The organism is Winogradskyella sediminis (assembly GCF_003387355.1).
Taxonomy (GTDB): Bacteria; Bacteroidota; Bacteroidia; order Flavobacteriales; family Flavobacteriaceae; genus Winogradskyella; species Winogradskyella sediminis.
In genome coordinates this window covers 315,694-373,364 of record NZ_QUNH01000001.1, presented here as the reverse complement: position 1 = coordinate 373,364, position 57,671 = coordinate 315,694, and the positions used below count along the sequence as shown (strand labels likewise).

Annotated in this window: 42 protein-coding genes and 1 riboswitch (2 of these 43 only partly in view); of the genes, 24 read left to right on the top strand and 18 right to left on the bottom strand. The window is 33.8% G+C overall.

The window, feature by feature from the left end; genetic code table 11:
• From C8N41_RS01600 to C8N41_RS01550, 11 genes are all read left to right on the top strand, one after another.
• Positions 1-994: the 3' portion of a polysaccharide lyase family 7 protein gene (locus C8N41_RS01600; protein ID WP_115837972.1), read on the top strand. Its footprint begins 32 nt before the window's first position; 994 of the gene's 1,026 nt are visible here — the last part of the coding sequence; the start codon falls outside the window, past its left edge; the stop codon is at positions 992-994.
• Positions 995-1,187: 193 nt separating this feature from the next.
• Positions 1,188-3,476, top strand: coding sequence for an alginate lyase family protein (locus C8N41_RS01595; RefSeq protein WP_211318176.1), 2,289 nt, complete (start codon positions 1,188-1,190; stop codon positions 3,474-3,476).
• Positions 3,477-3,482: 6 nt separating this feature from the next.
• On the top strand, positions 3,483-3,857 hold the full coding sequence (locus tag C8N41_RS01590) for a cupin domain-containing protein (RefSeq protein WP_115837971.1): 375 nt from the start codon (positions 3,483-3,485) through the stop codon (positions 3,855-3,857).
• A 291-nt stretch (positions 3,858-4,148) separates the two neighbouring features.
• Positions 4,149-7,268, top strand: coding sequence for a SusC/RagA family TonB-linked outer membrane protein (locus C8N41_RS01585; protein ID WP_115837970.1), 3,120 nt, complete (start codon positions 4,149-4,151; stop codon positions 7,266-7,268).
• A 28-nt stretch (positions 7,269-7,296) separates the two neighbouring features.
• Complete coding sequence (locus C8N41_RS01580; RefSeq protein ID WP_115837969.1) at positions 7,297-8,739, top strand: RagB/SusD family nutrient uptake outer membrane protein; 1,443 nt, start codon at positions 7,297-7,299, stop codon at positions 8,737-8,739.
• Positions 8,740-8,764: 25 nt separating this feature from the next.
• The gene (locus C8N41_RS01575; RefSeq protein ID WP_249033217.1) at positions 8,765-9,643 is read left to right on the top strand and encodes a PKD domain-containing protein; all 879 of its coding nucleotides are present in this window, start codon (positions 8,765-8,767) and stop codon (positions 9,641-9,643) included.
• Positions 9,644-9,743: 100 nt separating this feature from the next.
• Positions 9,744-10,445, top strand: coding sequence for a FadR/GntR family transcriptional regulator (locus C8N41_RS01570; protein ID WP_115837967.1), 702 nt, complete (start codon positions 9,744-9,746; stop codon positions 10,443-10,445).
• Positions 10,446-10,458: 13 nt separating this feature from the next.
• Positions 10,459-11,850 carry an MFS transporter gene (locus C8N41_RS01565; protein ID WP_115837965.1) on the top strand — a complete coding sequence of 464 codons (1,392 nt, stop codon included), beginning with the start codon at positions 10,459-10,461 and terminating at the stop codon, positions 11,848-11,850.
• Positions 11,851-11,876: 26 nt separating this feature from the next.
• Entirely contained in the window at positions 11,877-12,641 is a 765-nt protein-coding gene (locus tag C8N41_RS01560; RefSeq protein ID WP_115837963.1) for an SDR family NAD(P)-dependent oxidoreductase, read from the top strand.
• Between the two features lie 482 nt (positions 12,642-13,123).
• Positions 13,124-16,189: a SusC/RagA family TonB-linked outer membrane protein gene (locus tag C8N41_RS01555; RefSeq protein WP_115837961.1), complete on the top strand. Its 3,066-nt coding sequence runs from the start codon at positions 13,124-13,126 to the stop codon at positions 16,187-16,189.
• Positions 16,190-16,234: 45 nt separating this feature from the next.
• Positions 16,235-17,755 (top strand): RagB/SusD family nutrient uptake outer membrane protein, encoded by a 1,521-nt coding sequence (locus tag C8N41_RS01550; RefSeq protein ID WP_115837959.1) that lies wholly within the window; start codon positions 16,235-16,237, stop codon positions 17,753-17,755.
• 122 nt (positions 17,756-17,877) lie between these two features.
• Here the strand turns inward: C8N41_RS01550 and C8N41_RS01545 are convergent, their stop codons facing one another.
• From C8N41_RS01545 to C8N41_RS01535, 3 genes are all read right to left on the bottom strand, one after another.
• Positions 17,878-18,945, bottom strand: a complete 1,068-nt coding sequence (locus C8N41_RS01545; protein ID WP_249033216.1) for a heparin lyase I family protein — start codon at positions 18,943-18,945, stop codon at positions 17,878-17,880.
• Between the two features lie 81 nt (positions 18,946-19,026).
• Entirely contained in the window at positions 19,027-21,417 is a 2,391-nt protein-coding gene (locus C8N41_RS01540) for a polysaccharide lyase 6 family protein (protein WP_115837955.1), read from the bottom strand.
• A 160-nt stretch (positions 21,418-21,577) separates the two neighbouring features.
• Positions 21,578-22,597: a LacI family DNA-binding transcriptional regulator gene (locus C8N41_RS01535; protein ID WP_115837953.1), complete on the bottom strand. Its 1,020-nt coding sequence runs from the start codon at positions 22,595-22,597 to the stop codon at positions 21,578-21,580.
• A gap of 149 nt (positions 22,598-22,746) precedes the next feature.
• Between C8N41_RS01535 and C8N41_RS01530 the strand changes: the two genes are divergently transcribed.
• Genes C8N41_RS01530 through C8N41_RS01515 form a run of 4 tightly spaced genes read left to right on the top strand, consistent with a single transcriptional unit; the run spans position 22,747 to position 26,237 of the window.
• Complete coding sequence (locus C8N41_RS01530) at positions 22,747-23,793, top strand: sugar kinase (RefSeq protein WP_115837951.1); 1,047 nt, start codon at positions 22,747-22,749, stop codon at positions 23,791-23,793.
• Positions 23,794-23,813: 20 nt separating this feature from the next.
• Complete coding sequence (locus tag C8N41_RS01525) at positions 23,814-25,031, top strand: 6-phosphofructokinase (protein WP_115837949.1); 1,218 nt, start codon at positions 23,814-23,816, stop codon at positions 25,029-25,031.
• A 17-nt stretch (positions 25,032-25,048) separates the two neighbouring features.
• Positions 25,049-25,717 (top strand): bifunctional 4-hydroxy-2-oxoglutarate aldolase/2-dehydro-3-deoxy-phosphogluconate aldolase, encoded by a 669-nt coding sequence (locus C8N41_RS01520; RefSeq protein WP_115838760.1) that lies wholly within the window; start codon positions 25,049-25,051, stop codon positions 25,715-25,717.
• Positions 25,718-25,721: 4 nt separating this feature from the next.
• Positions 25,722-26,237, top strand: coding sequence for a LacI family DNA-binding transcriptional regulator (locus C8N41_RS01515; RefSeq protein WP_147298917.1), 516 nt, complete (start codon positions 25,722-25,724; stop codon positions 26,235-26,237).
• A gap of 16 nt (positions 26,238-26,253) precedes the next feature.
• On the opposite strand, the gene C8N41_RS01510 is transcribed toward C8N41_RS01515, so the two are convergent.
• Positions 26,254-27,312 (bottom strand): T9SS type A sorting domain-containing protein, encoded by a 1,059-nt coding sequence (locus tag C8N41_RS01510; protein ID WP_115837945.1) that lies wholly within the window; start codon positions 27,310-27,312, stop codon positions 26,254-26,256.
• A gap of 269 nt (positions 27,313-27,581) precedes the next feature.
• On the opposite strand from C8N41_RS01510, the gene C8N41_RS01505 reads away from it, so the two are divergent.
• Positions 27,582-28,499 carry a T9SS type A sorting domain-containing protein gene (locus tag C8N41_RS01505; protein ID WP_115837944.1) on the top strand — a complete coding sequence of 306 codons (918 nt, stop codon included), beginning with the start codon at positions 27,582-27,584 and terminating at the stop codon, positions 28,497-28,499.
• A gap of 172 nt (positions 28,500-28,671) precedes the next feature.
• Positions 28,672-29,511, top strand: a complete 840-nt coding sequence (locus C8N41_RS01500) for a DMT family transporter (RefSeq protein ID WP_394331437.1) — start codon at positions 28,672-28,674, stop codon at positions 29,509-29,511.
• 24 nt (positions 29,512-29,535) lie between these two features.
• On the opposite strand, the gene metF is transcribed toward C8N41_RS01500, so the two are convergent.
• From metF to C8N41_RS01480, 4 genes are all read right to left on the bottom strand, one after another.
• Entirely contained in the window at positions 29,536-30,489 is a 954-nt protein-coding gene (gene metF / locus C8N41_RS01495; protein ID WP_115838759.1) for a methylenetetrahydrofolate reductase [NAD(P)H], read from the bottom strand.
• Positions 30,490-30,791: 302 nt separating this feature from the next.
• Positions 30,792-33,941, bottom strand: coding sequence for a vitamin B12 dependent-methionine synthase activation domain-containing protein (locus C8N41_RS01490; protein ID WP_115837942.1), 3,150 nt, complete (start codon positions 33,939-33,941; stop codon positions 30,792-30,794).
• Positions 33,942-33,968: 27 nt separating this feature from the next.
• Positions 33,969-34,970: a homocysteine S-methyltransferase family protein gene (locus C8N41_RS01485; RefSeq protein WP_115837940.1), complete on the bottom strand. Its 1,002-nt coding sequence runs from the start codon at positions 34,968-34,970 to the stop codon at positions 33,969-33,971.
• Positions 34,971-35,030: 60 nt separating this feature from the next.
• A complete protein-coding gene (locus C8N41_RS01480) occupies positions 35,031-36,200 on the bottom strand; it encodes a trans-sulfuration enzyme family protein (protein ID WP_115837938.1) in 1,170 nt (389 codons plus the stop codon).
• 109 nt (positions 36,201-36,309) lie between these two features.
• Positions 36,310-36,433: riboswitch (SAM riboswitch) on the bottom strand.
• 137 nt (positions 36,434-36,570) lie between these two features.
• Here C8N41_RS01480 and C8N41_RS01475 point away from each other — a divergent pair.
• The 3 genes from C8N41_RS01475 to C8N41_RS01465 all read left to right on the top strand — a co-directional run bounded on the left by C8N41_RS01475 (position 36,571) and on the right by C8N41_RS01465 (position 39,328).
• On the top strand, positions 36,571-37,161 hold the full coding sequence (locus C8N41_RS01475) for a HupE/UreJ family protein (protein WP_115837936.1): 591 nt from the start codon (positions 36,571-36,573) through the stop codon (positions 37,159-37,161).
• Between the two features lie 105 nt (positions 37,162-37,266).
• Positions 37,267-37,719 carry a deoxycytidylate deaminase gene (locus tag C8N41_RS01470; RefSeq protein ID WP_115837934.1) on the top strand — a complete coding sequence of 151 codons (453 nt, stop codon included), beginning with the start codon at positions 37,267-37,269 and terminating at the stop codon, positions 37,717-37,719.
• Position 37,720: 1 nt separating this feature from the next.
• Complete coding sequence (locus C8N41_RS01465; RefSeq protein WP_092446411.1) at positions 37,721-39,328, top strand: S41 family peptidase; 1,608 nt, start codon at positions 37,721-37,723, stop codon at positions 39,326-39,328.
• Here C8N41_RS01465 and C8N41_RS01460 read toward each other — a convergent pair.
• Genes C8N41_RS01460 through C8N41_RS01450 form a run of 3 tightly spaced genes read right to left on the bottom strand, consistent with a single transcriptional unit; the run spans position 39,318 to position 40,721 of the window.
• Entirely contained in the window at positions 39,318-39,929 is a 612-nt protein-coding gene (locus C8N41_RS01460) for an FAD-dependent oxidoreductase (RefSeq protein ID WP_092446413.1), read from the bottom strand. The two genes, C8N41_RS01465 and C8N41_RS01460, sit on opposite strands and share 11 nt — an antisense overlap.
• Positions 39,929-40,129, bottom strand: a complete 201-nt coding sequence (locus C8N41_RS01455; RefSeq protein WP_092446415.1) for a hypothetical protein — start codon at positions 40,127-40,129, stop codon at positions 39,929-39,931. Before C8N41_RS01455 ends, C8N41_RS01460 begins: the two co-directional genes overlap by 1 nt.
• Positions 40,130-40,139: 10 nt before the next feature.
• Positions 40,140-40,721, bottom strand: a complete 582-nt coding sequence (locus C8N41_RS01450; RefSeq protein ID WP_092446417.1) for a MarC family protein — start codon at positions 40,719-40,721, stop codon at positions 40,140-40,142.
• A 161-nt stretch (positions 40,722-40,882) separates the two neighbouring features.
• On the opposite strand from C8N41_RS01450, the gene C8N41_RS01445 reads away from it, so the two are divergent.
• Positions 40,883-41,452 carry a DUF3109 family protein gene (locus tag C8N41_RS01445; protein ID WP_092446419.1) on the top strand — a complete coding sequence of 190 codons (570 nt, stop codon included), beginning with the start codon at positions 40,883-40,885 and terminating at the stop codon, positions 41,450-41,452.
• Positions 41,453-41,483: 31 nt separating this feature from the next.
• On the opposite strand, the gene C8N41_RS01440 is transcribed toward C8N41_RS01445, so the two are convergent.
• Both C8N41_RS01440 and C8N41_RS01435 read right to left on the bottom strand, forming a co-directional pair.
• Complete coding sequence (locus C8N41_RS01440) at positions 41,484-43,436, bottom strand: tetratricopeptide repeat-containing sensor histidine kinase (protein ID WP_115837932.1); 1,953 nt, start codon at positions 43,434-43,436, stop codon at positions 41,484-41,486.
• 3 nt (positions 43,437-43,439) lie between these two features.
• A complete protein-coding gene (locus C8N41_RS01435) occupies positions 43,440-44,177 on the bottom strand; it encodes a LytR/AlgR family response regulator transcription factor (protein WP_115837930.1) in 738 nt (245 codons plus the stop codon).
• An 819-nt stretch (positions 44,178-44,996) separates the two neighbouring features.
• Between C8N41_RS01435 and C8N41_RS01430 the strand changes: the two genes are divergently transcribed.
• Both C8N41_RS01430 and C8N41_RS01425 read left to right on the top strand, forming a co-directional pair.
• Positions 44,997-46,271 carry a ribonucleotide-diphosphate reductase subunit beta gene (locus C8N41_RS01430; protein ID WP_115837928.1) on the top strand — a complete coding sequence of 425 codons (1,275 nt, stop codon included), beginning with the start codon at positions 44,997-44,999 and terminating at the stop codon, positions 46,269-46,271.
• Positions 46,272-46,274: 3 nt separating this feature from the next.
• Entirely contained in the window at positions 46,275-48,074 is a 1,800-nt protein-coding gene (locus tag C8N41_RS01425) for a ribonucleoside-diphosphate reductase subunit alpha (protein WP_172837599.1), read from the top strand.
• Positions 48,075-48,695: 621 nt separating this feature from the next.
• Here C8N41_RS01425 and C8N41_RS01420 read toward each other — a convergent pair.
• From C8N41_RS01420 to C8N41_RS01410, 3 genes are all read right to left on the bottom strand, one after another.
• Complete coding sequence (locus tag C8N41_RS01420; RefSeq protein ID WP_115837926.1) at positions 48,696-49,415, bottom strand: DUF6503 family protein; 720 nt, start codon at positions 49,413-49,415, stop codon at positions 48,696-48,698.
• A gap of 110 nt (positions 49,416-49,525) precedes the next feature.
• Positions 49,526-50,377, bottom strand: a complete 852-nt coding sequence (locus C8N41_RS01415) for an OmpA/MotB family protein (protein ID WP_115837924.1) — start codon at positions 50,375-50,377, stop codon at positions 49,526-49,528.
• Positions 50,378-50,637: 260 nt separating this feature from the next.
• Positions 50,638-52,908 carry an inorganic phosphate transporter gene (locus C8N41_RS01410; protein ID WP_115837922.1) on the bottom strand — a complete coding sequence of 757 codons (2,271 nt, stop codon included), beginning with the start codon at positions 52,906-52,908 and terminating at the stop codon, positions 50,638-50,640.
• Positions 52,909-53,344: 436 nt separating this feature from the next.
• On the opposite strand from C8N41_RS01410, the gene C8N41_RS01405 reads away from it, so the two are divergent.
• Positions 53,345-53,701, top strand: coding sequence for a toxin-antitoxin system YwqK family antitoxin (locus tag C8N41_RS01405; RefSeq protein ID WP_092446433.1), 357 nt, complete (start codon positions 53,345-53,347; stop codon positions 53,699-53,701).
• A 107-nt stretch (positions 53,702-53,808) separates the two neighbouring features.
• Here the strand turns inward: C8N41_RS01405 and C8N41_RS01400 are convergent, their stop codons facing one another.
• Together C8N41_RS01400 and C8N41_RS01395 are read right to left on the bottom strand one after the other, a co-directional pair.
• Complete coding sequence (locus tag C8N41_RS01400; RefSeq protein WP_115837920.1) at positions 53,809-56,610, bottom strand: TonB-dependent receptor; 2,802 nt, start codon at positions 56,608-56,610, stop codon at positions 53,809-53,811.
• 111 nt (positions 56,611-56,721) lie between these two features.
• Positions 56,722-57,671, bottom strand: the 3' portion of a protein-coding gene (locus C8N41_RS01395) for a hypothetical protein (protein ID WP_147298916.1). 355 nt of this gene lie beyond the right edge of the window; only the last 950 of its 1,305 coding nucleotides appear in the window; its start codon lies beyond the right edge, outside the window; the stop codon is at positions 56,722-56,724.

The window sequence follows — 57,671 nt, the reverse complement described above, 5'->3', positions numbered from 1 at the left end:
TTTAATATGCGTTGCATGTAAAGAGAAGATTACAGAATCTTCAGAAACTCCTCAGCAAATAACCTCAAAAACGAAAGAGATAATAGAGTATCCAAGTGATGTTATTCCGTTTATGGACAAATGGACAATACTTTTAGGAGATGGAACTTATAAAAATGAAATAATCAATTATAAAAAAGAGAATTTTTTTTATGTTGAGCATGATGGACAAGAGCATTGGGTTGTTTATAAAACTCCAAATTCGGGTATTACTTCTAAAACCTCGAGTAATACGAGAACGGAACTTGGAGAAAAAGCGCATTGGGTTCCAGAAACTGGTGGAAGATTAACCGGAACTTTAAAAGTACAACAGGTGTCTACCACGGGAAATGCCGATGTCGCATCATCCTATTCCGTAGTTGTTGGGCAAATTCATAGCGATGAAGGTCACGAAAATGAACCACTTAAAATTTATTACAAGAAATTTCCAAATCATACAAAAGGTTCTGTATTTTGGAATTATGAGATAAATACCGAAGGTGATAATTCTGGTCGTTGGGATTATTCTACCGTAGTTTGGGGATACGATTTTTCGGTTGTAGGTTCTGATCCTGCCACATATCCTAAAGAACCCAAAGATGGTATTGCTTTAGGTGAAGTATTTAGTTACGAGATTAATGTACATAACGGTTTAATGTCTCTAACTTTTACTAGTGAAGGTCATGAATCTAAAACATTTACAAAGAGTTTAATAGAATCAGATTTTACTACACCCTCTAAAATTCCACAACAGATTGTTAAAGTGTATGGCTCTAGACGACCAATAGGTGTGGAGAGAGCAAATGCATATGCTGGTGAACTTAATTATTTTAAACAAGGAGCTTATAATCAGGCGAACGGAGAAACAACAAAGTCTGCTACATATGCTGGTGATATAGAAAAACAATATGCCAATGGAAGTTATGCAGAAGTATGGTTTAAAGAAGCCACTTTAGGGAAAAGCATAGTTCATTAAAGCAATCACTACTCCATAATTTTATTCAATGTCGTAGCCTTATTATTTTAGAAGAAGAAATACTAGTTTTTACAATAGAATTTGCATCAATAATAACAACTTAATTTTAAGAGAAGAATCGAATTATTTTAAATTAACAAATATCACTATATTGGTAAACCAATTTGGAAAGCCAATTGAAAACCGCTTTATTATGAGAGTTTCATGGATTAAATTATTTCAGCTTATTATCTTTAGTATGGTTATGTTGTCTTGTCAAAAAGAAAAAAGCACAAGTAAAGCACAAGATACTGCAACAACTACTGTAAATAGTCACCCCAAGCTTATACTCACAGCACAAGGTGTAAAAGATATTAGAGCGCAATTGGGAAGTATTCCAATTTTCGATCACACTTTAAAAGCGGTTCAGGAGGAAATTGATGCCGAAATAGCAAAGGGCATAGATACTCCAATACCAGTAGATTATTCCGGAGGATACACACATGTACGTCATAAACGCAATATGATTGTGATGCAAAAAGCAGGTGTGTTATATCAAATTTTAAATGATGAAAAATACGCTAAGTATGTCAAGGATATGTTGATGCAATATGAAGCGATGTACAAAACATTACCATTACATCCCAAAACGAGATCTTATGCACGAGGTAAATTGTTCTGGCAATGTTTAAATGATTCTAATTGGTTAGTTTACGTGAGTCAGGCTTATGATTGTATTTATAATTTTCTATCGGAAGAAGAGCGTAATGCACTAGAGACTAATCTGTTTAGGCCTTTTGCAGATCATATATCTGTAGATAGTCCTCAGTTTTATCAACGTGTTCATAATCATAGTACTTGGGGAAATGCAGCTGTTGGTATGATTGGTTTGGTCATGGATGATGAAGAATTAATAGATCGTGCACTCTATGGTATTAAAGATTTAAAGTTAGATACTACAAAAAAAGATGATGATGGCGGTTTCCTTAATAAAGATGGTAAAGCTGGGTTTTTGGCTAATATTGAAGAACCCTTTTCTCCTGATGGCTATTACAACGAAGGGCCTTATTATCAGCGTTATGCTATGTATCCGTTTTTAATATTTGCAGAAGGACTTCATAATGTAAAACCTGAATTAAAGATTTTTGAATATAAAGATGGAGTGCTTCTAAAATCTATTAACGCGCTATTAAATTTATCTGATGCCGATGGTGATTTTTTTCCACTTAATGATGGTCAAAAAGGCATGTCTTACTACAACGATGCTTTAGTTACTGCTGTTGATATTTCGTATCATTTTGGAACGCAAGATCCAGGATTACTGAGTATTGCAAAAGAACAAAATAAGGTATTGTTGGATGATTCTGGTTTAGCTGTAGCACTTGGGCTAAAAGAGGGTAAAGCAGAACCATTTAATAAAAAATCTATTAATTTATCCGATGGACCCAATGGTACACAAGGAGGTGTCGCTATTTTGCGAAATAAAGAAATAGAACTAGTGTTTAAATATGCAGCACAAGGTTCTAGCCATGGACATTATGATAAGTTGTCTTATTCGTTGTATGAGAACGGAGATGAAATTATTCAAGATTATGGTTTAGCTCGTTTTGTAAATATTGAGCAAAAAGGAGGTGGTAATTATCTAAAAGAAAATAAAACTTGGGCCAAGCAGACTATTGCTCACAATACTTTAACGGTAAACGAAACCTCTCATTTTAAAGGGAAATATGATATAGGAAGCTTACACCACTCAGACCTACATTACTTTTCTTCTGAGAATAGAAAAGTTCAAGTTTCAAGTGCTATAGAGCAGAATGCTTATCCAGAAACTGAAATGCTTAGGACAATGGCTGTTATTAATGACTCAGATCTTGAAAAACCATATGTATTAGACATTATGAGAGTCACTTCAAATAAAGCTAACCAATACGATTTTCCTTATTATTTCTTAGGTCAAGTTATTAAGACCAACTTTGAATACAAGACTCCCGAAGTCTTAAAACCTTTAGGAACTAAAAATGGTTATCAGCACTTATTTGTTGAAGGTATGGCTCAGGCAGAAGGAAATAATTCTAAACTCTCTTGGTTGAACAATAAAAAATTCTACACGTTAACCACTATTACAAATAATAAAGACAAATTATTATTTACAAGAATAGGAGCAAATGACCCAGAATTTAATTTAAGGCGTGATCCTGCTTTACTCTTAAGACGAGAAAATACAAAAAACACCACCTTTGTGTCAACTATAGAAGCACACGGTAGTTATAGTCCGGTTACGGAATCTGCAATTAATTCTAACAGCAGTATTAAAGAATTAAAAGTGCTTTTAGATACCCATGACTATACGGTAATTGCAATTACAAATATAGAAGGTATAACAAAACTATTTATTACGTCAAATACAAATGCTTCTAAAGAAGCGGAACATATGTTAACCATAAATGATAAAGAGTATACCTGGAAAGGACCTTATATGCTCACAGAAACCAATACAAATTAAAAAATTATGAAAAGATTTAGTGAAAAGTACATTATTACAAAAGACATGGAGTGGGAAGTTCTCGGAGGAGGAGTGTTAAGAAAGTTTTTAGGATATGATAACCAAATTATGATGGTTCAAGTAAAATTTGAAAAAGGAGCTTTAGGATCTCCACACCAGCACTTTCATACACAAGCTACATACTGTGTCTCAGGAAAATTTGAATTTGAAATAGATGGAGTTAAACAAATAGTAGAAGCTGGTGATGGTGTATACATAGAGCCTAATTTAATGCATAGTGCTGTGTGTTTAGAAGAAGGAATGCTCATTGATACTTTTAGTCCGGTGAGAGAAGATTTCTTAACAGGTGGTGAAGTTTCATACTTTGGAGATAAAAAATAATAATTACAATCTTCTAGCCCTGTGTAATAAATATATAGGGCTAGAATTCTCATACCCTCACCCTCTAGTCGATATTTAACTTAATTATAGGTTGTTTTAACATATTAAGTTTACGAAAACGTTGTAATTAACAAATTTTTATATATATTTGGTAAACCAGATTGGTTAACCAATTTTTTTTTGTCTCATTTTAAAGGGAACATATGGTGAGACTTCTACAAAATGTTACTCAAATACGGTTACAGCAATAAACTAAATAACAATCAAATAAGTAATAACTAACTATTCATTATGAAATTAAAAATTAAATCAACCTTGATTATTTTTGTTCTAATGTGCTTTTCGTTAAATGCGCAAGAGGTAGTAAATATTAAGGGTCAGGTAGTTTCTGCAACCGATGGCATGGCGGTTCCTGGGGTAAATATTATAATTGTAAATACGACTAAGGGAACCACAACAGATTTTGATGGAAATTATCAAATTCAGGCTAGTAAAGGAGATGTGTTACAATTTTCTTATTTAGGGTTTGGGACAAAACTTGTAACCGTTGGTGATCAAACAACTATTAATGTTAGCTTAACTGAAGATGCTAGCGTGCTAGATGAAATTGTAGTAATAGGTTATGGAACGCAGAAGAAGAGTCATACAACAGGATCGATATCCAAAGTAGTAAATGACGATTTAGGTCAAATCGCAGTGTCAAGAGTCGATGACGCTTTGGTAGGGCAGGTCTCAGGTGTTAATATACAAGCTACAGATGGCGAAGCTGGTGCTGCACCTACAATTACAATTCGTGGTGTAGGTTCTATGGCTGGTGATTCTACTCCTTTGGTAGTGGTTGATGGAGTAATTGTAGATCCTGATTTTTTAGGGTCATTGAATATGAACGATGTAGAATCGTTTGAAATATTAAAAGATGCGGCATCGGCTGCAATTTATGGTTCTAAAGGTTCTAATGGTATTATTATGATTACCATGAAATCTGGTTTAGAAGGAAAAACAAGAATTACCTATAGTACCTATACTGGTTTTAAAGAGGCTAGAAAAAGTGATGCCTATGGTTATACTACACAAGAATGGGCAGATCAACAAATGGCAGATAATGGGGAAATTTCTATTTATACCCAAGCGCAATTACAAACTGGTACAGACCGATCTTGGCAAGATGTGTTTTTTGATGGCGGAACGATAACGAGTCATGCCATGTCATTTAGAGGTGGTAATAAAAACACCAAGTATTCGGCCAGTTTAAACTATTCTGACGACGAAGGGGTGTTGCTCGGTGATAACTATACTAAATATGGTGCCCGATTAAAACTAGACAATAAAATAAATGAGAAATTTTCTGTAGGTATCAATTTAAGCCCATCCTTTACAGAAAGAGTAAGATTTGCAGAATCTGTTCATAACGTAGCAAGGCATCAACCTTGGTTACCAATTTATCATGACGAGTATACATTGCAAATGGTAAATCCTGAAGCTTTTCCTGTGGAAGCTGGTGATTATGTAAGACAAAATCACTTTACAATATTTGATTTCAATGGTGACGGTGTCTTTGATGAAGAGCTTTTTAATATTGGAAATAGTACAAACCAAAATCCGTATGCTAGAGTTACTGAACGAAATAGAATGGATAAAAAATTCAAGATGTTTGGTAGTTTTTATGGTAAATACAAAATAACTAAAGGACTAAGGTTTACTACAACATTATCGGGATCTATCCAAGATACCAAAAGAACCGATTATATGGGGACTTTGGCTAGAGAACAAACTACAGATGCTTATATGGTTGAAACTAGCCAAAAAGAGCAATATTATATTTTCGATAACTTCTTAAACTACGATGTAAGTTTCGGAAAACATGAATTAGGTGTTACTTTAGGTAATTCTATTGAAACTAGAGATTACTTTTTCTCAACTATCAAAGGTATTGGTTATGAAAATGATATCGTACAGCAAATTTCAGGAGCAACTAGTATAGTTGATGCAGAAACATTTGGTATGGAATGGCAAAAAAGAGGGATTTCATTTATCTCAAGATTAAATTATGCATACGATGATAAGTACTTAATGTCACTTAGTATGCGTCGTGATGGAAGCTCTATTTTTGGTTCAGATTTTAAGTATGGTAATTTCGCAGCTGCCTCATTAGGTTGGAATGTTGCTGAAGAAAACTTTTTAAGAGATAGTAATATTATTTCATCACTTAAATTAAGAGCTAGTTATGGTGTTACTGGTAATGACCGTTTAAATACAGGAAGCGTTAATCCAGATGCTCAGGGTAGTACTTCTGTGTTGAGTTCAGAGAATGTGTTACAAGATTACTATCCGCATTTGTCATTATTAGATTTAACATCTTATGTTGTAGATGGAACGATAACCACAGGGTATTCGCCTTTAAATTTGGCAAATCCTGAATTAAAATGGGAACGTTTAATTGAAATTAATCCTGGTATTGATTTTGGATTCTTAAATAATAAAATCACAGGTTCTGTAGATTGGTATCAAAGAAAAAGTGACCAATTATTACTGAATAACCCAGTGTCATCTACGACCGGTTTTAACAGTGCTTTGGTTAATTTAGGTGAAGTAAAAAACGAAGGTTTCGAGTTTGAGTTAAGAACAAGAAATATCAACAAAAGAAACTTCTCTTGGCAATCTACAGTCATAGCAACCACCAATGAAAATACCTTAGTAAATTTTGCAGATTCAGATGGGCAAATTACAAGTATAGATCCTTCGAGACCGGCGGAATGGATCAATCAAGAAGGGCAGCCAATATCGTCGTTTTATGGTTACGTTGTAGAGTCTGAAGTTCCTATTGAATATAGGGATAGACCTTACAGACATGTTGGTAATCAATTTGGTTTGGTTAAAGTAAAGGATTTAAATGGTGATGGAGTATTGGATGACGAAGATAAGACCATTTTAGGTAACCCTTACCCAGAGTTAATTTGGAGTTTTACTAATGACTTCCAAATTGGAAACTTCGATTTTTCAATTATGTTCCAAGGTTCGCATGGAGCTGAGGTGAGAAATATCGGAGACCACTATTTATTTAGTCATAACAATAACAGAACCTTAATTTCTGATGTGGTTCCAGATTCTTACAATACAGAGTTTTTAGTAGATAAGTATTTTACAAACAGTATAATACAAGATGCGTCATACATTGCATTGAGAAATGTAAATATAGGATATAGTTTTCCAGAAGATTTAGTAACGGACTTAGGTATATCTAAGTTAAGAGTATATGCATCTGGTCAGAATCTATTGTATAAGACGGCAGATGGTTATACAGGGTGGAACCCGGAAGCTTTAGATAAAACTAGTCCAACGCAGTATGGCTACCAAAGAGGAGGGTCGCCTATATATAGAACAATCTCTTTTGGATTAGATGTAGATTTTTAAAAAAAATAATTGCCTAATAAACTTTATTATGAAAATTAAAACATATATACAGATATTATTAATAGGAGTTATCGCAGTATCGTGTAGCGATCATTTAGAGCCTATACCAACCTCTGCCATTACCTCAGAAAATTATTACACAACTTTAGATGAGTTAGAAACAGCTCTTATGGGTGCTTACGATGCTATTCAAGGTGATGGAAGTTACGACAAGGATAAAAATCATGGTGTACAATATGAGTTTTACCTCACAGAAATGCGAAGTGGTAATACAGCAACTAAAATTGCCGATCCAGATGATTTTTCCGATTCAGGGCAATTTGAGTCCTTCGATGTTTTGGCAACTAACGGTTTAGTTGCAAATTATTATTCTAGTTTTTACCAAGTTATTTTTAGAGCTAATGTTGTTTTAGAAAATTTAGGAAATGTTAGCGATGATACAACCGCTATAGAGGCAGAGGCAAAATTTATTAGAGCTTATGCTTATTTTAATTTGGTAAGATTATTTGGAGATATTCCTTTAATAGACCATGTACTAACACCCTTAGAAAAAGATACGCAATTTATTAGGGTAGATAAAAATTTGGTTTATGAATTAATCGTAAGCGATTTACAAACGGCCGTGTTAGGTTTGGATAATACGTATAAAACGAGAGCTTCTAAAGCTGCAGCACAAGGATTGCTAGCTAAAGTTTACCTTACTTTAGAAGAACCAGAATACATACAGGCACAATTATTATTAGAAGAGATTATTAATAACCCAGATTATACGTTAGTTAATTTCAATGACGTATTTTATTCAGAATTAAATTCAGAAGTTATTTTCGCTATAGGCTATGAAAGTATTAATGATAGTCAAAATTTCTCTGCACAATGGATGAACGGAGTAGGAAACTCTAGTGGTTTAAATTATGCAACATATGATTTAGTTGATGATTTTAACGAATTTGGTGGTGATCGATCACAATATTCATTTAGACAAGATCCTGTGCATTTAACATCGGTAAGATATCAATGTGCTAAGTATTTTCCTGATGGAGACAACGGAGGTGATACTCCTATTGCGAATTTTACTTCAAGTCCTAACCCAGAATTAGCCGGAAATGATTGGATAGTTCTACGTTATGCAGATGTATTGTTAATGCATGTTGAAGCCATTATGGCTGGAGCAGAACAAACGAGTGCAACCGCAGCATTGGCCTCATTTCAAGAGGTTAGAAACAGAGCAGGTCTCACAGATCCTGTTACCGAAATTACAGTAGACGACTTATTAATGGAAAGACGTGTAGAATTAGCTTTTGAAAACCATAGATTATTCGATTTAATTCGTTTAGGAAAAGCACAAGAAGTATTATCGGCTTATTCTGAACTTTACGGATTTGGATTTACATCATCAGACTTGTTATTACCTCTACCACAAAATGAAGTTAATATAAGTGATGGTTTAATGACTCAAAACCCTAACTATTAAAAATATTAATTAAATACATTTTAAAATGAAAAATATTAATAGATTAAAAATAGGCGTTTCACAACAGCTCATGGCTACTTTACTATTTGTTGTAAGTATTGCTTTTGTGGGTTGTGATCCTACAATAGATGCACTAGCTTTTGATTTGCCTGAAGCTAATTCTCAAGAAGATTTAACGCCACCATCAGCAGAATTCACCGTGTCACCTACTGCAGATTTTTTAACATATACCTTCGCTAATGAATCTAGAAGTGCAACTAGTTACGTATGGGATTATGGCGATGGTAACAGTTCTACCGAATTAGATGGAATAAATACCTTTCCAGGAGAAGGAACTTATACTGTAACATTAACCGCAACTGATGATTTGGGTGTGTCTAGTACTTATTCCGAAGAAATAAATGTAGTAGAGCCAATTGTGCCTCCAACATTAATTCCAGTCATCCTTGAAGCTGGTTTTGATAACGGAAACGATAGTAGAGATCCGTGGAGAAACTCAGATCTAGGAGGTGTAATTCAAATTACCTCATCAAACGGATATCACGAAGGAAATAATGGAGCAAAATTACCAAAATCTGGAGACCGAATAGGGTACCAGTTAATTGGAGAATTTACACCTAACGAAGTTTATGAATTAAAATTTAAATACACCTTTAGAGATCAAGAAGAAGCAGAGAATGGAAGTATTACAATTGCAATGGTACAGCCAATGAATTCTATAGATCAATTAGAAGACAATACCATTTCTAGTATTACATATACAGAAGATGTTGCGGGTGTTGGTAGTTTGGTAAGTGGATCATTAGTGTTTAATTCAGGTGCCAATTCTGCCTTAGCAATATTCTTTTATAACGATGCCGATGAAGCCTATATAGATTCTTTTGAAATTGAGGCGGTAGAGTAGTATAGATGCCTTATCTTAAGAATTAAAGATGAAAATTTAGAAATAACAATTACTGTCTTATTTTTGAAAGGAAAATAGATTCATCAATACAATTTTTTATATGAAATTAGATACACAAACTAAATCGGAAAGTTCAAAAATTCAAAACGAGATTATCTCTAAAATTGGAGAATTAATCAATGTGAAAAACCTTGAACCAGGAGACAAATTACCATCTGAACGAACGCTATCAGAAAAATTCAATGTATCTAGAAGTGTCATACGAGATGCCATTCAAAAATTAGAACTATATGGTTTATTAAAATCAAGGCCGCAAAGCGGAACTTTTGTAGCCAATATTGGAGTCATTGCTATGAATGGAATGATTGACGATATTCTAAGACTAGAAGAGCAAGATTTTAAAGCCTTAGTAGAAACAAGAATTTTGTTAGAGCTTAAAACGGTTAGGTTAGCTGCAATAAGACGATCAAAGAACGATTTAGAAAATATGAAATCTGCTTTAACAGCCTATTCAGAAAAAGTGAGAAACGGAGAAGCGGCAGTAGAGGAAGATTTGTTATTTCATTTGGCTATAGCTAAGGCAAGTAAAAATGCAACTATAAACACGTTTATGTTAATGATTACGCCAGAAATTATAACAAATTTTGAAACCTACCACGTGTGTGATAAAGGTTTAGCCTTAAAGGGAATTGAGGAGCATGAAGCCATATATAAAGCTATTGAGCAACAAAACCCACAACTAGCAAAACAAAAAATGAAAGATCATTTTAGTGAGTTATATCAGTATTGTTATAACGTTTAATACCAAATAAATTATGCAAAAAAGTAGAAAAATTGGAGGCTTACGCTGGTGGGTAGTGACGTTAATAGCTATTGCTACTATTATTAATTACATTGACCGTACGTCGCTCAGTGTTCTTTGGCCAGAGATTGCCAATGATTTGTATCCAGGTCATACCACAGATGAAACAAAAGCTATCTATGCATTGATTTCAATCATTTTTGTTTTTTCTTATGCGTTTGGTCAAGCCATTTTTGGTAAGATTTTCGATTGGGTAGGAACACGAATGGGATTTGTACTTTCTATTGGTGTTTGGTCTATCGCTACGGCTTTGCATGCTTTTGCTAATGGTATTTTAAGTTTTGGGATATTTCGTGCCATATTAGGAGTTTCAGAAGCAGGAAACTGGCCTGGTGCGACCAAAGGAAACGCAGAATGGTTCCCAACTAAAGAACGTGCCCTTGCGCAAGGGATTTTTAATTCTGGCGCAGCCATTGGAGGAATTATATCAATACCGTTAATCGCAACCTTATCGATATATTTTAGTTGGAAAACCATATTTATTCTTATCGGTTTAGCAGGTTTGCTATGGTTAATACCTTGGTGGATTTTAGTTAAAGCTGCACCTAAAGATCATCCTTGGATTACGGAAGAAGAGCGTGAATATATTTTAACCGGACAAAAAAATGAAGATTTTGATGGAGATGGTGAAAAAGATCAAGAATATAACCCTAATACAGGCGAATTACTTGGTCATAAACAAAGTTGGGGTGTCATATTAGCCTCAGCAGCAATCGACCCTATTTGGTGGTTGTTTGTATTTTGGATTCCTATTTATTTAAATGAAGTTTTTGCTATGGATGTGAAATCAATGGCATTATATGGTTGGGTTCCTTACGCAGGTGCTATGCTAGGTGCATACTATGGAGGAATCTTAGCTCGTAATAAATTAAAAAAGGGATGGAACGTGGATAAAACACGTAAAATGGTCATCACTCTTGGATGCTTTGTTATGTTGCCTGCACTATTAGCGATGTCAAATCCTTTAGGTATTGAAACAGCAGTTATCGACGTTTTAAACGGACTAGGTGTTACAGATATGAGTGCTTCAGATATGCAAAATCCAGGAGCCACGACAGCAGTAATTTTAATGGCTGTGATTCTATTTGGTTTTCAAACGGCAATAGGAAATGTACAAACACTTCCAAGTGATCTTTTCAGTGGAAAAACAGTTGGTTCTTTAGCAGGCTTTTCTGGTATGGCAGCTAAACTTACAGCTGCAGGTCTAACTTATTTGGTGCCTTGGTTAACGAGTGGTGGAAATTATACACCTGCGTTTATCATAGGAGCCACATTAGCTCTATTAACCGTGGCTAGTGTTTGGATTTTTATTCCAAAAGTAAAACCCATGACAAAAAAACTATAACATAATTATATATTAAATTAAACACGATGAGTAATAACAAAGGAAAAGTAGCTATAGTAACAGGAGCTACAGGCGGAATAGGTTTTGAAGTGGCAAAACGATTAGGTACTGATGGTTATACTGTAGTATTAAACGGTATTGACGATGAGGCAGGAGTAGAAAGAGTAAAGGAGCTAACAGAAGCTGGTATTACCGCAGAATATCTAGGCTTTGATGTTACTAAAGAGGAGCAAGTGACATCTAATATCGAGAAAATTGGCGAAAAATATGGAAGAATTGACGTCTTAGTCAATAACGCTGGTGGTCTTGGTGGAAGATCTAGGTTCGAAGAAATGACCACTGATTTTTACCGTTTTGTAATGGCACTTAACCTCGACTCGGTGTTTTTTGCATCAAGAGCTGCTATACCATATCTTAAAAAAGGTGAGCACCCTTCGATAATTAATTATACATCTAATGCAGGATGGACTGCTGGTGGACCTGGTGCTGGTATCTATGGGACATCGAAAGCAGGAGTACATGCAATTACTAGAGCTTTAGCAAAAGATTTAGCTGAATATGGTATTAGAGTAAATGCAGTATCGCCAGGAACAATTGATACTCCGTTCCATGCACAAATTAAAGCCACTAAACCAGAAGTGTTTGCTTCTTGGGCAAATAATATCATGTTAGGAAGATTAGGTCAACCAGAAGATGTTGCTGGTGTGATTTCTTTCTTAGCAAGTAAAGATGCAGCTTTTATAACTGCCGAAACCATCCAAATTGGTGGTGGACAAGCTTTAGGGATCTAAGCAAGTTAAGTTAAGTTTGAATGAAGCGTTATTGTTGGAAGACAATAGCGCTTTTTTATATTATAGGCTCGTTTTTGTTTGTCTTATTAATATTATTGCTCAGATAGCCATAAAACTTGCTAATTAGTGAAATTATAATTCTCTTCAGATATTTATTTTAGGTGCATATATTCGGCACCTAAATCACAGACCCGAACGCTGTAAACACCAATAAACACTAAAGTGCATAGAATTAGTACATTAAGTGTTTTTCAAAAAACATAACACAACATTTAGTTATTTGTCAAAAAAAAGCAAGATAAATTAACGAAAACGTTGTAGTTAACAGAAAATTAACTAAATTTGGTAAACCAGTTTGGTATACCAATTTGGTTTACCAATATAATTGGATTGATTTTTTCTTATTTTCTCTACTTGCATCATGCAGAATAAGAAGGAATTATGAGTCTAATAATTAATTAATAATTAAAACAACTAATCTTATGCAACAACAGCTCAAATTTTTTAACATAAAATGGATTCCGCTAGTGGTATTTATTTTATTTGGCTCAGCAGTATATGCTCAGCAAACAGTTACAGGTACTGTGAGTAGTCAACCTGATGGATTACCCTTACCAGGTGCCAATATTTTAGTTAAAGGAACTACAATTGGTGCTACCACAGATATGGATGGAAAATATAGTATTGAAGTAGAAGATGGTACAGCGATATTAATATTTAGCTATGTTGGTTTTACACCACAAGAAGTTGCTGTTGGAGACCAAACAGTAATAGATGTAGTATTGATTGAAGATGCTAGTCAACTGAGTGAGATAGTAGTCGTTGGTTATGGTGCGCGCAGAAAGAGCGATGTTACAGGAGCAGTTTCTTCTGTAAAAGCCGATGAGTTAACCGCGTTTCCTGTATTAGATGCAGAGCAAGCATTACAAGGACGTGCAGCAGGTGTTGTAGTACAATCTAATAATGGTGGCGAGCCAGGTGCTCCTATTAAGATTAATATTAGAGGTAATACTTCGATTAATGCTAGTAGTGAACCACTTATTGTCGTGGATGGATTTGTTGGTGCCAGCATGCCTCAAGCAGGCGATATAGAATCTTTGCAGGTTCTAAAAGATGCCTCAGCAACCGCAATCTATGGCTCTAGAGGTTCTAATGGTGTAGTTTTGGTAACTACGAAAAAAGGACGAGCAGGAAAATTAACAGTAGAATTAAATAGCACATATGCTGTTCAATCTACAGCTAACAGTTTAGATTTATTGAATGCTAATGATTTTGCAGATTACCAAAACCAAATTAGAACTAATCAAGGAAATACAACTCCTTACGTTCAAGGCGAGTATGATACGGATTGGCAAGACGAAATCTACAGAGCAGGTAATACTTCTAATAATCAATTGTCTTTTTCAGGTGGTTCAGAAAAAGTAAATTATTATGCTTCTGGGACTTATTTTCAACAAGATGGTATACTCGTTAATTCAGGATACGAAAGAGTATCATTTTTATCGAACATTGATGCTCAAGTTACCGATAAATTAAAAATTGGTCTTAATTTAACAGGTAGATTAAGTAAAAAAGACGGTGTTACAACACAATCTGATGGTTCTGTTACTGTGGGTGGAGACGATGTCGTGTCTTTAGCAATGAGGTTTGCGCCAGATAAAGGGATTTACAATAGTGATGGTTCATTTTCTACAAACGATCAAGTTGGAGATGAGGTAGATAACCCTTACGCTGTAGCCACACAAAGAGATGATGATACCGAAACGGAGGATTTTAGAGCAAATTTTTATGCTAATTATGAAATTATCGAAGGACTTACGTTTAAGACGACATTCGGTTTGTCTACTTCAAATGAATTTAGAGGTATCTACATGCCAAGAACACTAGCGGTTACAGCTGGTAGAGGATTAGATGGACGCGCTATTATGTCTGAGGATAAATCAAAAAATATTTTAAGTGAAAATTACTTAACCTATCAGAAAGAAATAGGAAAAGGGAATTTAACACTATTGGCGGGTTATTCATATCAAAAGTCACAAAATAAAGGATTTTATAGTGAAGGAACAGGTACTATTTCAGATTCATTTTCTTACTATGGTTTATGGACTGCAACAAACTTAATAAATGGCCAGTCTGGTGATATCTATACCAATGAAACAGAAATTCAATCACAATTTGGAAGGGTGAATTTTGATTATGACGATAAGTATTTAATTACTGCAACAGTAAGACGCGATGGAGCCTCTAACTTTGCAGAAAATGAAAAGTATGCCATTTTTCCTTCAGCAGCTATAGGTTGGAAAATGTCTAATGAAGATTTTTTAAGTAACAGTGAGACTATTTCTAATTTAAAGTTAAGAGCTAGTTATGGTGTTACTGGAAATCCATCAATTGGAGCATATGAATCTTTAGCAAGTTTGGCAAGTATATATGCTTCTAGTAATGGAGTAACTGTTCCGGCAATTACACCTAATCAGCCATCTAATCCAGATTTAAAATGGGAGTCATCTTATCAAACAAATGTGGGTTTAGACTTAGGTTTATTTAATGGTAAAGTGTCACTTTCAGTAGATTATTACAATATTGATACTAAAGATCTAATTATGGTAGATAGAGGCTTACCATGGTATTTAGGTTTCTATAACGATGAAATCTTAAAAAATGTAGGTGAAGTCAATAATAAAGGATTTGAAATTTCTATTAATTCTAGAAATATCGTGAAAGATGATTTTTCATGGACTACAGATTTAGTATTCTCTAGGAATAAAAATACAGTTGAAACTTTAATAAATGGTGATGATTATTTTCAAAATGGTGCGCCAAGTTATTTTAGTGTAAGCAACACGGCTCTTTTAAGAGAGGGAGAAGAAGTAGGTCTGTTTTATGGTTATGATTATGCAGGAGTATATCAAGGTGGTGCTTTTCCTGAAGGGACAGCTACCATTGCTGGTGGTGTAGCTGGTGATCCATTATTTTTAGATTTAGATGAGAGTGGTGATATTTCTAACGATGATAGAAAAGTGATTGGTAATCCAAATCCGGATTTTACTTGGGGAATCACAAATACGTTCTCTTATAAAAACTTTGATTTAAATATCTTTTTCCAAGGGTCACAAGGTGGTGAAATATTTAACATGACTAATGTGCAGTTAAACAATGGTGATGCTAATACAACATACGATTATTATAACAATGCTTGGACACCAACTAATACCAATACAGATCAACCACGAGCCGGAAATAATAGTTTTAGAGAAATTTCTTCTCGTTTTGTGGAAGATGGAAGTTATGTAAGATTAAAAAACATAGCTATAGGGTACACTTTCCCTTCAGACCTTATTGAAGATTTAGGTGTTCAGAGTTTAAAACTTTCTGTAAGTGCTCAAAACTTATTGACCTTCACTAATTATTCAGGTTTAGATCCTGAGGTTAATTACTTCGGTGCAGCTGGAAATAACAATACAGCAAGCAATACAGTTAGAGGTTTTGACTTTGGAAATTATCCAACTGTAAGATCATTTAGTTTCAGTCTTAGTGCTAAGTTTTAATCATAGCTTAAAGAAAATACAGTATAAATTAAAAAAGAAAAGATTATGAATTCATATAAAATATTATTGTTATTGATGGGACTCTCCATAATGGGATGCTCAGATTTAGAAGAAGAACCTGTTGGGTTGTTATCACCAGATGGCTTTTTTAGTACCACTCAAGATATTCAAACAGCAGTAGATGGTTCATTAACCCATGCTATAAATGAAGAAATTTGGGGTAGAAAATTATCTATCGCGTTGTTGTTACGCTCAGATATGGTAGATCTTATGCCTACACAAGCCAGACGCGTAGAAATGAATATGCATACAATTTCAGGAGATAATGAAATGGTATATGACCCATGGACTAGAATATACCTTGGTATTGCTGCTGCTAATAACGCTATTGCTGGTGCCGAAAATGTAAACTTAGAAGATGAAATTAAAAACCCTGTAACAGCACAAGCATATTTTGCAAGAGCATTTTATTATTTTCATTTAGTAAGATTATTTGGAGATATTCCGTACATAGATACACCAGTGTCAGATATCGATGCCGCTAGTTCATTAACTTTAACACCAGAATCTCAAGTTTATGACAACATTATAGCCGATTTGCAATTTGCTAAGACTTGGTTGCCAGATACACAACCATCTAGAGCAATACCATCTAGAGCAGCGGCAAGCTCATATTTAGCCTTAGTGTATTTAACGAGAGCAGGAACTAGTGATATGACTAATTTTCAATTGGCTTTCGATGAAGCTAAAGAAGTGATTGATAATAAAGGCGATTATAATTTGGATTTAGATCCAGATTTTCAAACACTGTTTAATGCAAATAAAATTGATAACTCATTAGAACCCATATTTGCACTCGATTATAATAGTGTAGAAGCACCAGATAATGGTTATGATCAAACGTCACCAATGACAGGTGTTAGAGGTGATTTCGGTTGGTCTGTGGCTGTCCCTACTATGGCTGTTTATGATTCTTTTGAAGATGGTGACTATAGAAAAAATGTGAGTTTCCAAACAGAGGCTACAATCAACGAAACATTAGTAGATTATAATAATTTTGACATTAGCGGACACGAACACGCTGTAAACCGTCCATATATCGCTAAGTACTCACGTTATCCTGGAGATTTTGCACGTGGTGATAAAAGAGCTACGAGTCATAATTATTCGATGTTGCGTTATGCTGAAGTATTATTGATCGCTGCAGAAGCAGGTGTTGAAATAGGAAGTCCTTTAGCACTTGGTTATTTAAACGAAGTTAGAAGTAGAGCAAGAAATGGTGGTGAGTCTACTTCTGGTGGTTATACAGAGGTAACAATTCCTTCTAGTTCTGTACCAGCAGACCTTACATCTATTACAGTAGAAGATGTACTAGAAGAACGCAGAATAGAATTGGCCTTTGAAGGTAAACGATGGTACGATATTAAAAGAAGACAATTGGGAGACCAAGTATTTGGAGCTTCGGGTTATGAGGGATTAAAACCAGATTGGAATTCGTCAGAGGATTATGATACTCCAATCCCACAAGATGAAATTGATAGAAATCCTAACTTAGGAGGTCTATAATAAAATAATTATTTGAGTTGGTACTGTCCTTGTGTCTATATGTAATATATATGCAAGGACAGTTTTTTTATTGTAAAAATGAACGTTTTTAAGTGTAAATATAACTTGAAGTCCATGAGACTTTAAATACTAATTTTTAAAACTTTTACGCGCTGTTCAGATTTTTTAAAGACGATGTAATACTCTCCTGAATTTAAACCTGAAATATCTAATTTAAAGCGTTTAATCCGGTTTTCTAAAGCTACAATATTCCCCAAACCATCATAGAATTCAATTGCGTCATAATCTTTTGGTTTAGCTGTCTTAAAATTAATTAGTTGTTTTGTTGCTACTGCAACTAACATAGTGTTATCAGCACGTTTTTGTAGCTCAGATAATGATAATGGTCCCAATTCTTCAATACTAAAATCAGCAAAACGAATTATTTCATCTTTAATCGCATTACGATGTTTTAAACTTCTATAGATGCCCCATTTTGGCCTAGAGAACAGCGCTCCATCTTGCCATGTATCCATAGAAGAATTCGTATAATTTAAAATGGTAGCATTATTAGAAACCCGAGTTATATGAATACTATAACTGCCTTTATTAGCAAAGTTAATGGTTTCGCTAACTGAGACCCAATGGCCTTTTAGTAAATTGAGATCAACGGTTTTTATTGTTGCCTGATTATTGGTTGCTGTATACCTCAATTCCAGACGATCCGGATTGCCTTCGCGAAGTGTTAAAGTAATCATTGGTATAGAAGCATAAGGACCTCCTACTGCTTTAATTTGATGAATATGTGTAAAACTAGAAGAGGCCTTAAAATTGTGAGGAAGTTTAAACATCCATTTATAGTGCACTGTTTCTCCTTCTTCTGCCTTTAAATTATCTGGTGAAGAGGCATAAGTTTTGATTTCTACACGTTGTCTATCATACTTTTTACAACGGTCATTATCTGGTGTTACATGTGCTATAAATTGAAACACGTTAGTGTTGAGTTCAGCATCAAAGACTTCATCTATATGTCTCCCAAAATTATGATGAGCACAGTCTGGTGTTTCTACTGCATTATAACCAGGAGCTAAAACAGTATTAATGTCTTCATAGGTATTACCTGGTCCATTAGCCCTTAAAATGGTTTGAGAAAAACCTAGTGTTGTACTTAAAAAAGCTATGGTTAAATTAAAAAAAGGTCTTTTCATCATACATATTATATAAGTTAGAATAAAACGATTCCAATAAGTAGCAAGCTGTTTTTGTCAATTTTAATATATTAAACCCAACCTTTATTCTCGTTTTAGGCCAATTAAGGCGTTTCCATTATTCTCTTTAAGTAAAGGAGACTTTTTACTAGGTATATATTGCTCTTTGTCTTCCCATTTAGGGTTTTTATAAATGACATTTTTTTCTTTAGCACCTTTGGTTATTTTAGGGTAACCATTGTCGTCAAATAAGCAATTGGATATAATGTTATTTGTACCTTTTAAGTTAACAGGCGTTTCAGCTTTATAACTATTTATAAACACAGAATTTTTAATGGTAACTTTATGGATACCGTTTGTAATTAGAACTTTCCCTTTTTCTTTATTACCAACCTTATCAAATACACTATTTGTAACAAGCAGTTTTCCACCTTTTATGGTAACATCTGGAATATTTCGAATGTAATTTACCGCAAACTCTTCGATATCTTTAAAAACACAGTTATCAATAATAAGTTCTAATGCGTTGTATTTTCCAAAATTATCTTTATCGTAAGATAAATTCAGTCCTCTATAGCTATTTAAAAAACTACAGTTTTTAAAGGACAAACTGCTGGCTGTCGTGCCTTCGTATGCTTTAAAAATGCTACCGCCATTTTGTGTTGTAAAATGTTGGAATGTACATTGTTCTGCATTAAGTGCATACATGGTCGATTCCATTTTATCAGGTGAAACGATAGCATACTTAATTGGTTTAGAATGTGTAGCATCGAAAGTAATATTTTTGATAGTTAAGGCAGCACCTCCATTAATCCTTATAAAATAATTGAATGCTTTTTCTATGTTGTCTTGCATTTTGAATACGGTACTACCATCTTCTGCTCCTATAACAGTAATATTTTTCTTTATTTTTAGGCTTTTAGTAAATTCGTAAATACCAGATTTTAAAGTAATAATATCTCCGTCTTTTGCTTTACTAAACGCTTTATAAAGTGTGCCAAGACCTGGCTCAATAATTAAATCTTCGGCTTTTGTTACTGGAGCTATAATATTGGGTTTCCAACCAGGACCTGTCCTAGCTGTTAATGCTCTAGGAATTTTTGTGTTATTCAGATTAAATGCACCTGCAACATATATTTCTCTTGTTGCACCTACTATATCTTGTGCAGGACTCTTAGGTGTTTTAGTCACACTCTTTAAAATGTCGTTATTATTTGAAGGTATTGGTAACGACTTTAAAAGTGTCCAATCTATATTGGCTTTAGTAAAATATGATGTATTTACTGCAGCTTCACTATCTACAATATTCCCTGAAAAAGTAATCCCATCTACCGTATCTACGGTTTCCAAAATTTGTGTGTCATCAGTATTTGTAATGATATTATTTGCAAAAATCGTGGTTATTGGTGCAAGACTTAATTCTTCATTTTTACCTGCTCCAAAAGCCATGGGACCACAGTTAATAATAGTATTGTTCTGAATATTGACATTTTTAACTTGGTTATAGCGATTTAAAGGAGAGTTAGGAACACCATTCATTATCACAATAGGGCCTCTATAACCATTACCTTTTAGACCTATCAATAAATTATTTCTAATAATATGCCCTTCATTAATAATTCTAATACCTCCCGTTTGTGAAACATTATTACCTAAAAATATATTGCCTTCTACTAGAGCATTATTACCGTGTCTCAGCGTCAATGTGCCTTTACTTTCTATAAATAAATTGTTTCTAAATATATTATCGGCAGATTTATTAGAAATAATTTCTATTTCGCCATCACAGTTTTTAAAGGTGTTACTTTCAACGATGGTTTTAGAGGATTTCATAGAGTTGGCACTAGTTCCAATTCTAATCGTTTCGCCACCATTTTCTCCTAAATCTGGTCTATGACCAAAGTAGTTATGATCTATTTGATGATTGTTTTCAATGTGTTCTTCTCCTTTTAACCAAACGACCAGTGTAGTGCCTGCAGAAGTTTTTCCGGTAAAATTGTTGTGGTCTACTCTGTTGTTTTTACCCCAAAGATCTACCCAATGATTTTTAATGGTATCATCCGCTACGTCAAAATAAGATATTGTAGAATTAGTAAGTCTACAATGATTAGCAAACTCTTTTGAGTTTTTTCTAAATTGTACAACATATTTTTCTGTTGTTTTGCCGTCTTTAAACCAAAGTCCACTAACTATTACATAAGTTCCATATATACTTAGACTAGAATCCCCAGTTAGAATCACTTCGCCTGCTGTTTCAGCTTTAATAATAATAGGATTTTCTTTACTACCATTACCATAAGCAAGAAGTTTGGTGTCTTTCCATTCTCCATTTTTCAAAATAATAGTGCCACCTTCGCTGATTTTAGAAATAGCAGCATTGTATTCTTCCAGATTTGAAACTGTTATATCTTGAGCTTGTAGAGTGCTTATCAAGAAAAAAGAGCTAATAAGAAAAAAGAGATTAGATGTTTTCATGTGTTTAATTAGTTCAATAATTAGTTAATATAAATATAATCGAAAACAGTTCCATAATAATGTTGTACAGTTTTTAATTATCAGTATTACAGTGTTTTAAGTTGTTTTAGATTTAGTTGTCTTTTTATGTTGCTAATAAAAAGAGTTTTACAGTTATAATTTATGTGCTGGAATCTCTTATAATTAATTCGGCATCGAGAATTATTTTATTAAGTGTTTGTTTTATTTCTGGTTGTGCTATATGTTTTAAAAACGTTTCAGCAGCCAAGCGACCAATGTCTTTACTGTGTTGTTCTATACTAGAAATAGATGGTGTAACTAAAGAGGTAAAAGGTTCGTTACCAAAACCGACTAACCGAATATCTTTTGGTACATTTATGTCGTTTTCATTTAGAACTTGCAATGCTCCTAAGGCTGCGTAATCACTAGCCACATAGACAGCATCTGGTCTGTTTTTTAACTTTAGGAGATGTTCCATCTCTCGTCTGCCATCTTCTAATCTCAGTGAACTTTCTACAATGAGTGTATCATCAATAGGAAGGTTATTTGTTTTTAAAGCATCAACATAGCCGCGAATTCTATTGTTAAAAATTCGCGTTCGTCGGTAACCACCAATATGTGCAATACGTTTACAGCCTTTATCTACTAAATGTTTAACGATTACATGACTACTGTCATAATCGTTAATACCTACATAATCTACATTAAGGTCGTTTTCACCACGATCAAATAATATTAAAGGAATCCCATTGGCTTTTATTTTTTCGTAATGCGATAAATCAACGGTTTCATTTGCCATAGATGCGATAATACCATCGACTTGAGAGTACAAAAGCGTGTCTATATTTTTACATTCTTTCTCAAAAGATTCATTAGATTGAGTGATAATAATATTATAACCCGCTTTGTTTAGAACGGCTTCCATATTTTCGAGAACTGAAGAAAAGAAATTACTATTTGTCCTAGGTACTATAACACCAACTAAATTGCTTTTTCCCTTTCTTAATGCACTTGCGATATGATTTGGTTGATAATTTAATTCTTTAGCCACACGCTTTACCGCTTGCTTGGTTTTGTCACTAATCCTAGAATCATCATGCATAGCTTTAGACACAGCCGCAGGTGATATGTTTAAGACATTTGCGATGTCTTTTAATGTTGCTCTTTTTTTATTCGCCAAGTTTTTTATATATTTGCTTAATCGATTAAGCAAATATAATCTTTTTAATAATAAAAATCAAAGCGTGGCCGTTTTGATTTATTTTTAAGTAAAATGCTTAATCGATTAAGCAAATTCTAATTTAATAACTAAATAAACAAATATTCAGAATGAAAAAAGTAGTCACTTTTGGCGAGATTATGCTAAGATTAGCACCTCAAGGGTTTTTAAGATTTTCTCAAGCTAATAGTTTTGATGTTATCTATGGTGGAGGAGAATCTAACGTTGCTGTATCATTAGCAAATTATGGTGTGCCTGTAGATTTCGTAACACGTTTACCAAAAAATGATATTGGAGAATGTGCAATGATGGAAATGAGAAAAAGAGGAGTTGGTGTCGATAAAATTATCTATGGTGGTGACCGTTTAGGAATCTATTTTTTGGAAACAGGTGCTGTAAGCAGAGGATCTAAAGTTGTATATGATAGAGCACACTCGGCAATTTCAGAAATTGAACCAGGTATGGTAGATTGGAAAACAGTCTTTAAAGATGTGGCTTGGTTTCATTGGACAGGTATTACTCCTGCTATTTCACAAGGTGCCGCAGATGCTTGTTTAGAAGCTGTAAAAGTGGCTAGCGAAATGGGTGTAACTATTTCTACCGATTTAAATTATAGAGCTAAACTTTGGACGTACTGTGACGATGCTCATAGAGAAAAGATAATGACTGAATTAACTTCGTATTGTGATGTGGTTTTAGGAAATGAGGAAGATGCAGAAAAGCATTTTGGTATTCATCCTGAAGGTCTAGATGTACATAAACATGGACATGACGTAAAAGCGGAAGCATTTTTATCCGTTTGTAAGCAGATGATGGAAAAATTTCCAAGAGCTAAAAAAGTAATTACAACATTAAGAGGTTCAATTTCTGCATCTCATAATACTTGGGCAGGTGTTTTATACGACGGTACAAAAATGTACGAAACTCGCCAATATCAAATTACAGATATCGTGGATCGTGTAGGCGGTGGAGATTCATTTATGGGAGGCTTAATCTATGGATTATTAAAATATCCTGAAGACGACCAAAATGCACTAGATTTTGCTGTTGCAGCCTCATGTTTAAAACACACTATTAAAGGCGATGCTAATCTTGTGACTGTTTCTGAAGTTGAAAAACTAATGGGTGGTGATGCATCTGGCCGTGTAGCGAGATAAATTGAGTGGATTTTAACACTATGAAAAAATCAATTGCAATTATTTGTGGAGGCGGACCCGCTCCTGGTATTAATACCGTGATTAGTACATTGGCTAAAACCTTTTTAAAAGATGGCTATAAGGTTATCGGTGTACACCATGGTTACCAAGGTTTGTGCTCTGATAATCCTGAGGTAAAGGTATTCGATTTTCATCATGCAGATCGTATTTTTAGTCGTGGTGGCTCAACACTTATTATGAGCAGATTTAAACCTAAAGACTCGGATTTTAAAGTCGATTTTTTCAAAAAGAACAACGTAAAACTTTTGGTAACTATTGGTGGTGATGATACAGCATCTACTGCCAATAGGTTAACCAAATATCTCAATACGCAAAGCGTTGAGGTAGCACATGTGCATGTGCCTAAAACAATAGATAACGATCTACCATTGCCCGACAGGAATCCTACCTTTGGATTTCACACCGCTAAAGATCAAGGTGTACGAATAGGTAATACAGTCTATGAAGATGCCAGAACTAGCGAAAATTGGTTTGTAGTATCTGCCATGGGACGTTCTGCAGGTCATTTAGCCTTTGGCATTGCTTCGGCTTGTCATTTTCAAATGATGATTATTCCAGAAATGTTCAATAGCACCAATATTACATTCAATAAGATAATTAACATGATAATCTCATCTATAATAAAATGTAAAATTGAAGGTGTAGAATATGGTGTAGCTTTAGTAAGTGAGGGTGTTTTTCATTTTATGGATGAAGACGAAATTGTAAATTCAGATATCAACTTTACTTATGATGATCATGGCCATCCTGAATTAGGAAATGTGAGTAAATCGCACATCTTTAATTATTTATTACAAGTTAAATTAAAAGAAATTGGTTTAGATATAAAATCGAGACCAGTAGAGTTAGGGTACGAACTGCGCTGTTGTAATCCAATAGCATTCGATCTCACTCTGTGTTCTTTGTTAGGAATAGGTGTTAAAAAATTATTTGACCAAGGTGTTTCAGGTTGTATTGTAAGTGCAAATTCAAGCGGAGATATTACTCCTTTATTTTTAAAAGATTTTGAAGATAAACATGGTAAAATTCCTCCTCGTTTAGTGGATATCAATTCAGATATGGCACAACTCTTTATTAATAATTTATTCTTTATTGAAGAAAAAGATTATGATAAAGCGAGAACGTATGTTTCAAATCCTGAGGCATATGATTTCAGAAAAATATTAAATTGGAATTAAAAAATTATAAAAATATTATGGCAAATTATACAAGAATAGAAGTCGCTAATGTTATGAAACAAACCGGAATGGTGCCTTTGTTTTATAATTCTGATATAGAAATTAGTAAGAAAGTTATAAAAGCAACGTACGATGGTGGCGCACGTTTACTAGAGTTTACTGCAAGAGGAGATTTTGCTCATGAAGTTTTTGGAGAACTTAATAAATGGGTGCTTAAAGAATTACCAGGAATGATTATGGGAGTTGGTTCAGTTACTGATGCCGCTTCAGCGTCTCGTTTTATGGCTTTAGGTGCTAATTTTATTGTAACGCCAGTTTTAAGAGAGGATATTGCTATCGTTTGTAATAGACGTAAAGTGGCTTGGTCACCTGGTTGTGGCTCTTTAACCGAAATCTGTAGAGCAGAAGAATTAGGTTGTGAAGTTGTAAAATTATTTCCTGGAGGTATTTATGGTCCAGATTTTGTTAAGGCTATTAAAGGCCCACAACCTTGGACAAGCATTATGCCTACAGGTGGTGTGGCGCCAACAAAGGAAAATTTAGAAGGCTGGTTTAAAGCCGGTGTAACTTGTGTAGGAATGGGATCTAAATTGATTGCAAAAAATGCAGATGGTAATTATGATTTAGCCAAAATAGAATCAGATACCAGAAACGCATTAAGTATAATCAGTGCTTTAAAATCATAACTTTTTGAAATCGTCTGCTGTCACTATAAAAGAACTTTCAATGTTATCGGGATATTCAATATCTACGGTGTCTAAAGCTTTAAATAATAAGCTTGAAATTAGTAAAGCTACGCGAGAAACAATTAAAAATATAGCAAAACAGCATGATTATGTTCCTAATAATTATGCTGTGTCGCTTAGAATGCAAAAAACGGGTTCTATTGCGGTTATTGTTCCGCAAGTAACTGAGCAGTGTTTTGGGCATGCCTTAGGCCATCTACAAAAAACGGCTGAGAACTTTGGTTATAGAATTCTGTTTTATCAATCGTTTCATTCCGATGCAAAGGAACTAGACTATATTAAAAGTCTTAGTGATGGTTCTATAGATGGGATTATTGTTGTGAGTTCCGAACTTAAAGTAAGGCCTCAATATGCTGATTATTCTTTTCCTATTGAGTCACTTAACATTGATTGTAACCAATCCCTAGAGGATATAAAGCAGCGTTCATATAATAGTTTAATGAACCTATTAAAGGAATAGTTGTTTTTATAGGTTACTATTCAACAATGCATTTTAGGGTTTTTATTGGACGATTGGATTTTAAAATTGAGATAAAATATAAGCCTGAAGCTAAACCAGAGACGTTTAAGGTGTTCTTTTGAAAACGGTGAGATGAAGGGATCCGTTTTCCAGAACTATCAAATAATTGAATACGATCGTAATCTAGCAATTCTAGATGCTCTAGAGTCACAGAAGTTTTAGAAGGATTAGGCACTACATGAATTTTATGGGTGTCGGAGTCATGCTCTAAGATGGATAATGGATCAATTTCTTCAATACTAAAATCATTGAATAATACTTCTTCATCTTGCAAATCATCGCTATTTAATAGACTTCTGTAAATGCCCCATTTTGGTCTTGCAAACGTCGCACCATCTTGCCACATATCTAAGGCAGTATTAATATAAGTTAGTAATGTGGTGTGATCCGATATGCGATTAATAGTTATAGCATAGCGTCCGGTATTACCAAATGTAATACGTTCTGTGACTTCCACCCAATGTCCTCGGAATAAGTCTAAATTTGCAGTTTGAAATGTTGTTTGATTTGTCGTCGCTGTATGTCGTAGTTCAATGCGATCGGGTGATGCTTTTCTAGCCGTAAGAGAAATCATGGGAATAGAAGCATACTGACCACCAACAGATTTTATTTGATGTAGATGCGTAAAGTTAGGGGATACCTGAAAATCTATCGGTAATTTAAATTTCCATTTATATTCTATAATCTCATCTTCAATAGCCTGTAATGTTTCGGGTGATTGATTATAGGTTTTAATTTCAGTGCGCTGTCTATCAAAATTCTGACAACGATCATTATCAGGAATTTTATGAGCTATAAATCTGAATACGCTGGTGTTTAATTCTGAATCAAATAGTTCATCAATATGTCTACCAAAATCTGTATGTACACAATCTGGTACTTCAACAACATTATAACCAGGAGCAAATACAGCATTAATCTCTTCATACGTGTTTCCGGGACCATTAGAAGTCAGGGTAATTTGTGCAACCGAAAGTTGAACACATAAACAAAGTGGCCATATTCTTTTTAACATCGTATCAGTGAATTATAAGTTAAACTGGTTAACCAATATAGGTTTTATTCCTGAAATTATAACGAATTATGACTGAAGATATATGTTAAATAATTATGTATTTCACACAATGTATGCTTATATATTTCCACTATAGCCTATAAAAGACTGTAAAATTGATAATTTAATTACGAAAACGTTATCGGTATTAATTTTTTTTCTATATTTGGTAAACCAGATTGGTAAACCAGTATAAAAATCTAAATATTAACTAATTAAAATCAATAAACATGAAAACAAAATTACTTTTTACGCTACTATTTATAACTGCTCTAGGTTATTCTCAAGTGCAGCCTGTAGTTCACAATGCCGTTTTTGATAACATTCCTAAAAATGAAGGAAGTACGTGTTCGTGTTCTGGATGGATTAATAAGTCCATTGCAGACCAAGCGGAATCATCTACTTTAAGTGGTAACGACGTGGTAAAATTTGATGATTTAGAATCTGATGGTATTTATCAAGAAATTGCTGTTGTGCCTGAGAGCAATTACACTTTAGATTTAGAGTATACTTATAAAGATGATCCTTCTACTAATGATTATATAGAGGTTATTATATTAAAAGGTAGCGCTTATGTTGATGGATATACTCCACTTTATGCACCGCCAGCAACCGCTTTACAAGATGGTTTTGGGTATACTTCTGTTGCACAAGTTGAGTTAGCCGCAAATCAAATAGCCTATACCACTATCGTTCCACCAGGAAATGAAGATACTAATGATATGACGCAATTAACGTTTAATACAGGTACAGAAATGAGCATCGCTATATTTATTAGGTCTGTAGGACCTTATGATGCTGACTTACATGGAGATTCAGGTAAGGATAAAGGTTGGATGAACGGAGATTCGGAAGTGAGAATGGATAATTTACAATTGGTGAATACGACTGTGCTTTCTACACAAGATTATTTTACTTCTAACCTTAAGGTCTATCCTAATCCTGTTAAATCAACTTTAAACATTACTTCTTCAGACAATGCTAAGATAGATTCTGTTGAATTATTTTCTGTACTAGGTAAAAATGTTTTAGCTACAAATACGCTAATAAACAATGCTGTTGACGTATCAGCTATAGCATCTGGTGTGTATTTGCTTAAGGTAAGTTCTGGAACTAATTCAGTAACTAAGCGTATTGTTATTAATTAGTAACTTTTATAATTAGTCATTAGAAGAGCAACTTATAATACTTAAGTTGCTCTTTTATTTTTAAAACTTTCATTAGTCTTACGGTAAATATTGCGAGATTCAATGTGGCGTACAGCTCAATTTACATTGTAAAAAGCATTATATTTCTTCACTATTAACAAAAACGCTTCAAATCCTGAAAAAAGCAATACAATACATGGTTATTAGTGCGTTAGCATTTACATTCTTAAATGTATTTGTTAAGTCGTTAAATAATTTTAGTGTTTACCAAATCGTATTCTTTAGAGCTTTGGGCTCGTTATTTTTTACCATACCGTATTTACTGAAAAATAAAATTTCATTATTAGGAAATAAAAGAGGCCTAATGATAATGCGCAGTATTGTTGGCCTTATTTCAATGTCAGCATTCTTTTTATCCATTAAATATATAGCGATGGGCACGGCGGTATCGTTAAGGTATATTGCGCCAATTTTCGCAACAATCTTTGCTCTATTTGTTTTAAAGGAAAAAATAAGGCCTGTTCAATGGTTATTTTTTGGTATTGCCTTTACAGGCGTTTTAATATTAAAAGGTTTTGATGACGATACAGAAATTCAGTTTTTAGGGGTGATTTTAGCTTTAACTTCAGCTGTATTTGCTGGATTGGTTTACATTTTTATTCGAAAAATAGGTAGTGCCGATCATCCAGTGGTTATTGTTAATTATTTTATGATGGTATCAGTGATTATTGGAGGGCTGTTGTCTATTAAGAATTGGGTACATCCTGTTGGTAAAGAATGGCTTGTGTTAATGAGTTTAGGTGTTTTTGGTTATTTTGCGCAGTTATACATGACCAAAGCCATGCAAGTTGGAGAAACCAATCAGATTGCACCTTTAAAATATCTCGAAGTTATTTTTACAATACTTATTGGCTTAATATGGTTTAAAGAAGTGTACACGCTGTGGAGTCTGCTCGGAGTTGTATTAATTGTCTTGGGTTTAACTTTAAATGTTTTAACCAAGAAGAAATAACAAAAATGGACTATTAATTATTAATTAGAACAATTCAGATGCAATCGCTTTTACATTATCACTTTTTCCCATGGAGTAATAATGAAGTACAGGCACTCCTGCTTCTTGTAATTCTTTAGATTGTTGAATTGCCCATTCCACACCAACTTTTCTCACATCTTGGCTGGTTTTACAACCATCAACAGCATCAATTAAATCCTCAGGTAAATCAATTTTAAAAACTTGAGGTAATAATTGTAAATGACGTTTTACGGCCAATGGTTTTATACCTGGAATGATAGGTACAGTAATTCCTTCAGCTTTGGCAGCATCTACAAATTCAAAATACTTTTTATTATCAAAAAACATTTGTGTTACCACGTAATCTGCGCCAGCATCTACTTTTTCTTTAAGACGTTTTAAATCTGTCTTTAAAGAAGGTGCTTCAAGGTGTTTCTCAGGGTAGCCAGCAACTCCAATACAGAAATCAGATTTACCATCGGCTTCTATAACATCATGCAAATACTGACCTTTATTTAAATTCTGAATTTGCCCAACCAATTCTTTGGCAAATTTGTGTCCACCATCGCAAGCTTTAAAATATTGTTCATGCTTCATGGCATCGCCTCGTAAAGCCATCACATTATGAATGCCGAGATAATGACAATCCACTAAGAGATATTCAGTTTCCTCTTTTGTAAAACCTCCACAAAGCACATGTGGAACCGTATCTACATTATATTTGTGAGATATAGCCGCACAAATACCCACAGTTCCTGGTCGCATACGTGTAATTTTACGGTCTAAAAGCCCTTCTTTTTCAATGTAAAGGTATTCTTCTCTAGAGGTCGTCACATCTATAAATGGTGGATTGAATTCCATTAATGGGTCAATATTATTGTACAATTGCTGAATACTATTTCCTTTTTTTGGTGGAATAATTTCAAAAGAAAATAAGGTTTTTCCGTTTGCGTTTTTTATGTGGTCTGTTACTTTCATGTGCTTACCGTTATTGTTTTTTATGGTCACATGCTGTTCGCTATTAATCATTTTGGTAAATGATGACGTTTTGAACATGCTCGTTTCATAATATTGCCCACGAAAGTGGGTATCTTTTTAATGTAATATCTTTTATTTTGGCGTTACTTTTTACTCATACCTGTCAGGTTTCATAAACCTTACAGGATCGCAAAAAAGTCAGGCTCTGATACCTACAAGGTTTATGAAACCTTGCAGGAACACAATGTTGTAAAAGACTTGCTAGGTTTTTAAAACCTGCAAGGTCTTTTGTCTCCATTCAATTAATCCGCAATATTAGGACTCAACCATTTTGTTGCTTCTTCATGTGAAATTCCTCTACGTTTACTATAATCTTCAATTTGGTCTTCTTTTATTTTTCCTAAACCAAAATATTTAGCTTCAGGATTACCAAAATAGTAACCACTAACACTTGCAGCTGGCCACATGGCTAAACTCTCTGTAAGTTTTACACCAATGTTTTCTTCAACTTTAAGAATATCCCAAATCGTTGTTTTTTCTAAATGGTCTGGACAAGCTGGGTAACCCGGAGCAGGACGAATACCTTTGTAGTTTTCTTTTATTAAGTCGGCATTGGTTAAATCTTCATTTTTAGCATAACCCCAATGTTTGGTTCTGACTTCTTTGTGAAGGAACTCTGCAAATGCTTCGGCTAGTCTATCGGCTAGTGCTTTTATCATAATGGAATTATAATCGTCGTGTTCTGCCTCAAATTGTGCCGCTAATGCTGCAGTTCCAAAACCTGTAGAGACGCAGAAACACCCTATGTAATCTTGCTTGTTGGTTGCTTTTGGTGCAATAAAATCGGCTAAAGCAAGGTTGGGTTTACCTTCTGATTTTTTAGATTGTTGACGAAGCGTTAAGAATTTGAATTTGCTTGGTTGAGGGCAGTCGAGACCTTCTTTTTGGGATGCTGAATTTGAGACCTCATGACTGCGCTTGCGGTGACATTCTTCAATATTAATCTCAATATCATCATCATTTACTGTATTGGCTTCAAACAATCCAAAAATGGCTTTTGCTTTCAAAAGTTTTTCATCAAAAATGCGTTTTAAAAGTACTTGAGCATCGGCAAATAATTCTGTGGCTTGTTCGCCAACAATATTATCCGTTAAAATTGCTGGATATTTACCATGTAAATCCCAACTTCTAAAAAATGGAGACCAATCGATAAAGTCTTCTAGTTTGGTAATATCAAAATCTTTAATAATTTGAATGCCTAATTCCTTAGGTTTTACAATTTCAGAGGTCTTCCAATTTATTTTAAATTTGTTTTTTCGAGCATCAGCAATAGTCAAATATTCCTTTTTCTTGGTACGTTTTAAGAATTGCTCTCGGAAAGCATCATACTCTTCTCTAATCTGATTTTTATAGATTTTACTGTCTTCCTTAAGTAAATCTCCAACAACGGTTACTGCTCTTGATGCATCATTAATATGAACAACCGTATTGTTATAATGAGGTGCAATTTTTACAGCGGAATGCGCACGAGACGTTGTTGCGCCACCAATAATTAATGGGATTTTTACATTCTGTTTTTCTAAGGATTTTGAAACGTAAACCATTTCATCTAACGATGGGGTTATTAAACCACTCAATCCAATAATATCGACGTTTTCCTTAATAGCAGTTTCAATAATTTTTTCTGGCGGAACCATCACACCAAGGTCAATGATTTCATAATTATTACAACCTAAAACTACGCTCACGATATTTTTTCCGATATCATGCACATCGCCTTTTACCGTTGCCATTAATATTTTGCCAGCATATCTAGCCCCTTCCGTCCCCAAAGGGGATACTTTCAAAGTTTCCTTTAATTTTTCCAGAACATCATCGAGATTTGATAAAACTTCATCATTTGTAAATCGGATAACGCGATAACCTTGCTCATTTAGCCATTTTGTTCGTTCTTCATCTGTAGCTTTGTTTTCAGGTAATTGATGTATAAGGCCATCAATTTCTACAATCAGTCCCTTTTTTAAACAAATAAAATCTGCAATATAACTACCAACAATATGCTGTCTTCTAAATTTATAATTATCTAATTGTTTATTCCTTAAAACATCCCAAAGTAAAGCTTCTGCTTCAGTTGGTTGATTTCGCATGGTTTTAGCGTGCTCTTTCATTAATCCATATAAAAGTGGGTCAGCTGTCTTCCAGTAAGAAGTCCCCTTTGGGGATTTAGGGGCTTTTTTCGCCTCCTCAATAAAAGGTTGAAGGTACGCAACCGCTTTTTTCATAACTCGTGCAGATTTTACCACTTGCGGTAAAAACATTTTTCCACTGCCAAATAAATCGCCAACCACATTCATACCAATCATTAAATGACCTTCTATGACTTCAATAGGTTTGGCAGCTGCTAAACGTGCTTCTTCAACATCTTCAAGTATAAAAGCATCAATGCCTTTTACTAAGGCGTGTGTAATTCTATCTTGTAATGGGTCACTTCTCCATTCTTGTACTTTATCCTCTTGCTCTTTTTTCTGTCCTTTTACAGACTCAGCAAAATCTAATAAACGTTCTGTGGCATCATCGCGTCTATCAAATAAAACATCTTCTACACGTTCTAATAAATCCTTATCAATTTCATCATAGACTTCAAGCATTGTTGGGTTTACAATACCTAAATTCATACCGTTTTTAATCGCGTGATATAAAAATGCCGAATGCATCGCTTCACGTACCACATTATTTCCTCTAAAAGAAAAAGACACGTTACTTACACCTCCAGAAACGTTGGCATGTGGTAAGTTTTCACGAATCCATTTCGTAGCTTCAAAAAAGTCGAGCGCATTTCTGCGATGCTCGTCCATTCCAGTAGCAACGGGAAAAATGTTTGGGTCAAAGATGATATCTTGCGCAGGAAATTTTAGTTCGTTGACTAAAATATGATACGAACGTTTACAAATTTCAATCCGTCTTTCGTAGTTGTCTGCTTGGCCATCTTCATCAAAAGCCATAACTACAACAGCAGCACCATAACGTTTTATAAGTTTAGCATGATGTTTAAATTGCGCTTCGCCTTCCTTTAAACTTATAGAATTAACGACACATTTTCCTTGCGCGACTTGTAAACCAGCTTCAATAATTTCCCATTTTGAACTATCAATCATCAAGGGAATTCTCGAAATATCGGGTTCTGATGCAATTAAATTTAAAAAGGTGGTCATGGCATAAACACCATCTAACATCCCTTCGTCCATGTTAACATCTAGAATTTGCGCGCCACCTTCAACTTGGTCTCGCGCTACTTCTAAGGCTTCGTCGTATTTTTCTTCTTTTATAAGTCGAAGAAATTTACGTGAGCCAGTGACGTTGGTGCGTTCGCCAACATTAATGAAGTTGCTTTCTGGTGTTACAACCAATGGTTCTAATCCAGATAGCGTGAGGTATTTTTTATTTTGAGTCATGTGAGTCATTTCAAAGTGGATTCCTGCCTACGCAGGAATGACAATTTTTCTTGGTTTGTATTTCTGAGCGACTTCAGCAATGGCTTTGATATGTTCAGGACTAGTGCCACAACAGCCACCAATAATGTTGATGAGGTTATCTTTTAGATAGGCTTCAATATAACCTTGCATTTGCTCAGGTGTTTCATCATATTCTCCAAAAGCATTTGGTAAACCTGCATTTGGGTGTGCTGAGGTAAAAAATTCTGTTTCATCAGATAAGCGTTGTAAATAGGGTTGTAGTTGTTGCGCGCCAAGTGCACAATTAAAACCAACACTCAATAATGGAATATGAGACACTGAGGTTAAAAACGCTTCAACGGTTTGTCCGGATAAGGTTCTGCCAGATGCATCAGTTATGGTACCAGAAACCATAATAGGAATATCAATATGTCGTTCTTCTTTTACTTCTTCAATAGCAAATAAAGCCGCTTTTGCATTTAGAGTATCAAAAATAGTTTCGACTAAAAGCATATCAACACCACCATCAATTAACGCTTCTACTTGTTGTTTGTAGGCTACACGTAACTCATTAAAGGTAATAGCTCTATATTCTGGTCGGTTAACGTCTGGCGATAAACTAGCCGTTCTGTTTGTAGGTCCAATACTTCCAGCTACAAAACGCGGTTTTTCAGGCTGCTCTTTCGTAAATTCATCAGCGACTTCTTTAGCGATTTTAGCGGATTCATAATTTAGTTCGTAAACTAAGTCTTCCATATCGTAATCTGCCATGGCAATTGTGGTGCCCGAAAACGTATTGGTTTCTACAATATCCGCACCAGCTTCAAAATACTTAGCATGAATTTCTGCTATGGCTTTCGGTTGCGTTATGGATAATAAATCGTTATTTCCTTTTAATGGCGATGGATAATCTTTAAAACGTTCGCCTCTAAAATCTTCTTCTGAGAAATTATATTGCTGAAGCATGGTTCCCATGGCGCCATCAAGAACTAAGATGCGTTTTTGTAATTCTTCTTTTATTTTGCTCATAATATGTATGTGTTCTCGATACAATTTTATTCCGATGTTATAAAATCACTCGAACTGACGTTAGTTTTCTAGTGCTTGTTTTAAATCGTTAATAATATCATCATGATGTTCTAGACCAACCGAAATTCTAATTAAACCCGCTGTGATTCCTGTTTCTAAACGAATATCTTCTGGTATTTTAGCATGTGTTGTTGATGCAGGATGCGTTACTATGGTTCTGGTATCTCCTAAATTTGCAGAGAGTGATAGTAGCTTAATTGAATTGAGGAATTGTCTTCCGGCTTCAATGCCTCCTTTTATTTCAAATGCTACGATGCTTCCACCTAATTTCATTTGCTTTTTTGCTAATTCGTATTGTGGATGCGATTTTAAAAAGGGATATTTTACCAGTTTTACGTTATCATGACTCTCTAAAAATGTAGCCACTTTTAAGGCATTATCACAATGTCTATCGACTCTAACAGGTAAAGTTTCTAAACTTTTTGATAAAACCCATGAGTTAAAAGGTGATAGAGCTGGTCCACTGATTCTTGAGAATAAATATATTTTTTGAATTAATTCTGCACTTCCAACGGTTACGCCACCAAGAACTCTGCCTTGTCCATCCATTAATTTTGTAGCAGAATGGATTACCAAATCTGCTCCGAACTTTATTGGTTGTTGCAAATAAGGCGTTGCGAAACAATTATCTATTATAAATAAAAGATTGTGTTTTTTTGCAATATCGCCTAAGCGTTGTAAGTCTAAAATATCTACAGCAGGATTGGTTGGGCTTTCAGCATAAATTACTTTAGTATTCGGTTGAATTAGGCTTTCGATAGCATCTAATTCATCAATTTTAAAATAGCTATTTGAAATATTCCATTTTGGTAAAATAGTATTAAATAGGGTTTGAGTTGATCCAAAAATACTTCGACACGAAATAATATGATCATCTGCATCAAGTAAAGCGGCAAAGGTTGAAAACACAGCAGACATACCAGAAGCAAAGGCATAACCACGTTCTGCACCTTCCATTTTACAAACTTTTTCTACAAATTCTGACGAGTTAGGATTAGAATAGCGACTGTAAATGTTGCGTTGTTTTTCGTCTGCAAAAGAGGCACGCATATCTTCAGCATCTTCAAAAACGTAGCTCGATGTTAAATACATTGGGCTAGAATGTTCTAGATATTGTGAACGCTCAATTTGGGTTCTTATGGCTTCAGTTTCTATGTGTTTTGAACTCATTTTACTTAATTTAATAGTAAATCAAAATCAAATACGTCGAAAAAAATGACGCGTAAATAGTAAAATGTTATAAGAATTTAAATTACCAAAAAAATGAGGTAATGTAGTTAAGTTATCTATCTAATTATACGATAAATGAATCGCTAATTTAGTAGAAGTTAGCACCTTCTTAATAAGTTTAAGGGTTGCTAAGGTTTCATTGGGTCTAATCCCTCCACCTTTCTTGATAACATTTCAATACGTTGCTTTGAACTTTGAATGTTACAATATTCCGAAAGAAAACTACAAAAAGCAAATATTATTCACTTTATTTTAGTAAGTACATATTGCATTTTAATTGTAACTTTGGTTAACCCAAATAAATATAATTATGTTAGAAAATTTCTGGTTTAATGTGCAATATGGCATGAACCATGTTTTAGATATTAATGGATATGATCATATCCTTTTTTTAATGGTATTAGCTGTGCCTTATGTTTTTAACGACTGGAAACGCATATTGGTCTTAGTCACCACGTTTACTGTAGGCCACACGTTGTCTTTGGTTTTAGCGGCTTATGGAGTTGTTAGTATTAATGGTGAATTAGTAGAATTTCTTATACCAATTACTATTTTAATTATGGCTTTGTATAATGTATTCACTGCAGGTAAGAAGTCTAAAACCAATAAATTAGGCTTGCTGTTTTTTACGACTTTATTTTTTGGATTAATACATGGCTTAGGATTTGCAAGAGAATTTAAGATGTTTGCCGGTCAATCTGAAGGTAAATTAAAACTGCTTATAGAATTTGCATTAGGTATTGAACTCGCACAAGTTATTGTAGTATTTCTCGTTCTATTTATAGGTTTTCTATGCCAAACAATATTTAGGTTTTCGCGTCGCGATTGGGTTATGGTACTTTCCGCTATAGTTGTAGGACTAGTAATTCCTATGATTATAGGTAGCACTTTACTTAATTAGCCTAAAAAAGATTGGTAAAATTTTAACGAGACATTAATGGTTTATAAAATACTATCCGTTTATCTTCGTTACTAACATCATACATTTGTACAATACTTATTATTAATGTCAAAATCAAAACAATTACGTTACGATAAAGCCTATTTACGCATTGCTAAAGAATGGGGCAAATTGTCTCACTGTAAGCGCAAACAAGTTGGCGCACTTATTGTAAAGGATAGAATGATTATCTCTGACGGTTACAATGGTACACCCACAGGATTTGAGAATTATTGCGAAGACGATGACGGTTATACAAAATGGTATGTGTTGCATGCTGAGGCAAATGCGATTTTAAAAGTAGCATCATCTACGCAGTCTTGTAGAGGTGCAACGTTATATATAACGCTTTCACCTTGCAAAGAATGTAGTAAATTGATTCATCAAGCCGGAATAGTGAGAGTTGTTTATCACCAAGGTTATAAAGATGATTCAGGACTTAAATTTTTAGAAAAGGCAGGAATTGAATTAGAACTTATTAAAGAGTTAAACGAAGATTCCCGTTTAGAAGGGAACTAGTATGGCAACAAAAAATAAATACATACCACTTATTATTGGTGTTGCAATAGCAGCTGGTGTTATTATTGGCGGAAAACTAAACTTTTCCGATACATCAGATAACCTATTTATTACCAATAGTAAAAAGGATAAACTCAACCGTTTAATAGATTATATTGATTACGAGTACGTCGAAGAAGTTAATACAGATAGTATCGTTGATGTTACGGTAAATGGTATTTTACATAATTTAGATCCACACTCTACCTATATACCCAAAGAAGATTTAGAGCGTATTACCGAAAACATGAAAGGTGATTTTGTAGGTATAGGCATTAATTTTTATGCATACAAAGATAGCATTGCGGTTATTAAACCCACGGAAGACGGTCCAAGTGAGCGTGCTGGTATTATGAGTGGCGATCGTATTCTTTTAGCGGATGGAGATACTTTGTATGGTCCTAATATGTCTAATGATATCATTAGCGAGAAATTAAAAGGCGATAAAAATACCAATGTAAACCTCACTGTTTATAGAAAAGGTGAAGATGAGTTGTTGGAATTTAATGTTAAACGAAAAGCGATTCCAATAAAAAGTATTGAAGCTGCCTATATGCTTACCGATGAGTTGGGTTATATGAAAATGAATCGCTTTGCTGAGTCTACATATAGAGAATTTAAAGCTGCACTTCATGAATTAAAGGATCTCGGAGCTACAAAATTAGCTTTAGATTTAAGAGATAATCCAGGTGGATTCTTAGGGATTGCAGAGCAAATTGCAGATGAGTTTTTAGAAGATGATAAATTAATACTGTTTACTAAAGACAAAAGAGGTAAAGAGGAACGTATTTACGCTACAGGAAAAGGGGACTTTGAGGAAGGGGAGCTGTATATTTTAATTAATGAAAATTCTGCATCAGCAAGTGAAGTCATTGCAGGTGCATTACAAGATAATGATAAAGGTATTATCGTAGGAAGGCGTTCTTATGGAAAAGGATTAGTACAGCGTGAAATGGCATTGGGAGATGGCAGTGCTGTACGATTAACGGTATCTCGATATTATACTCCAACAGGGCGTTCTATACAAAAGCCTTATACAAATGGTGATAGCGAAAGCTATTATAATGATTATTACAAGCGATTAAGAACAGGTGAATTGGCAGATGAAGAAAATATACAAGTTGATGATTCTTTGAAATTTACAACACCAAAAGGAAAAGTTGTATATGGAGGTGGAGGTATCATACCAGATGTCTTTGTGCCTATTGATCAATTGTTCGATAACGAAACGATTAATTACTTAAGACGACGTGGTCATTTTGGGTATTTTGTGTTTGAAGAATTAGATAAAGACCGTAGTGTATATCAGGGAGTGTCTAAATATGATTTTATTAATAATTTTGAAGTAAGCGATGATATTGTGGTGCGTTTTCAAAATTATGTAAATCAGAGAGAGCGTACAAATATTACCTTTGTCGCATATAATGATGAAATAAGACGCTTGATAAAAGCTACCTTAGCACTCCAATTATTTGATGATAATGCTTTTGAAGAAATTATAAACAAAGAAGACGCTATGGTGCAAGAGGTCATCTTATTAAGTACAGAGTACCCTAATTTTAAGCAATAATTTTATCGTGTACTTTGGTGTGCTTTCCGTTATTCCAAAGTGTTAAAATATCGGTGGCCACATGTGCGCCACTTCCACTAGCGATAGCAAATTGACTACGCCAACCTGCTAATGTACCAGCAACATATAAGTTTTTTTCAATAAGGTGATCGTCGTTTTTTAACCAAATGCGGTCTTTTTCTTTGGCAGCTCTTGGGTGCGGTGCCTTATATTTTTCTAAACCATCTATGTGCATTAAGTTGGTATAACCTACGGCAACGACAACAATTATAGAAGTATAGCTATGCTTATTGGTTTCAATAATAAAGTGCCCATCTTGTTGGGTTATCGAAAGTACTTTTTCGCTATTAATTTGGCTAACATGAGGATATAAATCACTCAATTGCACTAAGCCATCATTTAATATATCCGAACCTAAAGTTCCTGGTTTTAAGCCAAGGACGTTATTAAATAAGGCATTTTGAAGATGTGATGTTTTTTGGTGAGTTACAATGCCAATACGTTTATTTTCTGCAAAAGATTTATTTTTTGCAGATCCTAATACTAAAGCACAAGATAATCCTGCTGCACCAGCTCCTATGATTAAAACATCAAAATCCATTAGCGACCTTTACTTAGTTTTTCAATTTTTTTAGAAATTCTTAAAATTTGCAACAAGATCAGGGCACAAAGTGCTGCTGCAATTGTGATAAGAGCGGTTTGACTTTCTCCTTCTAGGAGAGCATCAAAATTTAGCTTTGTAATATTAAAGAGAATTAAAGCCAGTGCAATCACAGATAGAATGAGTGTAAATACTTTCATGTTAAAAAAATTAAGCCAGTAAAGCTTTAATGTTATGTGCAAACAGTTTTACGGCAATGGCTAACAAAATTACACCAAAAATCTTTCTTATAATGTTAATTCCGTTAGTACCTATAATACGCTCAATTTTAGATGAGGTTTTTAAGACAATATAAATCACTACCACATTGCTAATTACAGCAACAATAATATTTTCTATCGCAAATTCAGCACGTAACGATAAGAGTGTGGTTAAGGTTCCTGGTCCTGCCATTAACGGAAATGCTAATGGAAAAACAGAAGCCGTTACAGAACTACTTTCATCATCTTTATAAAGGGTAATACCTAAAACCATTTCTAAGGCAATAAAAAATATAACAAACGCACCTGCTACAGCAAATGAGTTGACATCAATTCCGATAAGACTTAAAAGACTTTTCCCTACGAAAAGAAAAATAATCATAATAACTCCGGCAATGATAGAGGCTTTTCCACTTTGTATATGACCAACTTTTTTTCGTAAATCGATGATGATTGGAATGTTTCCGATGATATCAATAACCGCAAAAAGGATCATGAAAGCTGTAAATATGTCTTTAAAATTTAGTTGCATTTTTTAATCTTTTATAAATTCAAAAATCAGGCTATAAGTTATTGGTTTTTAATTAATTGATAGACTGATTTTGGTGTGTATTTTCAAATTTTTTGCAAAGGTGCGATATTATTACATATTAACAATACAAAATTGCGGTTAAGTTTAAGTATTTTTGGCCCATGTTTCAACTCGGAAAAACCATAGTCTCAGAAGACATTATAGAAAAGGATTTTGTTTGTAATCTTTCTGCTTGTAAGGGTGCATGTTGTATCGATGGAGATGCAGGAGCGCCTTTAGATAAGGCAGAAGTAAAAATAATGGAAGATATTTACCCTAAGGTAAAACCATTTCTTCGTGAAGAAGGCATTGCAGCCATAGAAGCACAAGGGACTTCAATAGTTACAGATTTTGGTGATTTTGAAACACCACTTATTAATGGTGCCGATTGTGCGTATGTTATTTTCGATGAGAAAAAAACAGCACTTTGTGGTATTGAGGAGGCGTATAATCAGGGTGAAATCGAATGGAAAAAACCGGTTTCTTGCCATTTGTATCCTATAAGAGTAAGAGAATACTCAGAATTCTCTGGTGTTAATTATGATAAATGGGAAATTTGTGATGATGCCTGTTCTTTAGGCAAAGAATTACAAGTGCCAATTTATAAGTTTGTAAAAGAAGCGTTGATTAGAAAATTTGGAGAAGATTGGTATGCAGAATTAGAGAAAGTTGCAGAAAATCATAAACGTTAGGGTATTGTATGCTACGAAGCTTTTATGTCGTTTAAGATATCATCTGATTTTTCAATTTTATCGGTATTTGTAAAATTATTTTAGTGCCAGAAGGAGTTTGGTCATCGTATAAATCTTCAATAGCTAAGGTGTACGAGTTTTGATAAGATTCTGAAAAGTTAGCCAAGCGAGCTTTAGTAATGTCAATTCCAACCGAGTTGCGTTCTAAGCGTTTATTATCATTTATCTTTTTTGAAGCCAATCTGCCAATACCATTGTCAATGATTTCAACGGTAATATAATCAGGAGTGTTTTTACTTACAATAAGGTCTATTTTTTTATTATCAGATTTTGAAGACAAACCATGCCAAAGCGAATTTTCTAAAAAAGGTTGAAGAACTAATGAAGGGATTTTGGTAATCTCTGTATTAATTGTAGGATCTACCTTAATATTAAAGTCTATTTCATTATCAAATCTAATGTTTTCAATATTCATGTATAACTTCATCGTTTCTAATTCATCGGCAAGTGAGGTCTCTTTTTCTTTAGAAGCCATTAATATCTTGCGTATTAATTTTGAGAATTTATTGAGATAATAAACAGCATTAGTTTTATCATTATTAATAATATAGAGCTTTATAGAATTTAAGGAATTAAAGATGAAGTGTGGATTCATCTGGCTGCGTAACATATCTTGCTCTAAGGTTAAGATATGTTTATCGCGTTTTAAGGCTTTTGTTCTATGAATAATAAAAAGTGCAATACCGAGAGCTCCAAGAAGTAGTGAGGTGTATAATAATATTTGTTTATTGCGTTCTAATCTTAAGCGTACAGCTTCATTTTCTATAGCTAAAGCTTTAATTTGATTGTTTTTGTTTTCGTTTTCATATTCAACAGCGATATCATTGACGTATTGTAAATTTTGTTCGGTTAAGATGGTGTTTTCTATGTCTACGGCATCTTTGTAATATTTTAAAGCTGTTTTAAAGTTTTGATTTTTCTGATTAACCACGGACAGTAATTTACTCGACTCAGCAACCGTAGACTTTAAGTTGTACGAGGTCGCAATATTAAGGGCTTTCTTTAAGTGTTTTTCGGCAGCCACTAATTGGTCGGTTTCCGTTTCTAATTGACCAAGGTTGAGGTAAGATGCAGAAATATAATATTGGTCATCTATGTTTAAAGCTTTTTCTAAGGCTTTTAAAATAATTGGTTTGGCATCTTTATAATTCCCTTGTTTAAGGTAAATACCTCCAATGCTGTTAAAGCAAATGACGCGTCCAATTTCAGAGTCGATACTATTATTATAATTTAGAGATATTTCATAATTAGACAATGCTTTATCTAAATGCCCTAATTCTTCTTGGGCATACCCAATATTATGATGGTTTATGGCAAGACCTAAGCGGTTGTTGGCCTGTTTTTCAATTTTCAAGGATTTGTTAAATTGTTCTAAAGCTAAGTCATATTGCTTTAAGGCGAGGTAAATATTACCAATACTATTTTGAGATATTGCTATGCTGTGAGTAACAGATTGGGAGGGTTCCATAACAGAATAGGCGATTTTTAAAGCTTCTGTGTGGTAATCTAAGGCTAATTTTACAACGTCCATGCGTCTGTAGACAACACCAATCATATTGAGACTCATAATCTTTAGTTCGTTGCTCTCTGCTTTTTCGGCATATGTAACGGCTTCTTCATGAAGTTGTAATGATCTATCGTAATTAGAAAGGTCTCTTTGTTTAACTCCTAAGGCGTTTAGCGCGTAACTAGCCCCTTCATTCCAGGAGATATCTTTAGACATTTTTAGTAAACGATTCATTTTTACATCCTCATATTTATAAGGTTTAAAAAGAGAATCAAGTATAATGTATTGGGATGGTTGCTTGTTTTGAGCATAAACAAGATTAGTTTCAAAATTATCAGATTGTGCTGCAGTATGAGATGTGTAAAAGAAAATAAGAACACAGAGACCAATTAGCTTATGTTTAAAAACATATTTCATAAACTATAATTTTTCCAGAAAATCTGATTTTCGTTGTCGTGCTACCGGAATCTTATGATCGCTATCCATAACTACATATCCTTCGTTTTTAATGAACGCTTTTATTTTGTTTAGATTAATAATATAGGAGTTATGGATTCTAAAAAAATAGTGTTCTGGTAAAATGGCATCAACTTCTTTTAGTTTTTTTGTAATAACTATTTTTTTTTGTTTTTGTAAATGTAAGGTGCTGTAATTTCCGTCAGATTCAATATAGATAATATCGTCAATATCTAAAAAAAGTAATTTGCCATCAGTGTTAATAGTAATCTTTTTTTTATCGAATTGCGTATTAAAATTAATAAGCATGCGCTCTAGTTTAGACGAGTTTATGGTCCGTTCATTATGCTTTTTAATTTTAGAAATACAGTTCCTTAAATCGTCTGAGTCTATAGGTTTTAGCAAGTAGTCTAAGGCGTCGTGCTTTAAAGCTTTTATGGCATATTCGTCATAGGCTGTTGTAATAACTATAGCAAAATTTGGATTATGGAGTTGTTCTAAAAACTGAAAGCCTCCAATAGTTGGCATTTGCACGTCTAAAAACAAACAATCTACTAGTGTGTTTGTATTTAAGTAGGCTAAGGCTTTATCTGGATTGGTAAAAGACTTTATGACCTCTATCTCTTCACTAAAATTATTGATTTCCCAAATTAAACTTTGGATAGCTTTAGGTTCATCGTCTACAATTACGGCTTTTAACATGGCTAAGAATTATTGCTTATAAATATAGGAATATATTGATTGCTTAGGAGTTAATAATGTATGTAATGTATGGTTTTGTGTGTGGAATGTAAAAAATAGGCTACAACCATTTATACACTATTTTTTACCAGTTATACATTACCCTTGGTTATGGTCAGAAATTAAAATGATATTTGTATATTGACATAAACCAAAATATACAGAGCAAATTAGGGGTTTGCTTTTTGGTTTATTAGCTATTAATGTACAAAACGTTAGGGTGAAAAAAACCTAATCTTTAGACATTGTGTTAATTTTTAATGAGCAATAGCGATATTGTTTATTACAAGTTTTAGTTAGTTATTAGGGAAAAAAGAGCGTTATGTCAACGCTCTTTTTTGTGGCTCAATTCTAACTTGATGTTATAACCTTAACCTCCAATAAAACCGCTTACTTACCGTAAATTTAACACGATAAAACTTACATTTTTTTTAATCATGACTATATTTTAAAGGGCTGTTAAGCAGTGTGTTGTGTTCGTTTTGTAAGATTTTATATTTCTTTAATGCTCAGCAGATTTGTTAAGAACTTGTTGACAATGTTTATAAAATTACCTTTCTTTTTTAACGACAATTGTCAATCTTTGTCAAGTGCAAAATAAAATAGATTTTTCGAGTTTTTTAGATTCAAAAAAGTACAGAAAAATCATTTTTTTATAAAATTCACCCCTTTATTTCTATAAAGGAAAAACATAAAACGTTTAACGGATTCATTAATAGGTTTAGGATGGTTTTTAAAATCACTCTAATGACTATTTAGGCTTTAAATTAAAAAATATATATGGAGATTACTCAGATTATTAAAAGAGATTACGAAACAAGTCCGTTTGTTTTAAATAAGATTACTAATGCTATAGAAAAAGCGATGCTTTCTGTTGGTAATGGTACTAAAGAAGATGCTAATACAATTTCTGTAAAAGTGTTACAAACCTTATTAGATAGAAAAGCAAAAGATCACAAGTATTTACCAACAGTAGAAGAAGTACAAGATCTTGTAGAAGAGAAATTAATGGAAAGTTCATTTCATGGTGTAGCAAAAGCTTACATTTTATACAGAGATGAACAGGCGAGAAGTCGAAAGACTAATATTTTTGAAAAGCGTATTAATTTAAAGCCTTACGAGTATCCAGAATTGAATGAATATGTAGATGCGATTAGACATTCATATTGGATTCATTCGGAGTTTAACTTTACAAGCGATATCCAAGATTTTAAAACGAGATTAACCGTTGTAGAGCAAAATGCCATTAAAAATACAATGCTTGCTATTTCGCAAATAGAAGTTGCTGTAAAATCATTTTGGGGAGATATTTACCATAAAATGCCAAAACCAGAAATAGGATCTGTTGGAGCAACATTTGCAGAAAGTGAAGTACGTCATCACGATGCATATTCACATTTATTAGAGATTTTAGGTCTTAATAATGAGTTTAAAAACTTAAAGAAGAAGCCGGTAATAATGAGACGTGTTCATTATTTAGAAACTGCTTTAAAAAACGCAAAAAGTGAAGATAATAAAGAGTATGCAGAGTCTATTTTACTGTTTTCTCTGTTTATAGAGCATGTGTCTTTATTCTCTCAGTTCTTAATTATTATGGCTTTCAATAAGCATAAAAACATGCTTAAAGGAGTATCTAACGTCGTGGAAGCAACGTCAAAAGAAGAGCAAATACATGGTGATTTTGGTATCGATGTAATCAAAATTATTAAAAACGAAAACCCAACATGGTTTGATGAAGAACATAGCGCTTTAGTTAAAGAATTATGTGAAGAAGCTTTTGTTTCAGAAAGCAAAATAATTGATTGGATTTTTGAAGCAGGAGAATTAGAATTCTTACCAAAGAATGTAATAAATGAATTTATCAAAAACAGATTTAATAATTCATTAGAAAGTATTGGCATCGATAAAGTATTTGATATCAACGAAGACCTCGTAGCACAAACCGAATGGTTTGATGATGAAATTATAGGAACAAAACACGGAGATTTCTTTGTGAAGCGATCTATTAACTATAGCAAAAGAACAAAAAGTATAACCAGCGACGACTTATTTTAAACCATGAACGACAACACTAACTTAGACCTAGACAACAAAGTAGAGAACCCTCAAACTACAAAAGCATTAAATCACGATGAACTTATAAAAGCCAGAAAAGAGGCTATTAAAGAAGCAAAGTCAGAACCCGAAATAAAATGGTTAACCGATCATAGTCGTCAGTTTTTAGCTTCTGGTTACCTTACAGGAGATACTACTCCCGAAGAAAGAATTAGAGAAATTGCTAACAACGCAGAAAGAATTTTAGGCATTGATGGTTTTGCAGATAAGTTTTATGGCTATATGGCAGAAGGCTATTATTCATTAGCTTCTCCGGTTTGGTCTAACTTTGGAAAACGACGTGGCTTACCGATTAGTTGTTTTGGCTCGCACATTTCAGATGATATGGGAGATATCCTTTACACACAATCTGAAGTGGGAATGATGTCTAAATTAGGTGGTGGAACTTCGGGTTATTTTGGTAAACTACGTCATAGAGGTGCTCCCGTTAAAAATAATGGAGAATCTTCTGGAGCTGTACATATTATGCAGTTGTTTGAGAAAATGGTCGATGTTGTAAGTCAAGGGTCAGTAAGAAGAGGTCGTTTCTCTCCATATTTACCAATAGATCACCCAGATATTCACGAGTTTTTAGAAATCGGAACAGAGGGTAATCCAATTCAAGAGTTAACCCATGGTGTTACTGTAGGTAACGAGTGGATGCAAGAAATGATTGATGGTGATACAGATAAAAGAGCCATTTGGGCAAAAGTGTTACAACGTAGAGGAGAAATAGGATATCCTTATATTTTCTTTAGAGATAATGCTAACAATAATGCACCAGATGTCTATAGAGATAAAAATCATGAAATCTACGCAAGTAACTTGTGTTCAGAAATTATGTTACCAACAAATGATAAATGGTCGTTTGTATGTGTATTATCGTCTATAAACTTATTACACTATGACAAATGGAAAGATACCGATGCTGTAGAAACTATGGTGTATTTCTTAGATGCAGTATTAGAGGAATTTATTACTAAACTAGAAGTGTATAGAGACTCTGAAGACAGAGATAATAGACAAACCTTCATGTTTATGGAGAAAGCCTATAATTTCGCAAAAGAAAACAGAGCTTTAGGTTTAGGAGCTTTAGGATGGCATTCATTATTACAATCTAAAATGGTTGCTTTTGATAGTAAGGAAGCTTTTGATTTAAACAGTGAAATCTTTAAAACTATTAAAGATAAATCTGTAAAAGCATCAGAAGAGTTGGCCAAATTATTTGGTGAGCCAGAAGTGTTAAAAGGATACGGTAGACGTAACACCACTTTAAATGCAGTGGCGCCAACAACATCGTCAGCTTTTATTTTAGGACAGGTTTCTCAAGGAATTGAACCAATTTGGTCTAATAGCTATGTAAAAGACATCGCGAAAATAAAAACAACCATTAAAAACCCATATTTAGTAGCGCTTTTAGAAGAAAAAGGCATGAATACAAATGAGGTGTGGAGAAGTATTAGAGATTACGACGGATCGGTTCAGCATTTAGAAGGACTTACAGAGCATGAAAAAGAGGTGTTTAAAACCTATTCTGAAATCGACCAAATGTCAATTATCTATCAGGCAGCAAACAGACAAAACCATATAGACCAAGCACAGTCGCTAAACATAATGGTGCATCCAGATATGCCAGTTAAAGACATCAATAAGCTTTATGTAACGGCATGGCAATTGGGAGTAAAATCATTGTACTACCAACACAGTATGAATGCTGCACAGAAATTTAAGCAAAAGAAAGAATGTGCTAGTTGTGAAGGTTAGAAACTAGTTATAATAAGTGTTAATTTAAAAACCACTCTGTATTTTTATGAGTGGTTTTTTAAGGCGAAATTTTAAACGACAAAAAACACCTTAAGTAATTGTAAATGAGGTAAATACAAATATTTTTTTGTTTTATTCGGAATAATGAGCTAATTATAGTTTTGCCTTAAAAAGGAGATAGAAATTGTTTAATTAAATAAAAGTAGAAAGATAGGCTAAAGCCCAAGTGCCTTTAAGGGTATTAACTTTAACACGTTTATATGTGTAAAAAGAAAAAAAACCAAACACGACAATGGTGGATGGTTTATGAATGTGAGATTAAACTCGTAGTACAAACTTCAGTTAGTTTAATCGCAATGTGGCTACTTTGAATTCCACAACTCCTGACCAAGGTGGCAGGACGTAATTGTAAAACTGTTAATTAGAGAAGTCTATTGTTCCAGCAATAGACTTTTCGCTTTTAAAAGCATTACAAATGTACTATATATTTATCGTATTCATTTATTAATAATAAATTATTTTTTATTATTAATATAGCTAATTAGTTTAATATCATTATTAATGAAAAATTCTAATACTGTTAAAATCATCTATTTTCTAAAGTCTTTATTCTAAATAGTATTAATTCTCAATCAAAGTATCAGCTCCCAAATACTTATCTTCCTTATTGTAATACCAAGCTCTTACTTTAGGGATTTTAATACCGTTTAAAAGGGTTTCACCGGTTAGTAATATATATTCTCCACTTTCTGGTTTTACTTTACCCTGGTCATCCGTTTTAAAGAACTGATAGATTTCCATCGCATAGGTCTTTGGATTAAAATAGAAATACCAAACATCATTACCTACAGCGTCATCATAAGTGACTTTTAAAACCAAATAATCTTTGCCTTTAAACCTTTTCTTTTCAACGTTATCACTCAAATTGGTGCCAGGATCGCGTAACTTCATAGGTAAACCATATAAATACGAATAGTAGTTTTTATAAAGTGTGGCTCTGTCGCAGGTCATATCTTTATCTGCCGCTTTAAGGCTATCTAAAACAACACCATTGTATTGCATTTGGCATTTATCTTTTACTAAAGTATATGTAGTGGCTACAGTGTCTTTTGTGGCCGTAACACTAAAATATTCATCAGGTAAATTAATCGTAATTACACTAGTGCGTTTTGGTGCATTGGGCATGGTCATTTCTACCGTAAACGTGTCCTTAAACTGTAGCCAATTACCATTAGGATCGTGATATGAAATCGCTTTTTCTAATAGCTCTTGTGGTTTTAAATCTTGACTAAAACCAGAGAAGAATAATATACAAATGCTAATGGAGAGGAGCGTTTTCATATCAATTTATTTTTCTACAAAATACAATTTAACCCATAAAAAAAAGCATTCAATGCCGAATTGTTCGGGAGGATGCTTTTTTAAATTGACCCATAAATAGGTTAATGGATTTACTCTGCTTCCATCATAGCAAAGAATTTATCAATGTTAGGCATTAAAATTATGCGTGTTCTTCGGTTTTTAGCTCTATTAGCACTAGAGTTGTTTTCTACCAAAGGTTGGTAGCTACTACGACCAGATGCAATTAATTGCTCCGGTGCAACCTTAAATTGATTTTGTAATTTTCGTACTACCGATGTGGCACGTAATACACTTAAATCCCAGTTGTCAGCAATTTTGTCGGTGTTAATGCTTCTAGAATCGGTGTGTCCTTCTACCATTACATCTAAACTTGGTTCAGAGTTGATAACATCTGCTAGTTTTTGTAAGATTTTATCAGCTTTATTTCCAACTCTATAACTTGCTGTGTTAAAAAGCATATCATCAGCGATAGAAATCATGACTACAGTTTCGTTAATATCTACAGCGATATCTGCATCTTCATCAAGATCACTGGTGTCCATGGCTTTGCTTAAGTTGTACTGTACAGCTAAATTCATAGAATCCTTTAATGTTTTAGCTCCAGCTAGTTTTTCAGCATCTACATTTTTTAATGTTTCGCGCATTTTTTCTTTACTTGCGCCAGACGCTACAGTACCGTCTTCAGAAACTTGAAATTTTGCATTGTTTTCAACGGTTAAACCTTCAACATCTTCATTTAAAGATTGTATTTTAGAATTGTATTGATTAACGCGTGCCTCTATAACAGCAAACTTAGTTTCTAAATCTTCTTTTTCTACTCTTGTTTTAGTCAGCTCACTTACGGTCTCACCATGTTGTTGTTCTAGCTCTAAGTATTTTTTCTTAGATACACAAGAACTTAAAATAACTGCGGCTACTAAAAGGATTGAAATTTTCTTCATTTTATAATTTTTGGTTATTATCGTTTTAAAGTTATATATACGACAAAAGGTTGCTTTTGGATGTTAAAAGTTGATATTTTTTAACATTTAAAGTGTTTTTTATGAGGTGCCTGAAGTTTTAATACAATGATTAGAGAGGTGTAAATCACAATCTAAGGTGTGATAGTGGCGAGCTGAAAGTACTGCCACTTTAGGGTATAAAAAAAGCTTCAAATCTAGATGTGATTTGAAGCTTTGTAATGGTTATAATATTTCGGTTATTATTCTTCTTCGTGATGAATTGTTGCAGGTTCTACAGAACTGTCAAAAGAATTGTAGTACTCTTCTAATAAATTCATCATGGCTGTAAGTAAATCTTTAGTCTCTAAAAGTATACTAAAATAAAGTGTGGTGTTTTTAGGACTAGATTCTTCATTGCGTGTACGCTCTACTTGCTTCTGAATTTTCTTTCTAACCAAATCATAAACTTCGGCTTTATCGGTTAATACAGCGCCAATTTGTTCGAAAGAACGAGATTCAAAAGCGGTCTGCGTTGCAGAAAATAATGCTTCCATACGTGCGTCTAAATCTTTAAGCTCTTTTACTTGACTAAATTTTAATTTCTTGTGGTTATTGTTAATATGCTTATGACTTACCTTAGAAATGTAATCTAAAGATTGCGTCATATCTTGTAGATAACCTAATATATTAATGTAGAAATTACTGGCTTCAAGACTAGGTTCTTCTAAGTTTTTAATGAAGTAGAAAATGTTATCTCTTAAATCATCAATTTCACTTGAAAGCTTTTCGATTTGTTTTCTATTTTTCTTTAAAAGTTTTAAATCTTGTACTGCTAAACCATTAATTGCAGAAGTATAGATTCTGTTGCCACGTTTTATAACGCTAGCAATATTTGAAGCACTTTCATGAATAACTCCTTGTGTAGAGCTACTTTCTGCTTTTTCTAGCTGATCTTCCTCTTTCATCAACTTAGAACTCTTACGATGCGATAAAAAGCTTCTTAATAACAATAATAGCGCTAAGACCAATAAGCCAACTAAAGCATAACCTTGTCCATGGTATAAGATGTAGGCCATAATAGCTGCAGCAACAAAAGCACTAAACGCGGTAAAAAACCATCCACCGATAACGTTAAGTACTCCGGCAACTCTATAAACAGCACTTTCACTTCCCCAAGCTCTATCTGCTAAAGAGGTACCCATAGCTACCATAAAGGTAACGTAAGTTGTAGATAGTGGTAACTTCATTGAGGTCGCAATGGAGATTAGGACACTGGCTACCATTAAATTTACAGCTGCTCTAACCAAATCAAAGGCAGGCATATCTTGTGTTTTTGCTACAACTTTTGGCTTTATAAATTGGGTATCTGCCCAAATTTTAAACGAGTTTGGCAAAATATGATTTAAACTATCTGATATAGCAATGGTGCCTCTAACGATACTTCGAGATAAAAAATTAGGTTCAAAACGTTCCTTTACTTCATCTTGTCTTGATAAATCTACCGAGGTTTTAACCACTGATCTAGCTTTGCTTGAGAACCATAAGGTTAACACCATTATAAGACCAGCTATCAATAATAAAACTGGTTGTGTTTTTACGGGTGCACTAAGTGCTGTCATTACATATTCAGTTGGTAAAGCTCCACTCGTAGACCATGCTTCGTAAGAATTGTAAGCGGCAATCGGAACACCTATAAAGTTAACGAGGTCATTTCCGGCAAAAGCGACAGCAAGAGCAAATGTTCCTACCACAATAATAACGGTGTAAATATTAGTTTTAAATACTTGAATTACTACATATGAGATGAGTGTTAAAACAACAAAGCTAATGCCCATAAGCGCTAACGGATTTGCTGAAATTAGACCCGTAAATTCAGCACTCATAAAACTGGCATTTTTCACCCCTTTAATTAAGATGAAATACAATATAGAGGTATTTGCTATACCACTAAATATGGCTCCATACCACGATGGTTTTTCTTGAAATTTAAACGAAAGCAATAACCTTGAGACGTATTGTATTATAGCACCAACTGTAAAGGCAACGGCTACAGAGAGAAGTATACCTAATATAATTTCAATAGCTTTAGAGTTATTAATATATATAGATAAATCCGTTATGGATTGCTCGCTATGGTTGTAAATTTTAATTAATGCCACGGCTACCGAAGCACCTAAAAGTTCAAAAACAATTGAAACTGTTGTTGACGTCGGCATGCCCAAGGTGTTAAAGAAATCTAGAAGTAGAATATCCGTTAACATTACAGCCATAAAAATGACCATAATTTCATCGAACATAAACTCGCCAGGATTAAAGATACCTTTACGAGCGACTTCCATCATACCGCTTGAGGTTAAGGCTCCAACGGCTACACCAATACTGGCAACTATCATTATGGTTTTAAATGATACCGCTTTAGATCCTATTGCAGAATTTAAAAAATTAACAGCATCGTTACTTACACCAACAACTAAATCTGCTACAGCTAAAAAAGCTAAGGCAGCAAGCATATAGATATAAAGGTTTTCCATTAAAAAGTATTAATAAAATTGAATGCAAAGTACCTTTTTTATTTCCAAGAGAATGTTATCTAAATGTTATTATTAGACCTTGCAAATGCAATATATAGTTAGTGTCTTTCGTATTTTGGGATTTTAAAAATGACCGATAAATAGGGGTGAAATGAGGATTTGATTTATATAAAAAGTGCACACATTAAAACGGTTGGCTTGTTTAAACTGATGTTTCGGCTTTTATGGTTTTTATAAGGTATGTAAAGTTAAAGTTTAGAGATTAAATGGAGTTGAACCATTTATTTTTATAATGTAAATTACGTATTTTGATATAAGTAGCTGAATAACAGTAAAATATAGATTCAATGTTAACTTAATGTTATGTAAATATTGCTTAAATGTAAAATTAATGTTATATTCGTAACGTAAATATTAATTAAATACCCAAATAGATATGAAAAAGATAGTCATAATATTAGTAATGTTGAGTGTAGGATTTACGTATGCTCAAAATAAAAATAAGCCACAATTAGAAAAGAAAGGTGATTTGTTAATCGCTACTTATTTTCATGATAATGGTGAAATACAACAAACAGGTGCCTTTGATGCCAATGGTAAACTGCAAGGCAAATGGACTAGTTTTGATGTAGATGGAAATAAATTAGCTGTTGCCACATACGATGCTGGTAAAAAAGTTGGAAAATGGTTCTTTTGGGAAGGTGATTCGCTAAAAGAAGTAGATTATAGAAACAATGCTATTGTAAGTGTTGTGGAATGGTCTAATGATAGAACACTGGTGTCTTTAGATTAATTATTATAAAATAAAGTTCAAAACAAAAAAACCGTCTCATAAGCTTATGAGACGGTTTTTTATTTTAATGAACGTTTGTATTCTGTTTAGAATCGTTTTGATCTAAATTAGAATTTTATAGCATAGCTTAAAGAGAATTCTACTCCTGGGCTATAATTGCTGAAAATTTGATCTTCGGCATTATAAGATTGATAGTTAGATCTTATTTCATCATTCAAAATGTTATCAACCTTCAAAGTGATCGTTCTGTTTTCCTTTTCTCCAAATGATTTTGAAAAGTTAAAGTTTAAACTATGGAAAGGATCTGTATATACGTCTGATACCTGACCAATACCAACAATTTGTAGTGTTTCTCCTTGAACATTATAATAAATACCAGACTGAATACCGTTTTTTGAGTAGCTTAATCCTGCATTAATTAAATATGGGGATTGACCCTGAAGCTGTCTTTTATCATCAATTTCTTCTCCATCACGCGCTGCAGAAAGTCTACCTTCATATTCAGCTTCGTTCATAGTTTGCTCAGACTCAATAACAGAAATGTTAGTGTTAAATGATAAGCTATTAAGGTTTTCATAGATAAAACCTAGATTTCTTCTAAATTCTAATTCTACTCCGTACACTTTAGCATCTCCAATGTTTCTAGGGATGACATCGTTAATGGCTTCCAATCCAAAAATAGTTAACTCAATAGGATTATCAAATGACTTGTAAAAACCACTTAGCGCAAGTAGGCCAGCATCTTCACTAAAAATTTCATAACGTAAATCGAAATTATCTACATAAGTTGTTTTTAGGTCAATATTACCATTGAATGTAATATTTGAAATAGGATCAAAAATTTGAGCTACAGAAGCTTCTTTGAATGACGGTCTAGCTGTAGATTTTGCATAAGATAATCTTAAATTTGTATTGTCATTAAGACTATAGATTAAGTTTAAAGATGGGAATAAATCCGCTTCGTCAATGATACGTTCATCGTCATAATTTATATCTCCAATAGTGTTACTACCTGTATAGTAACTATCATATTTTTCGAATCTTAAACCTAAAACACTTTTTAACTTATCTGTAATTTTAAATTCTTCTGAAACATAAGCAGCGTAAGTTGTAGCATAGGCGTTAAATGTGTTAGCAGGTTCAAAATTACTTACAACGTATGTACCACCTGAATTATCGGTTGTCCAGATATTCTCAGAAATTAATAAATTATCTGGGTTACCACTAAAAGCTGCGGCTGGTGTACCATCAATTCTTAAGCTGTATTGATTAATGTCAAAATCACGTTCCTTGTAAACTTGAGCTAAACCGGCTTTGAATTTAGCATCTTTATTAAATAATTGATGTTTCTTAGTAAAGTTCAGTTTAGATGATAAATTGTTTTCTTCTAAGTTTCTCCATATTCTTCTTGGTTCTCCAATACTTGGTCTAATAATATATTGGCCATCATCATATTCAAATAATGTAGAACGAACATCTTTATCATTAACTTTAACATTGGTTCCAGAAACACTCCAGTCGAGCTCATTTGAGCTTTCTGCACTAAACGCATGTGTACCAGATAACAATAAGTTGTTTACAGTTTTTTCTGTGTATTCTAAGTTGTCACTGTAGAAAAGAGCAGCGTTGGTTATAAAACTTTCTTGTTCAAATTTACCCGTTTTAGCAGTTCCATTCTGCACTTTTGTAAATACCGCTTTGTACTTTGAAAAATCACGTTTATAAGTTATTCCTGCTAAACCACTAATTAGAACATTTTCTTCAGATAAATACCCTTTCTGTAATCTATTAGGTACCAATTCTGTTTCACTTAAACTTTGTGGCTTAAATAAAAAGTTTTGGGTATAATCATCATATAAGGTAGTTTCTGCGTTGTAACTAATAGCTGCAATGTATCCTAATTTATGGTCTCCAATTTCAATTTGATTAGAGGTGCTAAATCCAAAATTGTAGTTCATAAAACTTGTGTCATTCTGTGCAGCCATTTCAGGCTCAAAACGTCTTGTCAATTCTGTTAATCTTGGGCTATTATCTGCTAAGGCAGGAATAGATGCTCCTAAAGCAATAGGGTCGTCTCGTAAACCATTGTCAAAACCTAAGAAATCAGTACCACTTTTACTTTGTGTAATAAAATCTGAATTAAAATGCATGCTTGGATTATAGCCAACACCAACACTTAAATTGTATTCTTCACGACTAGAAAAATCTTTGGTAACAATATCTACAACACCACCTGTAAAATCAGCAGGTAAATCGGCAGTTAAAGTTTTATATACTATTATATTTTCAATAAGATTAGATGGAAAAATATCTAATTGTACTGTATTTCTATCGGGATCTAAACCAGGAATATCCATACCGTTTAGAATTGATTTTGTATAACGATCTCCTAAACCTCTTACGTATACAAATTTTCCATCTTGTAATGACACTCCAGGTACTGATTTAACAGCACTAGCGACGTTAGACGCACCAGATTTTTTCATGGTTTCAATAGAGAGACCATCGAAAAGATTAACAGATTTACGCTGTAAGTTTAAAACAGCTGCCTCAGAGTTTCTTCTTATAGATGTAGAGACTACAACCTCATCTAAACTTTCTGAAGACGGATTTAAGGTGACGTTTATGGTAACTTCTGTATTCTCTTCAATAACGACATCGGTTATTTCCTTAGGCTGATAACCCACAAATGAATATACCAAAACATAAGTTCCAGGGTCTAGCTCTAATTCATAATTTCCGTCAAAATCAGAAGTGGTACCGATAGTAGTATTTTTTACCACAATATTGGCAAAGGGTAGAAGGTCATTAAATTCTGCGTCATAGATCTTTCCGGTTACCACACCAGTTTGAGAGAATCCAACTAAAGAAAATAGACTAAAAACTAATAACGTAAATAAATGTTTCATCTTAATATTTTAAAGTATAGAAAAAACTCATCTCTTTGACAGAGATGAGTTTGAAATTATTTTAATAGTACACCTAGTGTGTATTCAAATAAAATTATATTTCTTAATAGATTACTCAACTGTTGTATCATTCCACATTACTGAGTTGTCATCTCCAGAAGGGTAAACAACTTGCCAATTAGAAAAACTGATGTTATCAGCAGCATAATTTGCAGCAGAAGTAGCGTCATCTAATTCTACATCAGAACCAGCTCTGAATCCGTATGCATATACATTGTTGATTGTAGCTAAAGCACCATCTCTTAAATCAGAATATTCTCTGTTTCCACTTACACCATCAATTGTAGCAGAAGTATCACCAATCATTGTTAAACCGTCAATTGTAAATCCAGCTTGGAAAGAACCAGCAGGACCATCAATTTCCATAGCGTGATCTGTTACGTTTGTAGAAATTGTAAGTGCATTACTAATAGTTCCAGAGAACGCTTCATCTATGTCTAATAAATCATCAGCACAACCCCAAACGATTGGGTTAGATACGTTAACAGCACCTGCAAACCATTCGATACCATCATCTAAGTTAGCAACAACTTCAATGTTAGAAATTGTAGTACCGCTACCAACACCACCAAGTGTTAAACCGTTGATTTCGTTATCTGATCCGATTACAGCACCACCATGTCTGATAGAGATGTAGTTTAATACACCAGAGTCGTCAGCATCATTTGTTCCACCGTAAGAACCTGGCTCAGTTGCAGGTAATCCTTCTATTTGTATAGATTCTGCATCACCAGAAAAAGAACCTTGTGCTTTACCTAATACTAAAACTCCACCCCATAAAGCTCTATCATCGATAGAAAGGTTTGTTCCTGCGTTAGTTCCTAAAGCGATGTTATCACTTTCTGCAGTAAAGATAATTGGAGCACTAGCTGTTCCGTTTGCGTTAATCATACCTCCTTGAGCTACAATTAAAGCAGATGCGTTAGATCCTGTAGATTCAGCACCTTTAATAATTGTACCTGGCTCAATAGTTAATGTTACACCTTCTTGAACATAAACTT

Excerpts from the sequence above, each read along its gene's own strand:
- C8N41_RS01595 (WP_211318176.1), top strand. The coding sequence starts at position 1,188 with ATGAGAGTTTCATGGATTAAATTATTTCAGCTTATTATCTTTAGTATG.
- C8N41_RS01590 (WP_115837971.1), top strand. The coding sequence starts at position 3,483 with ATGAAAAGATTTAGTGAAAAGTACATTATTACAAAAGACATGGAGTGG.
- C8N41_RS01585 (WP_115837970.1), top strand. The coding sequence starts at position 4,149 with ATGAAATTAAAAATTAAATCAACCTTGATTATTTTTGTTCTAATGTGC.
- C8N41_RS01580 (WP_115837969.1), top strand. The coding sequence starts at position 7,297 with ATGAAAATTAAAACATATATACAGATATTATTAATAGGAGTTATCGCA.
- C8N41_RS01575 (WP_249033217.1), top strand. The coding sequence starts at position 8,765 with ATGAAAAATATTAATAGATTAAAAATAGGCGTTTCACAACAGCTCATG.
- C8N41_RS01570 (WP_115837967.1), top strand. The coding sequence starts at position 9,744 with ATGAAATTAGATACACAAACTAAATCGGAAAGTTCAAAAATTCAAAAC.
- C8N41_RS01565 (WP_115837965.1), top strand. The coding sequence starts at position 10,459 with ATGCAAAAAAGTAGAAAAATTGGAGGCTTACGCTGGTGGGTAGTGACG.
- C8N41_RS01560 (WP_115837963.1), top strand. The coding sequence starts at position 11,877 with ATGAGTAATAACAAAGGAAAAGTAGCTATAGTAACAGGAGCTACAGGC.
- C8N41_RS01555 (WP_115837961.1), top strand. The coding sequence starts at position 13,124 with ATGCAACAACAGCTCAAATTTTTTAACATAAAATGGATTCCGCTAGTG.
- C8N41_RS01550 (WP_115837959.1), top strand. The coding sequence starts at position 16,235 with ATGAATTCATATAAAATATTATTGTTATTGATGGGACTCTCCATAATG.
- C8N41_RS01545 (WP_249033216.1), bottom strand. The coding sequence starts at position 18,945 with ATGATGAAAAGACCTTTTTTTAATTTAACCATAGCTTTTTTAAGTACA.
- C8N41_RS01540 (WP_115837955.1), bottom strand. The coding sequence starts at position 21,417 with ATGAAAACATCTAATCTCTTTTTTCTTATTAGCTCTTTTTTCTTGATA.
- C8N41_RS01530 (WP_115837951.1), top strand. The coding sequence starts at position 22,747 with ATGAAAAAAGTAGTCACTTTTGGCGAGATTATGCTAAGATTAGCACCT.
- C8N41_RS01525 (WP_115837949.1), top strand. The coding sequence starts at position 23,814 with ATGAAAAAATCAATTGCAATTATTTGTGGAGGCGGACCCGCTCCTGGT.
- C8N41_RS01520 (WP_115838760.1), top strand. The coding sequence starts at position 25,049 with ATGGCAAATTATACAAGAATAGAAGTCGCTAATGTTATGAAACAAACC.
- C8N41_RS01510 (WP_115837945.1), bottom strand. The coding sequence starts at position 27,312 with ATGTTAAAAAGAATATGGCCACTTTGTTTATGTGTTCAACTTTCGGTT.
- C8N41_RS01505 (WP_115837944.1), top strand. The coding sequence starts at position 27,582 with ATGAAAACAAAATTACTTTTTACGCTACTATTTATAACTGCTCTAGGT.
- metF (WP_115838759.1), bottom strand. The coding sequence starts at position 30,489 with ATGAAAGTAACAGACCACATAAAAAACGCAAACGGAAAAACCTTATTT.
- C8N41_RS01490 (WP_115837942.1), bottom strand. The coding sequence starts at position 33,941 with ATGACTCAAAATAAAAAATACCTCACGCTATCTGGATTAGAACCATTG.
- C8N41_RS01485 (WP_115837940.1), bottom strand. The coding sequence starts at position 34,970 with ATGAGCAAAATAAAAGAAGAATTACAAAAACGCATCTTAGTTCTTGAT.
- C8N41_RS01480 (WP_115837938.1), bottom strand. The coding sequence starts at position 36,200 with ATGAGTTCAAAACACATAGAAACTGAAGCCATAAGAACCCAAATTGAG.
- C8N41_RS01475 (WP_115837936.1), top strand. The coding sequence starts at position 36,571 with ATGTTAGAAAATTTCTGGTTTAATGTGCAATATGGCATGAACCATGTT.
- C8N41_RS01470 (WP_115837934.1), top strand. The coding sequence starts at position 37,267 with ATGTCAAAATCAAAACAATTACGTTACGATAAAGCCTATTTACGCATT.
- C8N41_RS01465 (WP_092446411.1), top strand. The coding sequence starts at position 37,721 with ATGGCAACAAAAAATAAATACATACCACTTATTATTGGTGTTGCAATA.
- C8N41_RS01460 (WP_092446413.1), bottom strand. The coding sequence starts at position 39,929 with ATGGATTTTGATGTTTTAATCATAGGAGCTGGTGCAGCAGGATTATCT.
- C8N41_RS01455 (WP_092446415.1), bottom strand. The coding sequence starts at position 40,129 with ATGAAAGTATTTACACTCATTCTATCTGTGATTGCACTGGCTTTAATT.
- C8N41_RS01450 (WP_092446417.1), bottom strand. The coding sequence starts at position 40,721 with ATGCAACTAAATTTTAAAGACATATTTACAGCTTTCATGATCCTTTTT.
- C8N41_RS01445 (WP_092446419.1), top strand. The coding sequence starts at position 40,883 with ATGTTTCAACTCGGAAAAACCATAGTCTCAGAAGACATTATAGAAAAG.
- C8N41_RS01440 (WP_115837932.1), bottom strand. The coding sequence starts at position 43,436 with ATGAAATATGTTTTTAAACATAAGCTAATTGGTCTCTGTGTTCTTATT.
- C8N41_RS01435 (WP_115837930.1), bottom strand. The coding sequence starts at position 44,177 with ATGTTAAAAGCCGTAATTGTAGACGATGAACCTAAAGCTATCCAAAGT.
- C8N41_RS01430 (WP_115837928.1), top strand. The coding sequence starts at position 44,997 with ATGGAGATTACTCAGATTATTAAAAGAGATTACGAAACAAGTCCGTTT.
- C8N41_RS01425 (WP_172837599.1), top strand. The coding sequence starts at position 46,275 with ATGAACGACAACACTAACTTAGACCTAGACAACAAAGTAGAGAACCCT.
- C8N41_RS01420 (WP_115837926.1), bottom strand. The coding sequence starts at position 49,415 with ATGAAAACGCTCCTCTCCATTAGCATTTGTATATTATTCTTCTCTGGT.
- C8N41_RS01415 (WP_115837924.1), bottom strand. The coding sequence starts at position 50,377 with ATGAAGAAAATTTCAATCCTTTTAGTAGCCGCAGTTATTTTAAGTTCT.
- C8N41_RS01410 (WP_115837922.1), bottom strand. The coding sequence starts at position 52,908 with ATGGAAAACCTTTATATCTATATGCTTGCTGCCTTAGCTTTTTTAGCT.
- C8N41_RS01405 (WP_092446433.1), top strand. The coding sequence starts at position 53,345 with ATGAAAAAGATAGTCATAATATTAGTAATGTTGAGTGTAGGATTTACG.
- C8N41_RS01400 (WP_115837920.1), bottom strand. The coding sequence starts at position 56,610 with ATGAAACATTTATTTACGTTATTAGTTTTTAGTCTATTTTCTTTAGTT.